At 33.7% G+C, this 56,977-nt stretch carries 61 protein-coding genes and 4 tRNA genes (2 of these 65 running past the window's edge); 50 read left to right on the top strand and 15 right to left on the bottom strand.

Annotated elements, in window-relative coordinates:
- The 11 genes from hypA to FHQ18_RS05760 form a co-directional block, all read left to right on the top strand.
- A protein-coding gene (gene hypA / locus FHQ18_RS05810; RefSeq protein WP_149266221.1) for a hydrogenase maturation nickel metallochaperone HypA crosses the window boundary here: on the top strand, positions 1-111 show its final stretch. The gene continues 231 nt to the left of window position 1, outside the view; 111 of the gene's 342 nt are visible here — the last part of the coding sequence; the start codon falls outside the window, past its left edge; it ends in the stop codon at positions 109-111.
- Positions 111-782, top strand: a complete 672-nt coding sequence (hypB, locus tag FHQ18_RS05805; RefSeq protein WP_149266220.1) for a hydrogenase nickel incorporation protein HypB — start codon at positions 111-113, stop codon at positions 780-782. Before hypA ends, hypB begins: the two co-directional genes overlap by 1 nt.
- Positions 754-1,317 (top strand): ribonuclease HII, encoded by a 564-nt coding sequence (locus FHQ18_RS05800; RefSeq protein ID WP_149266219.1) that lies wholly within the window; start codon positions 754-756, stop codon positions 1,315-1,317. The genes hypB and FHQ18_RS05800 overlap by 29 nt, the downstream gene beginning before the upstream one ends.
- Complete coding sequence (locus tag FHQ18_RS05795) at positions 1,310-1,645, top strand: YraN family protein (RefSeq protein ID WP_149266218.1); 336 nt, start codon at positions 1,310-1,312, stop codon at positions 1,643-1,645. The genes FHQ18_RS05800 and FHQ18_RS05795 overlap by 8 nt, the downstream gene beginning before the upstream one ends.
- A gap of 380 nt (positions 1,646-2,025) precedes the next feature.
- Positions 2,026-3,336 carry a PhoH family protein gene (locus FHQ18_RS05790; RefSeq protein WP_149266217.1) on the top strand — a complete coding sequence of 437 codons (1,311 nt, stop codon included), beginning with the start codon at positions 2,026-2,028 and terminating at the stop codon, positions 3,334-3,336.
- 8 nt (positions 3,337-3,344) lie between these two features.
- Positions 3,345-3,938 (top strand): D-sedoheptulose-7-phosphate isomerase, encoded by a 594-nt coding sequence (locus tag FHQ18_RS05785; RefSeq protein WP_149266216.1) that lies wholly within the window; start codon positions 3,345-3,347, stop codon positions 3,936-3,938.
- Between the two features lie 12 nt (positions 3,939-3,950).
- Positions 3,951-4,427 carry a D-glycero-beta-D-manno-heptose 1-phosphate adenylyltransferase gene (gene rfaE2, locus FHQ18_RS05780; protein WP_149266250.1) on the top strand — a complete coding sequence of 159 codons (477 nt, stop codon included), beginning with the start codon at positions 3,951-3,953 and terminating at the stop codon, positions 4,425-4,427.
- Positions 4,424-7,765 carry a transcription-repair coupling factor gene (gene mfd, locus FHQ18_RS05775; RefSeq protein WP_149266215.1) on the top strand — a complete coding sequence of 1,114 codons (3,342 nt, stop codon included), beginning with the start codon at positions 4,424-4,426 and terminating at the stop codon, positions 7,763-7,765. Before rfaE2 ends, mfd begins: the two co-directional genes overlap by 4 nt.
- On the top strand, positions 7,762-8,748 hold the full coding sequence (locus FHQ18_RS05770; RefSeq protein WP_149266214.1) for a peptidylprolyl isomerase: 987 nt from the start codon (positions 7,762-7,764) through the stop codon (positions 8,746-8,748). Before mfd ends, FHQ18_RS05770 begins: the two co-directional genes overlap by 4 nt.
- Entirely contained in the window at positions 8,678-9,589 is a 912-nt protein-coding gene (locus tag FHQ18_RS05765) for a peptidylprolyl isomerase (RefSeq protein WP_149266213.1), read from the top strand. The genes FHQ18_RS05770 and FHQ18_RS05765 overlap by 71 nt, the downstream gene beginning before the upstream one ends.
- A 26-nt stretch (positions 9,590-9,615) precedes the next feature.
- Positions 9,616-9,894, top strand: coding sequence for an RNA-binding S4 domain-containing protein (locus FHQ18_RS05760; RefSeq protein ID WP_149266212.1), 279 nt, complete (start codon positions 9,616-9,618; stop codon positions 9,892-9,894).
- Here the strand turns inward: FHQ18_RS05760 and FHQ18_RS05755 are convergent.
- The 4 genes from FHQ18_RS05755 to FHQ18_RS05740 all read right to left on the bottom strand — a co-directional run bounded on the left by FHQ18_RS05755 (position 9,891) and on the right by FHQ18_RS05740 (position 13,647).
- The gene (locus tag FHQ18_RS05755) at positions 9,891-10,613 is read right to left on the bottom strand and encodes a DUF364 domain-containing protein (RefSeq protein ID WP_149266211.1); all 723 of its coding nucleotides are present in this window, start codon (positions 10,611-10,613) and stop codon (positions 9,891-9,893) included. The genes FHQ18_RS05760 and FHQ18_RS05755 overlap by 4 nt on opposite strands.
- Positions 10,610-10,894, bottom strand: coding sequence for a phosphoribosyl-ATP diphosphatase (hisE, locus tag FHQ18_RS05750; RefSeq protein WP_149266210.1), 285 nt, complete (start codon positions 10,892-10,894; stop codon positions 10,610-10,612). Before hisE ends, FHQ18_RS05755 begins: the two co-directional genes overlap by 4 nt.
- 17 nt (positions 10,895-10,911) lie before the next feature.
- Complete coding sequence (gene hisF / locus FHQ18_RS05745) at positions 10,912-11,673, bottom strand: imidazole glycerol phosphate synthase subunit HisF (protein ID WP_149266209.1); 762 nt, start codon at positions 11,671-11,673, stop codon at positions 10,912-10,914.
- Between the two features lie 336 nt (positions 11,674-12,009).
- Positions 12,010-13,647 carry a methyl-accepting chemotaxis protein gene (locus FHQ18_RS05740; protein ID WP_149266208.1) on the bottom strand — a complete coding sequence of 546 codons (1,638 nt, stop codon included), beginning with the start codon at positions 13,645-13,647 and terminating at the stop codon, positions 12,010-12,012.
- Between the two features lie 231 nt (positions 13,648-13,878).
- Between FHQ18_RS05740 and FHQ18_RS05735 the strand changes: the two genes are divergently transcribed.
- The 29 genes from FHQ18_RS05735 (at position 13,879) to rpsU (ending at position 41,136) form a co-directional block, all read left to right on the top strand.
- Complete coding sequence (locus tag FHQ18_RS05735; RefSeq protein WP_149266207.1) at positions 13,879-15,138, top strand: hypothetical protein; 1,260 nt, start codon at positions 13,879-13,881, stop codon at positions 15,136-15,138.
- A gap of 96 nt (positions 15,139-15,234) precedes the next feature.
- On the top strand, positions 15,235-16,599 hold the full coding sequence (gene glmU, locus FHQ18_RS05730) for a bifunctional UDP-N-acetylglucosamine diphosphorylase/glucosamine-1-phosphate N-acetyltransferase GlmU (protein WP_149266206.1): 1,365 nt from the start codon (positions 15,235-15,237) through the stop codon (positions 16,597-16,599).
- 1 nt (position 16,600) lies between these two features.
- Positions 16,601-18,415 (top strand): glutamine--fructose-6-phosphate transaminase (isomerizing), encoded by a 1,815-nt coding sequence (gene glmS, locus FHQ18_RS05725; RefSeq protein ID WP_149266205.1) that lies wholly within the window; start codon positions 16,601-16,603, stop codon positions 18,413-18,415.
- A gap of 2 nt (positions 18,416-18,417) precedes the next feature.
- Positions 18,418-20,157, top strand: a complete 1,740-nt coding sequence (locus FHQ18_RS05720) for a chloride channel protein (protein ID WP_149266204.1) — start codon at positions 18,418-18,420, stop codon at positions 20,155-20,157.
- Entirely contained in the window at positions 20,154-22,199 is a 2,046-nt protein-coding gene (locus tag FHQ18_RS05715; protein ID WP_149266203.1) for an ATP-dependent helicase, read from the top strand. The genes FHQ18_RS05720 and FHQ18_RS05715 overlap by 4 nt, the downstream gene beginning before the upstream one ends.
- A gap of 77 nt (positions 22,200-22,276) precedes the next feature.
- Positions 22,277-22,573, top strand: coding sequence for an Asp-tRNA(Asn)/Glu-tRNA(Gln) amidotransferase subunit GatC (gatC, locus tag FHQ18_RS05710; protein WP_149266202.1), 297 nt, complete (start codon positions 22,277-22,279; stop codon positions 22,571-22,573).
- 11 nt (positions 22,574-22,584) lie between these two features.
- Positions 22,585-24,039 (top strand): Asp-tRNA(Asn)/Glu-tRNA(Gln) amidotransferase subunit GatA, encoded by a 1,455-nt coding sequence (gatA, locus tag FHQ18_RS05705; protein ID WP_149266201.1) that lies wholly within the window; start codon positions 22,585-22,587, stop codon positions 24,037-24,039.
- Positions 24,040-24,103: 64 nt separating this feature from the next.
- Positions 24,104-24,403, top strand: a complete 300-nt coding sequence (locus FHQ18_RS05700) for a hypothetical protein (protein WP_149266200.1) — start codon at positions 24,104-24,106, stop codon at positions 24,401-24,403.
- 289 nt (positions 24,404-24,692) lie between these two features.
- Positions 24,693-25,607 (top strand): bifunctional riboflavin kinase/FAD synthetase, encoded by a 915-nt coding sequence (locus FHQ18_RS05695; RefSeq protein WP_149266199.1) that lies wholly within the window; start codon positions 24,693-24,695, stop codon positions 25,605-25,607.
- Position 25,608: 1 nt separating this feature from the next.
- Entirely contained in the window at positions 25,609-26,916 is a 1,308-nt protein-coding gene (gene rimO / locus FHQ18_RS05690) for a 30S ribosomal protein S12 methylthiotransferase RimO (RefSeq protein ID WP_149266198.1), read from the top strand.
- Between the two features lie 18 nt (positions 26,917-26,934).
- The gene (locus FHQ18_RS05685) at positions 26,935-27,681 is read left to right on the top strand and encodes an outer membrane protein assembly factor BamD (RefSeq protein WP_149266197.1); all 747 of its coding nucleotides are present in this window, start codon (positions 26,935-26,937) and stop codon (positions 27,679-27,681) included.
- Between the two features lie 5 nt (positions 27,682-27,686).
- A complete protein-coding gene (locus FHQ18_RS05680) occupies positions 27,687-28,400 on the top strand; it encodes a tetratricopeptide repeat protein (protein ID WP_149266196.1) in 714 nt (237 codons plus the stop codon).
- Positions 28,401-29,678, top strand: a complete 1,278-nt coding sequence (serS, locus tag FHQ18_RS05675) for a serine--tRNA ligase (RefSeq protein ID WP_149266195.1) — start codon at positions 28,401-28,403, stop codon at positions 29,676-29,678.
- 105 nt (positions 29,679-29,783) lie between these two features.
- A complete protein-coding gene (locus FHQ18_RS05670; protein WP_188020351.1) occupies positions 29,784-30,437 on the top strand; it encodes an SAM-dependent methyltransferase in 654 nt (217 codons plus the stop codon).
- Positions 30,434-31,696: a glycerate kinase type-2 family protein gene (locus tag FHQ18_RS05665; RefSeq protein WP_149266193.1), complete on the top strand. Its 1,263-nt coding sequence runs from the start codon at positions 30,434-30,436 to the stop codon at positions 31,694-31,696. The genes FHQ18_RS05670 and FHQ18_RS05665 overlap by 4 nt, the downstream gene beginning before the upstream one ends.
- A 25-nt stretch (positions 31,697-31,721) precedes the next feature.
- On the top strand, positions 31,722-32,162 hold the full coding sequence (locus FHQ18_RS05660; protein WP_149266192.1) for a DMT family transporter: 441 nt from the start codon (positions 31,722-31,724) through the stop codon (positions 32,160-32,162).
- A 3-nt stretch (positions 32,163-32,165) separates the two neighbouring features.
- Entirely contained in the window at positions 32,166-33,410 is a 1,245-nt protein-coding gene (locus FHQ18_RS05655) for a M48 family metallopeptidase (protein ID WP_149266191.1), read from the top strand.
- Positions 33,400-33,810 (top strand): SoxR reducing system RseC family protein, encoded by a 411-nt coding sequence (locus FHQ18_RS05650; RefSeq protein ID WP_149266190.1) that lies wholly within the window; start codon positions 33,400-33,402, stop codon positions 33,808-33,810. The genes FHQ18_RS05655 and FHQ18_RS05650 overlap by 11 nt, the downstream gene beginning before the upstream one ends.
- On the top strand, positions 33,810-34,400 hold the full coding sequence (locus tag FHQ18_RS05645; RefSeq protein WP_149266189.1) for a MarC family protein: 591 nt from the start codon (positions 33,810-33,812) through the stop codon (positions 34,398-34,400). Before FHQ18_RS05650 ends, FHQ18_RS05645 begins: the two co-directional genes overlap by 1 nt.
- Positions 34,401-34,478: 78 nt before the next feature.
- Positions 34,479-34,775, top strand: a complete 297-nt coding sequence (locus FHQ18_RS05640; RefSeq protein ID WP_149266188.1) for an ArsR/SmtB family transcription factor — start codon at positions 34,479-34,481, stop codon at positions 34,773-34,775.
- A gap of 57 nt (positions 34,776-34,832) precedes the next feature.
- Positions 34,833-34,906, top strand: a tRNA-Arg gene (locus tag FHQ18_RS05635).
- An 11-nt stretch (positions 34,907-34,917) separates the two neighbouring features.
- Positions 34,918-34,990, top strand: a tRNA-His gene (locus FHQ18_RS05630).
- Between the two features lie 15 nt (positions 34,991-35,005).
- Positions 35,006-35,087 (top strand) — tRNA-Leu (locus FHQ18_RS05625).
- 16 nt (positions 35,088-35,103) lie between these two features.
- A tRNA-Gly gene (locus FHQ18_RS05620) sits at positions 35,104-35,176 on the top strand.
- A 37-nt stretch (positions 35,177-35,213) separates the two neighbouring features.
- On the top strand, positions 35,214-36,581 hold the full coding sequence (gene tig, locus FHQ18_RS05615; protein ID WP_149266187.1) for a trigger factor: 1,368 nt from the start codon (positions 35,214-35,216) through the stop codon (positions 36,579-36,581).
- A 2-nt stretch (positions 36,582-36,583) separates the two neighbouring features.
- Positions 36,584-37,171: an ATP-dependent Clp endopeptidase proteolytic subunit ClpP gene (clpP, locus tag FHQ18_RS05610; protein ID WP_149266186.1), complete on the top strand. Its 588-nt coding sequence runs from the start codon at positions 36,584-36,586 to the stop codon at positions 37,169-37,171.
- Positions 37,172-37,241: 70 nt separating this feature from the next.
- Positions 37,242-38,474 (top strand): ATP-dependent Clp protease ATP-binding subunit ClpX, encoded by a 1,233-nt coding sequence (clpX, locus tag FHQ18_RS05605; RefSeq protein WP_149266185.1) that lies wholly within the window; start codon positions 37,242-37,244, stop codon positions 38,472-38,474.
- A gap of 106 nt (positions 38,475-38,580) precedes the next feature.
- On the top strand, positions 38,581-40,893 hold the full coding sequence (lon, locus tag FHQ18_RS05600) for an endopeptidase La (protein ID WP_149266184.1): 2,313 nt from the start codon (positions 38,581-38,583) through the stop codon (positions 40,891-40,893).
- A 24-nt stretch (positions 40,894-40,917) separates the two neighbouring features.
- A complete protein-coding gene (gene rpsU, locus FHQ18_RS05595; RefSeq protein WP_149266183.1) occupies positions 40,918-41,136 on the top strand; it encodes a 30S ribosomal protein S21 in 219 nt (72 codons plus the stop codon).
- A gap of 14 nt (positions 41,137-41,150) precedes the next feature.
- Here rpsU and FHQ18_RS12615 read toward each other — a convergent pair whose 3' ends face one another.
- The 3 genes from FHQ18_RS12615 to FHQ18_RS05585 are packed head-to-tail and all read right to left on the bottom strand — an operon-like array spanning position 41,151 to position 43,403.
- A complete protein-coding gene (locus tag FHQ18_RS12615; protein WP_188020350.1) occupies positions 41,151-41,318 on the bottom strand; it encodes a hypothetical protein in 168 nt (55 codons plus the stop codon).
- Positions 41,318-42,253, bottom strand: coding sequence for a glycoside hydrolase family 130 protein (locus FHQ18_RS05590; RefSeq protein WP_149266182.1), 936 nt, complete (start codon positions 42,251-42,253; stop codon positions 41,318-41,320). The genes FHQ18_RS12615 and FHQ18_RS05590 overlap by 1 nt, the downstream gene beginning before the upstream one ends.
- Positions 42,254-42,263: 10 nt before the next feature.
- Complete coding sequence (locus FHQ18_RS05585) at positions 42,264-43,403, bottom strand: glycosyltransferase (protein ID WP_149266181.1); 1,140 nt, start codon at positions 43,401-43,403, stop codon at positions 42,264-42,266.
- A 590-nt stretch (positions 43,404-43,993) separates the two neighbouring features.
- Here FHQ18_RS05585 and FHQ18_RS05580 point away from each other — a divergent pair.
- The 5 genes from FHQ18_RS05580 to coaE are packed head-to-tail and all read left to right on the top strand — an operon-like array spanning position 43,994 to position 47,466.
- A complete protein-coding gene (locus FHQ18_RS05580) occupies positions 43,994-45,157 on the top strand; it encodes a nicotinate phosphoribosyltransferase (protein ID WP_149266180.1) in 1,164 nt (387 codons plus the stop codon).
- Between the two features lie 2 nt (positions 45,158-45,159).
- Positions 45,160-45,801, top strand: a complete 642-nt coding sequence (locus tag FHQ18_RS05575; RefSeq protein WP_246798658.1) for a protein-L-isoaspartate(D-aspartate) O-methyltransferase — start codon at positions 45,160-45,162, stop codon at positions 45,799-45,801.
- Positions 45,802-45,813: 12 nt separating this feature from the next.
- Positions 45,814-46,575, top strand: coding sequence for a fumarylacetoacetate hydrolase family protein (locus tag FHQ18_RS05570; protein ID WP_149266178.1), 762 nt, complete (start codon positions 45,814-45,816; stop codon positions 46,573-46,575).
- Entirely contained in the window at positions 46,559-46,807 is a 249-nt protein-coding gene (locus FHQ18_RS05565) for a YkgJ family cysteine cluster protein (RefSeq protein WP_149266177.1), read from the top strand. Before FHQ18_RS05570 ends, FHQ18_RS05565 begins: the two co-directional genes overlap by 17 nt.
- Complete coding sequence (coaE, locus tag FHQ18_RS05560) at positions 46,804-47,466, top strand: dephospho-CoA kinase (RefSeq protein ID WP_149266176.1); 663 nt, start codon at positions 46,804-46,806, stop codon at positions 47,464-47,466. Before FHQ18_RS05565 ends, coaE begins: the two co-directional genes overlap by 4 nt.
- Before the next feature lie 155 nt (positions 47,467-47,621).
- Here the strand turns inward: coaE and FHQ18_RS05555 are convergent, their stop codons facing one another.
- The 8 genes from FHQ18_RS05555 to rpsB all read right to left on the bottom strand — a co-directional run bounded on the left by FHQ18_RS05555 (position 47,622) and on the right by rpsB (position 52,932).
- Positions 47,622-48,281: an energy-coupling factor ABC transporter ATP-binding protein gene (locus FHQ18_RS05555; RefSeq protein WP_149266175.1), complete on the bottom strand. Its 660-nt coding sequence runs from the start codon at positions 48,279-48,281 to the stop codon at positions 47,622-47,624.
- Between the two features lie 3 nt (positions 48,282-48,284).
- Positions 48,285-48,941 carry a CbiQ family ECF transporter T component gene (locus FHQ18_RS05550; RefSeq protein WP_149266174.1) on the bottom strand — a complete coding sequence of 219 codons (657 nt, stop codon included), beginning with the start codon at positions 48,939-48,941 and terminating at the stop codon, positions 48,285-48,287.
- A 1-nt stretch (position 48,942) separates the two neighbouring features.
- A complete protein-coding gene (locus tag FHQ18_RS05545) occupies positions 48,943-49,422 on the bottom strand; it encodes a hypothetical protein (RefSeq protein WP_149266173.1) in 480 nt (159 codons plus the stop codon).
- Positions 49,419-49,985 carry a cobalt transporter CbiM gene (gene cbiM / locus FHQ18_RS05540; protein ID WP_149266172.1) on the bottom strand — a complete coding sequence of 189 codons (567 nt, stop codon included), beginning with the start codon at positions 49,983-49,985 and terminating at the stop codon, positions 49,419-49,421. Before cbiM ends, FHQ18_RS05545 begins: the two co-directional genes overlap by 4 nt.
- 11 nt (positions 49,986-49,996) lie before the next feature.
- The gene (locus FHQ18_RS05535) at positions 49,997-50,758 is read right to left on the bottom strand and encodes a DUF4198 domain-containing protein (protein WP_149266171.1); all 762 of its coding nucleotides are present in this window, start codon (positions 50,756-50,758) and stop codon (positions 49,997-49,999) included.
- A gap of 63 nt (positions 50,759-50,821) precedes the next feature.
- On the bottom strand, positions 50,822-51,370 hold the full coding sequence (locus FHQ18_RS05530; protein WP_149266170.1) for an ACP phosphodiesterase: 549 nt from the start codon (positions 51,368-51,370) through the stop codon (positions 50,822-50,824).
- A gap of 87 nt (positions 51,371-51,457) precedes the next feature.
- On the bottom strand, positions 51,458-52,114 hold the full coding sequence (tsf, locus tag FHQ18_RS05525; protein WP_149266169.1) for a translation elongation factor Ts: 657 nt from the start codon (positions 52,112-52,114) through the stop codon (positions 51,458-51,460).
- Positions 52,114-52,932 carry a 30S ribosomal protein S2 gene (gene rpsB / locus FHQ18_RS05520; protein ID WP_149266168.1) on the bottom strand — a complete coding sequence of 273 codons (819 nt, stop codon included), beginning with the start codon at positions 52,930-52,932 and terminating at the stop codon, positions 52,114-52,116. The genes tsf and rpsB overlap by 1 nt, the downstream gene beginning before the upstream one ends.
- 178 nt (positions 52,933-53,110) lie before the next feature.
- Here rpsB and FHQ18_RS05515 point away from each other — a divergent pair, with 178 nt between their 5' ends.
- The 5 genes from FHQ18_RS05515 to FHQ18_RS05495 form a co-directional block, all read left to right on the top strand.
- Positions 53,111-53,623 carry a hypothetical protein gene (locus FHQ18_RS05515; RefSeq protein ID WP_149266167.1) on the top strand — a complete coding sequence of 171 codons (513 nt, stop codon included), beginning with the start codon at positions 53,111-53,113 and terminating at the stop codon, positions 53,621-53,623.
- Between the two features lie 217 nt (positions 53,624-53,840).
- Positions 53,841-54,116 (top strand): ArsR/SmtB family transcription factor, encoded by a 276-nt coding sequence (locus FHQ18_RS05510; protein WP_342788480.1) that lies wholly within the window; start codon positions 53,841-53,843, stop codon positions 54,114-54,116.
- On the top strand, positions 54,113-55,420 hold the full coding sequence (locus FHQ18_RS05505) for a TolC family protein (RefSeq protein ID WP_149266166.1): 1,308 nt from the start codon (positions 54,113-54,115) through the stop codon (positions 55,418-55,420). The genes FHQ18_RS05510 and FHQ18_RS05505 overlap by 4 nt, the downstream gene beginning before the upstream one ends.
- A 22-nt stretch (positions 55,421-55,442) precedes the next feature.
- Positions 55,443-56,618 carry an efflux RND transporter periplasmic adaptor subunit gene (locus FHQ18_RS05500; protein ID WP_149266165.1) on the top strand — a complete coding sequence of 392 codons (1,176 nt, stop codon included), beginning with the start codon at positions 55,443-55,445 and terminating at the stop codon, positions 56,616-56,618.
- A 1-nt stretch (position 56,619) separates the two neighbouring features.
- Positions 56,620-56,977, top strand: the start of a protein-coding gene (locus tag FHQ18_RS05495; RefSeq protein WP_149266164.1) for an efflux RND transporter permease subunit. 2,918 nt of this gene lie beyond the right edge of the window; 358 of the gene's 3,276 nt are visible here — the first part of the coding sequence; it begins with the start codon at positions 56,620-56,622; its stop codon lies beyond the right edge, outside the window.

Genomic DNA, 56,977 nt, shown 5'->3' with positions numbered 1-56,977 from the left:
TGGTCGGATGTATATGAAGATTATTTTTTTAGTTGTAAAAAGTGTGGTTCTATGAATGTAAAAATTATTTCAGGTGAAGAATTAAATATTACTGAAATAGAGGTTGATTGATGAGTAAAATTAAAGTTGAAACAAAAATTTTAACAAAAAATGAGCAGAAAGCAAAATTTTTAAGAGGAGTTTTTAAAGAAAAAGGGATACTTGTATTAAATTTTCTATCATCCCCTGGCAGTGGAAAGACAAGTTTATTGGAAAAGGTACTACCAAAGTTGGTTGAAAATTACAGAGTTGGTGTTATTGAAGGGGATCTTGCCACAGAAAATGATGCTGAGAGGATTAGAAAGGTAGGTGTAAAGGCTTATCAGATTAATACACATGGTGCATGCCATCTTGAGTCAAGTGGTATTGAAAAAGCTCTTGGTGAGTTTAATCTTGATGAAATTGATATTTTAATAATTGAAAATGTCGGTAATCTTGTTTGTCCAGCATCATTTGATTTGGGAGAAGATTACAAAATTGTCTTGATTAGTACTACAGAAGGGGAAGATAAGCCTATTAAATATCCTACTGTAATAAAGGTTAGCAGTGCAATGATCATTAATAAAATTGACCTGTTACCGTTACTTGATTTTGATGTGGAAAAGTGTGTAAATTATGCAAAGGGGATTAATCCAAAAATTGATACTTTTTCCATATCATGCAAAACAGGTGAAGGTGTTGATAAAGTAGCAAAATGGATTGAAGAAAAGTTGCATGAGAAAAGAAATCTATGTAGGTGTTGATGAAGTAGGTAGAGGGGCCTTTGCAGGCCCCGTTGTAGTTTGCGCTGCCGTATTACCTCCTGATTTTCATGATGAAAGGGTTATTGATTCAAAAAAGATTACCGAAAAAAATAGGGAAAAGCTTGCAAAGTATATTCAGGAGGTTGCCATTGATTATTCCTATGGAGTTGTATGTAATAATTTGATTGATAAAGTAAATATTCTTCAGGCAACAAAGCAGGCTATGCATATCGCATTAAACAAGCTTAAAGTAAAATATAAGTTTATTGCAGTTGATTCTGTAAAACTGAAGAATATTTATGGTTGCGAGATTGTTTCTGTTGATAAAGGAGAGAGTATTTTTCAGAATATTGCAGCGGCATCTATTTTAGCTAAGGTTTATAGAGATGCTTTAATGAAAAGATTGCACCTATATTTTCCAGAGTACAACTGGTATAAGAATAAAGGTTATGGTACTAAAGAACATATTGAGGCCATAAAAAAATACGGTATCACATATTTGCATCGCAAATCGTTTTTAAAGAGTTATGTTTAAAATTGGTAAAGCCGGAGAGAAAAAGGCAGCCAAATACCTTATTTCTAAAGGATATAGTATTATTGATAAAAACTATAGATGTAAGTTTGGCGAGATTGATATAATAGCAAAGAAAGATGATGTGATTGTTTTTGTAGAGGTAAAGACTCGCAAAAACAGAAATTTTGGATATGGATTTGAAGCTGTTGATAGAAAAAAGATTGATAAGATAATCAAAGTTGCAGAGAGATTTTTGATGTCAAGAAATATTGAAAATCCTTGCAGATTTGATGTTATATCAATAGATGGTGATGATATTACCCATATTGAAAATGCCTTTACAGTTTAATAAGGCCTTTTTGTGGATCATAAAACGAACTGGTTTAGTGAGATTAAAATTTAATATTTTTATAATGAAGTTTTATATAGTATTGTTTTAAATTTTTTAATAATGAGTGCACACAAAATTTGAAGTGTTAACAATCGATTGATTAGTCATGCTGGTAAAATCTTATTATTTGATTATTTGTATTTAAAAAGTAGTTGACAATTTCTAATTAATTAATAATTTACAAGACATCAATTGTGGACATCCTCCCATAGTAATAGATAACTCCCCCACAAAAAAGGAGGCCATATGGCCTCCTTTTTTATTTTTTTTATCATGTTAAAAATTGTTGCTAAGTTGGTTAAATTTATTAAGATTAGTATTATGTTGTGGGGTGGTTTATGATTAATTATGTTTTTGATACAAATGTGTTGTTGTATGATCCAATGGCCATTTTCTCTTTTGAGAATGGCGTCATAAATATACCCATCACAGTTATTGAAGAGATAGATATTTTTAAGAAACATATGGATCAAACTGGGTATAATGCAAGGTTTGTGGCAAGGAAACTGGATGAACTTAGGAAACTTGGTGATTTGAGTAAAGGGGTCAAAATTAAAAATGGCTCGATTGTGAGGGTTAATGTATGCAATCATGAGTTGAATAAGTATATATCAGGAGAGCTTATTAGAGATAAAGCGGATAATTTGATACTTTCTGTGGCTAAATATTTAAAAGAGAAAGAAAATAAAGAGGTAATTTTTGTAACAAAAGATGCAAATTTAAGAATTAAAGCTGATGTTTTGGGTATAAAAGCCATCGATTTTGAAAAAGATAGAGTAGAGATTGAAAGTTTTTTTGATGGGGTAAGAGAAATTTCATTGAAGGAAAGAGACGTTAACACTCTTTACAGTGAGGGCAGACTTGAGATTGAACTTGATTTGAAGGAAAATGAATATGTAATTGTAAAGTCAGAAGGGAATGAGAAACATTCCGCTCTTGCAAGATATTCAAAAAAGAAGAAAATGTTGAAAAGAATAGAAGAATTCAAGTCTGGTATTTGGGGGATTTTTGCGAGAAATGCAGAACAGCGCTTTGCCTTTGATGCATTGATGGATGATAATATAAAACTTGTATGCCTAATGGGGATTGCTGGGACTGGTAAAACTCTTCTAGCATTGGCAGCAGGTTTGAAAAAGGTTGCTGATGATAGTATTTATAAAAAATTGCTTGTAGCAAGGCCAATTCTTCCAATGGGTAAAGATTTGGGGTATTTACCTGGAGAGTTGCATGAAAAGCTTCATCCCTGGATGCAACCAATTTATGACAATCTTCAGTTAATATTATCTGCAGAGAGTTCGTTAGGAAACGGAGGATATTCCTATAAGGCATTGATAGAACAGAATATCATTGAAGTTGAGGCGCTTACATACATCAGGGGAAGGAGTATGCCAAATCAGTTTTTCATAGTGGATGAAGCTCAAAATTTAACACCACATGAAATCAAAACAATCCTTACCCGTGCAGGAGAGAATACAAAGGTAGTATTGACAGGGGACCCGTACCAGATAGATAACCCTTATATAGATTACCACTCAAATGGTCTGACTTATGTGATTGACAGATTCAGTGGTGATGAAATAGCCGCAACAGTTACCCTTATTAAAGGGGAGCGTTCTGAGCTAGCTACAAAAGCTGCAAATAAGTTGTGAGGTATGGAATGGAAAGTTTTGTAGATAGTGTTTTTGAAGAGATGAAAGATGTGCTCAGCAAGTTTGTTGCTGAGAGTAAACATTTTTTAATTGCTGCTGCACAGGAGATTGCAAATTGCTTTATGGAGGAAGGTAAGGTTTTAATTTTTGGAAATGGTGGTAGTGCTGCTGATGCTCAGCATATTGCAGCTGAGTTTATCAATAGATTTAAAATTGAAAGGCCTTCTTTGCCTGCCATTGCTCTAACAACAGATACCTCTGTACTTACCTCCATAAGCAACGATTACGATTTTGATCAGGTATTTTTAAAGCAGGTTATGGCATTGGCTGATGAAAAGGATGTAGTATGGGGTATTTCTACGAGTGGTAATTCCCCTAATGTTATTAATGCTCTCAGGTTTGCAGCAAACAATGGGATAAAAACTATTGGATTCTCAGGAAAAGATGGAGGGATGATGAAGGGGTTATGTGACCTGCTTCTTGTGGTAGATTCGGATAATACTCCAAGAATTCAGGAAATGCATATTGCTGCTGGACATATTATTTGTGAGCTTGTGGATGAGATTATGTTTGGCAGATTTTCTGATATGCTGGAAATGTAGGTTATGGGTATGATGCAAAATATCTTTTACGATGTAGATAAACTGGTTGATGAATTGAGAAGGTTAAATAAAAAAGTTGTTTTTACAAATGGATGTTTTGATATTCTTCATGTTGGGCATGTATCTTATCTGTTTAAGGCAAAGGAGCTTGGAGACGTACTAGTTGTGGCTTTGAATAGTGATGAATCTGTTAAGAGGTTGAAAGGGGATAAAAGGCCTATTAATCCTTTGCGAGATAGAATGATTATGATGGCTTCTCTAAAGCCGGTTGATTACGTAACCTATTTTGATGAAGACACACCATATGAAATCATTAAAAAAATTCAACCTGATGTTCTTGTAAAAGGTGGTGACTGGAAAGAGGATGATATAGTGGGAGCAGATATTGTAAAACAGAAGGGGGGTAAGGTTTTTTCTTTAAATTACGAAGAAGGCTTTGCTACAACAAACATTATTGATAAAATTTTAAGCGTTTATTGCGAAAAATGAAACAACATCTTTTTACAGGTCTCTGGGGTTCATCGAAAACTTACTTTTTGAGGAAGTATTTAGGAGCAAATGATTCTGCCGTTGTTATCTGTGAAAATAGATTTGATATGGAAAAAGTTGTTAATGAGTTGAGCTTTTTTTTCCCGGAGAAAAGAGTTTTACCATTTCCTGAACTTACTCATGATCCATTCGATGAAGTGAAAATTGAAAAGGAAATTTTTTCAAAAAGGGTTAAAACATTACATTCACTGATAATGGATAAGAGTCCGTTTATATTGGTGGGGACAATTTACTCAACTTGTAAAAAAATCTTGTCAAAGAATGAGTTTTTAGATTCAGTGCTTACGTTTTCAGTGGGTGACATAACTTCCATAGATGAGATAAGATATTTTTTGGATTGCCTTGGGTATGTGGAAGTGGAGATGGTATCTGCGGAAGGTGAATTTCTTATCAGGGGTGATTTGGTTGAAATTTATCCTTCTGGAGCAGAGAATCCTGTAAGAATTGAATTTTTTGATGATGAGATAGAAAAGATATATTCATTTGACTATGAAAAACTAAGCAAAATAGCTGAAATGAATACCGTTACCATTTTGCCCGCGGATGAGATTGTTTCAGATAATGACAAATTAATTGAAAATGTAGCTGATGAGAGGATAAAGGAAAAAATAAAAGAGTTTGGAAAGTTTGCAGGGATTCACTGGTATGCTCCCTATGTAAATGAGATGGCTTCAATTTTTGATTATGTGGATGGTAGATTTAAGACCATTGTTATAAGCGACAGTTTTGATGAAAAACTGGATAACTTTGAGAAGTTTATTGTACAGAATTATAGTGAAGCTAAACACAAGTACCCCCTTGAATCTGTTTTTCTAGCTAAAGCTGATCTATTTAAAGAAATTGCAAGTAGTGAAATATTTTATTTGAAAGAAATTGATGATAGTGGGAAAATCAATGTGGAGTTTACTGCTGCCACATCTTTTTATTCAACAAAAAGCTCAAATATTTACGAAAATGCAGAAAATTTTACCGTTAAGTTAAAAGAACTTATAAAAAATAACTATACGGTGGCAGTTACTTTTAATAATCGTAAAATAAAGGAGACTTTTAGTAACTTTGCCACTGAGCATGAAATAATTGTAAAAGAAGTAAGAAATTTTTTTGATTTTGAAGCCAAAATTGTTGGTATTGTAGAAGGTAGTTTTTCAGGTGGATTTATTGACGAAAAAAGCAAGTTTGCACTTTTTGTAGATAGCGAAGTTTTCGGTTTTGTAAAGAAAAGGCGTCAAGGCAAGAAGAAGCAACTTTTTAAAACAAATATTGCTGATTTAGAGGTAGGAGACTTTGTTGTACATATTGATTATGGTATCGGTAAATATCATGGTATTGAAACCAAAGAGATTGGTGGAATTAAAGGGGATTACATAAAGGTAGAGTTTGAAAATGAAGAAATTTTGTATATTCCGATATCAAATATTGGATTGATTCAAAAGTATGTGGGAGCAAAGGGGTATCAGCCAAGGCTTAGCAGTTTGAAATCAAATAGATGGAAAAAGCTGAAAGAACAAGCTTATAAAAGTGCCAAAAAGCTTGCAGTAGATATTCTAAAAATTTATGCAGAGAGAAAAAAGAAAAGAGGGTTTGCATTTGTAAATGATGGTGAAATTCTAAGGACCATAGAAGCAAGATTCCCTTATGAAGAAACGGAAGACCAGCTTGTGGTTTTAAATGAGGTATTCAGGGATATGGAAAGTGAAAAACCTATGGAGAGACTTATTTGTGGAGATGTGGGATTTGGGAAGACTGAAGTAGCTATCAGGGCTGCAGCAAAGGCTGTGGAGAGTGGAAAACAGGTGGCTTTTCTTGCTCCCACTACTGTTCTTGTAAGACAGCATTTTCAAAACTTTACAGAGAGATTTACAGATTTGCCGGTTAATATAGATTATGTGTCGAGATTAAAGAGTAATAGTGAAATAAAGAAGACCCTGGAAAAAGTAAAAAACGGGGAAGTTGATATTATTATTGGGACTCACAGGTTGTTGTCAAAAGATGTGGAATTTAAAGATTTAGGGCTCTTGATTGTGGATGAGGAACAGCGATTTGGAGTAAATCATAAAGAGAAGATAAAGGCAATTAAAAGCGATGTAGATGTTTTGACTTTGACGGCTACACCTATTCCTAGAACTCTCCAATTATCATTGAGCGGTTTAAGAGATATGAGCGTTATAGAAACACCTCCTCATGACAGGGAGCCTGTTTCTATTAAGGTGATAAAGAATGATGAAGAGGTTCAAGCAGCTATTTTAAAAGAGTTGAAAAGGGGTGGGCAAGTTTATTTTTTACACAACAGTGTTGAGAATATTGAGAAAGTGGCTGCTTTTGTAAAAGAGATGGCGCCCATGTCTGAAGTGAGGGTTGCACATGGGCAGATGGATTCTAATACACTGGATAAAGTGTTTGAGGAATTTTATCAGGGAGATATTGACATTCTTGTATGTACTACCATAGTGGAAAATGGACTTGATATCCCCAATGCTAATACCATAATTATTAATAATGCACATAAATTCGGTCTGGCTCAGCTTTATCAATTGAAAGGGAGAGTAGGAAGGGGTAAGAGAAGGGGGTATTGTTATTTAAGAATTCCGTCAGGAGTGAGCCTCAGTGAAATAGCAAGAAGAAGATTAAAGATAATACAACAGTTATCTGACTTGGGTAGTGGTTTTAAAATTTCTACACACGATTTGCAATTGCGCGGGGCTGGAGATATTTTAGGGGCTGAACAATCGGGCTTTGTGGTTAACGTGGGTTATGAGCTTTATATTCAAATGGTTAATGACGCCATTAACGAGCTTAGAGGCGAAGATAAAGCTGCTTTTGAAACGGAAATTATTTCCAATGTGCCTCACTACATACCAGCTTCATTTATACCATCTCATAGGGAAAGAATTAATTATTATAGAACGATTTCAGATTTAAATGAATTTGATAATATTAAAGATGTCATTGATGAACTAAATATGCTCTACGGGGATCTTCCTGTGGAGACCTTTAATTTAATTTATATTATGTATTTGAAGAATGTTTTTTCTATTTTTAAAGTGAAGAAGATGTTTGTTTTAAATGGAAGCATTAACCTAGTTATGGATAAAGATACAAATTTTAATATAAATACCTTTCTTATTTTGGTAAAAGAAAGCGATAAAATAGTTGCAAATTTTAAAGATGAAAATACACTGTGCATGGTTTACAAGGGTGATAACTATTTTTTAAAGGAATTTGCTTTATTCTTTAAAAGGTATTTGAATGCATTGAAGGGTGAAAAAGAGTTGGCATGAAGAAAGTAATCGTTATTTTGATAATAATTGCTGCTTTTCTTATTTCTTGTCAGAGGAAAGAATCTAAAGAAGCTAGAAGCGGTCAGGATAATAAAACTTTAGTGCAGAGTGTTAATGATTTTAAGAATGCCGCTATTATAATTAATGGCAGCCCTTATTACAAAGAGGATATCCTAAACTTTGTGTATTTTAATTTCCCTGAAACTTCTGATATGGATTTAAGTAATGATAACTTAACCCGTCTTTATTTGGATGAGTTCATAAATTTCAAGCTACTGGTTGAAGAGGCCGTGAAAAATAATGTAAAGATTGATAAGAAAAGATTTGAAGAGATAATAAAAAATGTTAAGAGTCTTAGTGATGAATCGTATGTGATTAATTTGCCAATAAGTTTTGAAAATTACAAAGAATTATTTAAAGAAAATTTAATAGTCAAAGAATGGGTAAACAGGCTAATTGAAAAAAATATAACTGTGACAGAAGAGGAAGTGAGAAGTAAATACGAAGAATTTGTAAAAAAGTATAAGCCATCAACAAGGTATCATGTGCTTCATATTGTAACACTAAATTATAATGATGCTAAGAAGGCAAGAATGAAGCTTTTGAGAGGTAAAAAATTTTCTGAGGTGGCAAAGAAATATTCTGTAGGACCAGAAAAAGATGATGGTGGAGATCTGGGAAATATTGTGCTTGATGATATGCCAAAGGTTTTTCAATATATCAAGAATCTGAAGATTAATAGGATAAGTCCCATTTACAAGTCAGATTATGGTTACCATATTTTTAAAGTGGTTGGTAAAGAAAGGGAGCAAAATAAAAGTTTTGAAGTACTTAAACCAAGGATTTACCAGGAGTTATATACGAGTAAAGTGGATAAGTTTTTAAATAATCATGTAAAGGAGTTGAGAAAAAATGCAGAAATTAAAATTAACAATCCTGATCTTAATATTGCTGACAGCGACAATTCAAGCAAAAGTAATTGATAAAATCGTTGCCATTGTTGGTGATAAAATAATTACTCAGTATGATGTAGAATCATTTAATCCGAAAAAAGTTAAGCAGATTTATTCTATAAAAGATGAAGCGAGGAGAGAAATCCTTTTGAAGAAATATTATAAAGAAGTGTTAGATTTTCTGGTAAATCAATACATCTATGAGATTGCTGCTGAGAGAGAAGGGATAAAAGTGACAGATGATGAGGTGGATAGGGCTCTCAATGATGTTTTAAAGCAAAACAATATTACCATGGATCAGCTTGAGCAGGTTTTAGAGCAAAACGGATTGACTCTTGAGAAATACAAGTATCAGCTGAAAAATGAAATTTTAAATGCAAGAATAAGATCGGCTGTAATTATGCCAAAACTTGTTGTTACAGATGAAGATATTAAAAATTATATTGACGAGCATCAAAATGAGTTGAAGCTTGCAGATAAATATGAGCTTAGAATCATACGTGTGAGCAGTGAAGATGAAGTAAAGAAGGTAAAAGAATATATCAAAGAGAAATCTTTTGCAGATGCAGCGATTAAATTTTCAAAAGATAAGACATCAAAAAAAGGTGGATATGTAGGGTGGTTAAAGATTTCTGATTTACCGGAAAAATACAGAAAAATTGTGATAGAACATAAGAAAGGTGATGTATTTGAAATGAAAGATGGAAAAGATTTTGTAATTTTTTACATTGAAGATTTTAAAAGCAAATATGATGTGGATGATAAATTACGAGAGGAGATAACCAGGAAGATAAAAGAGAAGATGTATCCAGAGGTGGTAAAATCCTGGTTAGAAAAACATAAAACTACAATTTTCATTAAATATATGTAATTGTTTAATTTGTGGGGATATTTTTTATGAGACTTGATAAATTTTTGAAAGTTTGCATGCTTATTAAACGCAGAAGTGTGGCAAACGAAGCTGCTGATGAAGGTTTTATCTATGTAAACGGTCGAAAAGCAAAACCTTCTACGAAAATTAAAGAGGGGGATTTGATTACTCTTGATATGTGGAATTATAAGAAAGAAATAAAGGTATTGAAGGTGCCTGAGACTAAAGGGAGTATTCCTAAAAAAAATATTGATGAATATATAGAAGTTTTATCCTATGAAGTAAAAAATGTGGATGATTTTTAAATATTTGATTTAGTGAGCCATCGTTTTTCTATGTAAGGTTTTATCCCTTTCATACCGGCGCCTTTTGATATGGCATCGAGGATGTTATCATCTTTCACGAAACTTCCTGCAATATTTGAAAACTTACTCAATTCATTGGAAAGTGGTGTGGATGGTCCCATTATTATTTTTACACTGGTATCAGAGCAGTAACAAAGGAAATCTTCCGTTGTTTTATTAATCAATGTTGTGCCTGAGATTATTACAATATCACAATTTGGAAGATAAAATTTTGCAAGGTTGGGTGGTAAAATATTAGGAAAGGTTTTTAGTTCAAAAATATATAGATTTTTGACAATATCTTTAATTTTTTCAATGACCGGTTTGAAATATCCTACAATAGCTACATTTTTATTTTTAAAATCAAACCGTTCAGTAATTTCACGGGTATCTTTTTGCCCATTGTTCAAAACCGAGTTTATTGTCGCAAGACCTATTGAGGATTCGAGGAGATCATCACTAAAAAACAGTTTGGCAAGGTCTAGGGCTTTTAGTCCTTTAAGATTTTTATTGAGTATATTACAACCAGATGAAATATTTGCCCTGAAGGTGTAGGCTATCCCTATTCCAGCTTCCGTTTTTACACCTATGTAACTTAATCCTAAGACGTAATCAATTACAGATAGATTTGATAATTTTTCTTCCGCTTCTTCGAAAATAATATGGGAGAGTAGTTTCATTTGTGTCTGCTCTCCAATTCTTTTAAAACATTTGCAAAGTCTATATCTTTATATTCGAAAGCAACAAGAAAATGGTAAAATAAATCAGCAAATTCAGAAACAACTCTATCTTCAGGTTCTGTTAAATATGCTTTTAAAAATTCGGCAAATTCTTCACCCAATTTCTTTATGATTTTATTTTCTCCTGCAGATAATAATGTGTTGGTATACGAGCCTTCTTTTGGGTTAGTTTTTCTATCTTTAATAATGTTTATTAATTTTTCGATAATTTCAAAATTCATTTTTTGCAATCCTCCTTTTACAATCTAACAGTTACACCATTGTCTTTTAAAAACTGCTTTACCTCTTTTATGCTGTATTCTTTATAATGAAATATTGATGCGGCAAGGGCTGCGTCAGCTTTACCTACTGTAAGCCCTTCAAGAATATGTTCAGGAGATCCTACACCGCCTGAAGCGATTACAGGTATTTCCACAGCTTCAGCTATTGCCTCTGTCAATTCAATGTCATAACCGTCTTTTGTACCATCTTTATCCATGCTCGTTAAAAGTATCTCTCCGGCACCGTACATTTCCATTCTTTTTGCCCACTCAATAGCATCTATACCTGTAGGATTTCTGCCACCATGGGTATAGACTTCCCACCCGAAGCTGTCCGTTTTCCTTTTGGCATCTATCGCTACGACGATACATTGTGAGCCGAATTTAGCTGAAGCTTCCTTTACAAATTCTGGGTTTTTAACTGCTGCAGTATTTATTGATACCTTATCGGCACCTGCGTTTAAAAGGTTTCTAATGTCTTCAATGGTTCTAACACCGCCACCAACTGTGAGTGGGATAAAAACCTGCTCAGCTGTTTTAGCTACCACATCAAGAATGATACCACGATTTTCTGCACTTGCTGTAATATCCAGAAAGGTTATTTCATCAGCACCCTCTTCATTATAGAGTTTTGCTACTTCAACCGGATCTCCAGCATCTCTAAGGTTTAAAAATTTTGTTCCTTTTACCACTCTGCCATCTTTAACATCAAGGCATGGAATAATTCTTTTTGCAAGCATAATTCACCTTATTAAATATTTTTTCTATTAATAACAACTGATGACTTAAATATCAATGTAAATTATGTTTTGAGGTCATCCCATTTTTAAATGAAAAAATTTCTAGGTCTTGATAGAAACAAGTATAGGGTATTTTCTCGCTCATTTTCGCCAAACACCTCAATGTAAAGCTTAGAAATTGCGAAGTTTGTTTGTATAAACATTTCAATAAACAGTTAAACGCAAGCTAGGTGTTCTGAAAGCGCATCTTGATTACAATGTAATACAGTTATAAGCAATAGCTCAGATAGAATTGCTGTCGACTTATCTTTAAATCCTCTATCTAAAAAAGAGGATTTAAACTTTAAAAACCTTAGCTATTTCACTTAATTTATTTACTTGGTTGTTTATACTTTTAACAATATTCATGAAAGATTGAATCATGCTTTTACTTTGTTCAGTACCGGCTGATAAACTTTGAACATTTTGATTGATATTACTTAATGCTATTGTTTGCTCATTTATAGAAGTATTAATCAGGCTATTCTTTTCTGAAATTTCTCTAATTATATCAACTATTTTATTAAAAGCTATCTCTGTTTCGTTAATAATTTTAACTGATTCTTCAACGCTTTCTCCAGCAATTTGCATTTTATTATGTGCTGTTTTCGTTTTTTCTTTTAATTGAGCTATTATGTTTCCGATTTCTTTCACGGATTTTTGTGTTTTTTCTGCTAATTTTCTAACTTCGTCTGCAACAACTGCAAAGCCTCTACCATGTTCACCTGCCCTTGCAGCTTCAATGGCTGCATTGAGTGCTAGCAAGTTTGTTTGGTCTGCTATATCATAAATTACATTTAAAATATTACTTATTTCATCTGATGAATAAACCAAATCTTCCACAGTTTGAGCTAACTCAGATGTATTATTTTTAATATTGTTTATACGAGAAACAGTTTCATATAACTTATTTTTACCTTCTTCTGTAACACTAGTCGCGTTACTCATGACATTATTTACTATATTAACATTATTTAAAACTTCTTCTGATGTAACACTAATTTCTTCCATTGCAGATGCTATACTGATTATTCCATTCGTATTATTTTCTATCATGGTGGATGTTTCACTAGAAATTGCTTGTAGTTTATCTTTTGTTAAAACCAGTTCATTTATTAAATTTAACAATGACATCATGATTCCTGATATTTTGTTTTTCATTATGATCAAATCTTTCAATATTCCGTCTTGAATATTTTCATCGATTTGAAAATTTAAGTTTCCGTTAGTTATTTCATGTATATATTTTCGAGAAACGAGTATTCTTGATGTGATAATCCTTACTAAATACAATGCAAACAAACCATTTATTAAGCTGATAATTATACTAATAAAACCAAAAACTAATAATGAAGAAACTTTTTTTTCAGAATATTTTTGCATTAAGTATACGGCTTTGTTCATTTCTGTTAATAATTTAATGTTGTTGTTTAAAACAAAATGTAATGAATCATCATCAGAATGATTCTTTAGAATATTATTTATTTTTTTATGAAAAGTATTCCAGATTTCTTTTACGGTTAATAATTGTTTTTTTACGGTTTCATCATATGCTCCAGGAATTTTTTCAAACGATTTCATATTCAAATCTATTGAAACTTTTCCGCCATATGTAAGACTATTTAATGTCATATCAAATAGTTGCATAGTATTCTTCAAAGTCTTTTCATATTTACTGGCTAATTCTACATTTCCTTGGCGTTTATAGTTTAAATATATCATCATTTCTTTAGTCATTTTTTGTGTTAGCATACGTTGTCTTCCTGCCATGTTAATAATTAGAGCATCAGCTTTCTGTTTCTTTAAAACATATACTGTGTAAATTGTTCCTGAAACTGTTACCAGAATAAGTAATAAAATGATAATTAACAAAACCCCGACCATTTTCTTCAGGTCCCAGCTTTTAAAAGTGACAAAATCTTTCAACTTGTTCATTTGAAACCCCCACAATAAAACATTGTAACAATGTTTTATATACTATACTATTATATCACTCTCAAGCTTTGTCTTAATAAAAATTATAGTTTAGTTAATAGATTAAGAAAATTTTAAAAGGATATAAAACTACTCCAATAGATTTTGTGATTTTATAAAATTTTTTATTCCTAAAAGAGATTGTTTAAAAAAAATGGTGTAAAATAATTATTTTGGTGTTAATTTTATTGTATGAAAACTAAAACTTGTTTTTTAGTTATAGTCATTTTTGTTTTAATCTCCTGTGTGCAAAAAGAGAATACAATACGTTTGCTAAGAGATAAACCTGTTAAAACTGTTTTTATTGAAGATATTAAAGAAGATTCACCTACTGAATTTGAGAAAGCTTTACCAAAATCAACTATAATAAAGAACTCAATTGTTGTGTTTAAAAAAGTATATCCTAAAAAGTTGCTTGCAAATAATGTGGTAGATTTTGATAAAGGGGTCATTTTAACTGATAATTTTTTGATAAATTTAAATGGTATTAATTGTAAGATGTTCAGTTTACCTGATGAACGGATAGCTCATATATATGTGAGCAACCGAATTGTAATGTTGAAGGGTGAAAAGAATTTTTATTTTTTAGATTTAGATAAATGTGGGCAAATAGCAAAAATGAAAGCTGAACAAGTGATAGGTTTTGATGGAACCAACCTTTATTTTCAAAAAAATAACACACTTCTTAAAAAAAATATTTTTACAAAAGCAGTTGTTAAACTATTTGATGTTAATGAAATAGTTGAAAGAATAGAGAATGTTGATAGTTATCTTTTTGTTTTGACAAAACAGGGAAATCTTTTTGTAAAAATAAAAAATAATGGAAGTTATGTAGATATTGCAAAATTTACTAAAGTTAATGATTTTAATCTGCAAAAAAGTCCAGAGGGGATTCAGCTTTATTTTAAGAGTGATAACAAATTTTTTACTTTTAATTTAGGCAGGCAGGGAGTAAATAAGACAGTAGAAAAAGTTATAAATGGTGAAACCATCTATTTGGTAAAAGGTAAAATTGGTTATTTTGAGGATAAATTTCTTTTTATTAATGATAAGAAATTTTTGCTGGATGATAATTACGAAAGATTGATTTTTTATAATGGGACACTTTATGGGATTTTAAAAAATGCCCTCTATGAGATAGATATTTCAAAGAGAATCTACAGAAAATCGTTAATTTTGGCTCCGCTAAAAATAAAGGGGTGTTTAGCAGATGGTAAAATTTATATAAAAGATTTGGATGGGATAATTAGAGCGCTAGATATGACAGCAGACATTTATAAGATTGTGGATGAGATTCCTGAAAATTGTGAAGATTTACCTTACAGATGTGGAAAGTTTATTTTAAACGCTGGGGAAATAGTTTTCGCTAAAATGGTGAATAATGATAAAAATTATCTCATGTTAAAGCGCAAAATAGGGGATGATATTTACTATTTTTTTGAGAAATATTAAAGATAAATTTTTCCTCTAAATGTTGACAGGGTGTTTAGTTTTAATTACTATCCTGATGCTAGAGATTTTTTGATAAGGTTCTTTCGGGAGGAAAATATGAATATCAAAGTAATTATCCTGGCAGCTGGAAAAGGGACCAGAATGAAATCTGAAAAGTCCAAAGTGATGTTTAGTGTGGCTGGAAAACCTATGATTGATTACGTATTGTTCACTGCGAAAGAGATTAGCAATGATATTGTAGTTGTTGTTAACGATACACAAAAAGATTTATTGAGTCACCTTGATGACAATAATATAAATTATGTTTTTCAAGAAAAACAGCTTGGTACTGGAGATGCGGTTAAATCTGCCATTAAAAATATTGAGGATTTTGACGGCAAGGTTTTAATTTTATGTGGGGATATGCCCCTTGTAAAAGCTCAGACATTAAAGCAGTTTGTTGAGGAAGCAAAAAACAGTGATGTGGCGTTAATCACCACATTGATGGATGATCCTACAGGTTATGGAAGAATTATAAGAGATGGGAAAAAGCAGGTTTTAAAAATTGTGGAAGAAAAGGATGCAAACGATTATGAAAAGAGGGTAAACGAAGTTAATACTGGGATTTATTTGGTTGATTTTGCCTATTTGAAACCTGCCCTTGAGAACTTAAAGAATGATAATGCTCAGGGAGAATATTATCTAACCGATATCGTAAAAAGTGGCAGTTTTGCATATTTGGTTGAAGATTCTGATCAGTTTCTAGGTGTTAATGATAGGGTTGCCCTTTACAGTGCTTCAAAGAGTATCTGGAGACAGAGAGCTTACAACTTTATGAAAGAAGGTGTTACCATAATGGATGTGGAAACTTTTTACTGTGATGAATCCGTAAAAATCGAAAATGATGTGGTGATATATCCAAATGTGTTTTTGGAGGGGGAAACGGTTATCAAAAAAGGGTGCAAAATTTATTCTGGAGTTAGAATTGTAAACAGTATTATTGAAGAAGATTGTGAAATCAAAGATAACACTCTCATTGAAGATTCAAAGGTTGGCAAAAAATGCAGTGTGGGGCCGATGGCTCATCTGAGACCTGGTACAATATTAGAAGGGGAAAATAAAATAGGTAATTTTGTGGAAACCAAGAAGATATTTTTTGGTAAAGGTTCTAAAGCAAGCCATTTGACATATCTTGGGGATGCAGAAATTGGTAGAAACGTAAATGTGGGATGTGGAACAATTACCTGCAATTATGATGGATTTACAAAGCATAAGACTGTAATTGGTGATGAGGTATTTGTGGGTAGTGATGTGCAGTTTGTGGCTCCGGTTAAAATTGGTAAAGGTGCTTTGATAGCGGCAGGTTCTACAGTTACAAAGGATGTGCCGGATGATGCCCTTGCCATCACAAGAGCTGAGCAGAGAAACATTGAAGGGTGGGTGCCACGCTGGAGAGCAAAAAAGATGAATAAGGAGAAATGAGATGTGTGGAATTGTAGCATTTATAGGGGATAGAAGTGCAAAAGATGTCCTTATTGAGGGGCTTACGAGGTTAGAATATAGAGGTTACGATTCTGCTGGAATTGCATTAATTGAAAAAAATAAAATTGAGGTTTACAGAGCCAAAGGTAAGCTTTCTATATTAAAGGAACTGGTGGCAGATAAAACACTAACGGCATCAATAGGTATAGGACATACAAGGTGGGCAACCCATGGTAAGCCTTCTTATGAAAATGCTCATCCACATTTTTCTAATCATATTGCAGTTGTTCACAATGGGATTATTGAAAACTATCTTCAGTTGAAAGAGGAGCTATTACAAAAAGGGTATGAATTTAAGTCTGAGACAGATACAGAGGTGATAGCCCATCTTATTGATAGCTTGTATGAAGGTGACCTTTTTGAAGCAGTGAAAAAGGGGATTAAAAGGTTAAAAGGTTCCTATGCCATAGCAGTTATTAGTGAAAAAGAGCCTGAAAAAATAGTTGTGGCAAGGTATGATAGTCCTTTAGTTATAGGTATCTCAGAAGGAGAGACCTTTGCTGCCAGTGATATTCCTGCAGTGTTAAGTTATACAAGGGATTTTATATTTTTAGAAGAAGGGGATGTGGCACTACTTGAAAAGGGTAGTATCAAAATATTTAATGATGATAAAGAGGTGAAGAGGGAAGCCAGACATGTTGATTGGAATCCTGTTATGGCCGAAAAGGCAGGATACAAGCACTTTATGCTCAAGGAGATTTATGAGCAGCCAAGGGGAATCATTGATACAATAAGGGAGAAATATTCATTAGAAGATGGTGAGATATATTTTGGTGAGATAGATTTTGAAAAAATTAAGGATATAAAAAAGATTACCATTGTAGCCTGTGGTACAAGCTGGCATGCAGGTCTGGTGGGGAAATTTTATATAGAAAATCTTGCCAAGATCCCTGTAGAAGTGGATATAGCGTCAGAGTTTAGATACAGAAACCCTATAATAGATGAAGAAACCTTACTTTTGCCCATATCTCAATCAGGTGAGACGGCAGACACCATAGCAGCATTGAGGCTTTCGAGAAAAAGTGGTGCAAAGGTGGTTTCTATTTGTAATGTGGTGGGTTCTACAATTGCAAGAGAATCTGATGGAGTGATTTATACTCATGCAGGGCCTGAGATTGGTGTGGCTTCTACAAAGGCTTTTACGACGCAGCTTGTGTCCCTTTTCCTCTTTGCACTTTTCTTAGCTCAAAAAAGAAACAAATTATCAAATGATGCAATAAAAAATTATTTAGGCGAGCTTATTAGACTACCTGAGAAGATAGAGGCAGTTTTGAAACATGACAGCTACATTGAAAAAATTGCAAGAGATTTTATACATTATAAAAACTTTCTTTATCTGGGAAGGCATTACAACTACCCTATTGCACTTGAGGGGGCATTGAAGCTAAAAGAGATTTCATATATTCATGCTGAGGGGTATCCAGCTGGAGAGATGAAGCATGGGCCAATAGCACTGATTGATAAAGATATGCCGGTTTTTGTACTTGGGACAAAATCAGAAGTATACGATAAAATACTCTCCAATGTGGAGGAAGTTAAAGCCAGGAGTGGAATTGTGATATCCACAGTTACAGAAGGTGATGTGGATATCAGAGGGAAGTCTGATTACGTAGTAGAAGTGCCACATTGCATCAATGAGTTGACACCCTTTTTAAATTCTGTTGTTATTCAGCTTTTTGCCTATCACTGTGCAAATCTACTTGGGCTTGACGTGGATCAGCCAAGAAACCTTGCGAAAAGTGTGACGGTTGAGTAAGAATGCGAGAAAAAATTTCAAGATTTTTTAGTGAACATGAAGATCTGTATCTTATTCTAATTTCCACGTTAATTGGTGTTTTTGCTGGATACGGTAATTTTATTTTCAGGTATCTAATTGGTTTTATTCAGCGGATTTTTTACGGTTCTGACTCAGAATATTTTTTAGAGGTGCTTCAAAAAACATCATTGTTAAAAATAGTTTTTGTGCCAGCTATTGGTGGATTGATTGTGGGAATAATTGCTCTTATTTTTAAATCTGCTAAGGGGCACGGTGTGCCTGATGTTATTAAGGTAATAGCGTTAAATCGCTCCATATCACCGTCTGTTGCTGTGATAAAAACAGTGTCATCTGCCATAACTCTTGGAACAGGTGGCTCAGCGGGTAGAGAAGGCCCCATTGTTCAGATAGGTGCAGCCCTTGGTTCAGGAGTAGGTAGAATTTTCAAATTTTCTTCGGCACGGATGAAAAGTGCCATTGCTGCAGGGGCAGCAGGAGGCCTTGCTGCAACTTTTAATGCTCCCATAGGTGGTGCAATGTTTGCAGCAGAGGTGTTGTTGGGTGAGTTTGGAATAAAGACTTTTTCTCCTATAATTATTTCCTCAGTGATTGCCACAGTGATATCAAGGGCTCTTTTAGGAAATGATGTTACATTTTTTGCTCCACCCTATGAGCTTAAACATCCAGTAGAATTACTGTTTTATATAGTTCTTGGGGTGTGGTGTGCATTTGTGGGGGTTATTTTCATTAAAACTTTTTATTATTTCGAAGAAAAATTTGAGAAAATGAATATACCAAAATTCCTAAAACCAGCTGTAGGTGGATTACTTCTTGGAATAATAGGTCTGTTTATTAAAGAGGTAATGGGTGTGGGGTATGACACCATTGATGATATACTTTATGGTAAGGCACCGTTTCTTCTTGTTTTTATACTTATTTTTTTAAAAATGATAGCAACCTCTTTTACTCTTGCTTCTGGAGGTTCTGGCGGTCTTTTTGTTCCATCCCTTTTTATAGGTGCGGCAAGTGGTGGTTTTATAGGTACAGTTTTTCATTATTTATTCCCTTCTGTTACAGCAGGAAGTGGAGCTTATGGCCTTGTGGCTATGAGTGCAATGCTTGCTGCAACTATGAGAGCACCTCTTACAGCTATTCTGATTATATTTGAGATTACAGGTAATTATCAGATAATTTTACCATTGATGCTTTCTACCATTATTGCAAATATTGCTGCAAACGCTATGGAAAAGGAGTCTATTTTTACTTGGATACTGACAAAGCAGGGGATTAAAATAAATAAGGGTGCAGAAGAGCAGATTTTGAGCTCAATCAAGGTAAAAGACGTAATGCTTACAGATATTACCACTTTTAAAGAGGATACGCATTTTAAAGAGATTCTTGAAGGGATTAAAAATGCAAAGCATATTTACTATCCTGTTCTGAGCAGAGAAGGATATCTTGTTGGAATGCTTTCATTAGATGATATTAAAGGGGTTTTGTTTGAAGAGGGGCTTGAGGATATCGTTGTGGCTGGTGAAATATGCACGAGGAAAGGGTTGATTTATGTAAGTCCAGAGGATACTCTTTCCACCGCTCTGAAAAAGCTTGGGATAAAAGATCTTGGAGCTGTTCCTGTGGTAGAAGAAGAAAATGGAAAGCTCAAACTTTTAGGTTTGCTGAGGAGAAGTGATATAATTCTTGCATACAATAAAGCTGTTACGCGGTTTATGGAGAATAAATGATTGATTTTGAAAAAGAACTAAATAATGAACAGTTAGAAGCTGTAACCTACGTAGACTCACCTCTCCTGGTTTTATCGGGAGCAGGGACTGGGAAAACCCGGGTAATTACATATAAGATTGCTTATCTCATTGAAAAACAGAAGATGGAATCCCATCGGATTATGGCAGTTACCTTTACAAATAAAGCTGCTGATGAAATGAAAAAAAGGGTATATTCCCTTGTGGGGGATGATGCATTCAATCTTTGGATAGGTACGTTTCATTCAAATACGTTGAGAATTTTGAGAAGGGAAGGGTATATTGTTGATTTACCAAATAATTTTACCATAATTGATCAGGATGATCGTTTAAGTCTTTTAAGAAACATAGTGAAGAGGCTTGGTATAGATGATAAAAAGTTTTCACCCAAAATGTATTTACATCTTATCAGCAATTATAAAAACAGTTTAGATTTTGTTTACAGAAAAGAACCAGAAGAGATTGTCCATCGTTTTAATGATGTGTTTGAAAATTATCAATCAGAATTGAAGAGATCTGTACAAATCGATTTTGATGATATGTTAGCTTTGACGTTGAGAATATTTCTTGAAAACAGGGAAATCTTGGATTTTTACAGTAATCTTTTCGATTATATACTTGTGGATGAGTTTCAGGATACAAATTCAATTCAGTTTAATTTTTTGAAAATCTTAGCAGAGCGAAAAGGGAATATCTGTGTTGTTGGAGATGATGACCAGTCCATTTATGGATGGCGTGGAGCCGAAGTAGGGAATATAGTTAATTTTGACAAACATTTTGATAATGTAAAAATTGTAAAACTGGAAAGAAATTACAGGAGTGCACCAGCCATTTTATATGTGGCAAATAATCTGATTAGGAATAACAGTTTTAGAAAAGGTAAAAACCTTCAGCCTCATCATAATTTTGATGCAAAGATTGAGGTGAAGCGTTGCTATGATGAACGTGATGAAGCTGAATTTGTAGTGAAACAGATAGATAAAATTGTAAAAGAAGGTGTGTCTCTTTCAGATATTGCAGTGCTTTATAGAACAAATGCTCAGTCAAGAAACTTCGAGGTGGCTCTTAACAGGAGAGGGATACCTTATCAGGTGATTGGAGGAATAAGTTTTTATCAAAGAAAAGAGATTAAAGATATTCTGAGCTATTTGAGGTTTTTCAATAATTTTTATGATATGGCATCTTTTATAAGGTGTGTAAAAACTCCTCCGAGAGGAATCGGTGATAAAACCATTGAGAAAATAATAAGTGTGATGAATAAGGAAGGGGTTTCTGCCTTTGATGCTGCAAAAATGGTTGCCAGAGAATCATCTAAAAATGTGGCAAAAAGGCTTTTTGAGTTTATTGACCTGATTGATGGATTAAATCAGTTTGATAAAATATCCGAAATGATTTCTTATATTGTAGAAAAGACAAATTATGAAGAATATATAAAACAATTTGAAGAAGTGTATGTGGCTGATAAGCGTATAAACAATATTGCTGAGCTTATAAACTCAGCTGTGGCCTATGAGGAGACGGTGCAGGAGCCTAATCTTGGTGATTTCCTTTCCTCTACCACTTTACAGACTTCGGTAGATGAGATGGATGATGGCTCTATAAAATTGATGACTATTCATTCGGCAAAGGGATTAGAATTTGATACTGTTTTTCTCGTGGGATTGGAAAATGGATTGTTCCCTCTTTATAGCAGTATGGATGAGGAGCTTGAGCTTGAAGAGGAGAGAAGACTCTGTTATGTTGGGGTTACAAGGGCTAAAAAGAGATTGTTTGTGACCTATGCAGATACCAGAATTGTTTATGGTAGAAGGCAAGAAATGGAGCCATCCATATTCCTTGATGAGATGAGGGTTGCAAAAGGAGTGGAGAAAGAATTTAAGGATGGAAAGAAGGTTTTTCATTCAAAATTTGGTAGGGGGATGATAATTTCCATTAAAGGCAGTGGTGAAGATGCAAAAGCGGATGTATTTTTTGAAAAATTTGGTATAAAAAAGATGGCGTTAAAATTTTTAGAATTAATATAGCTTATGAAAGAGACCTTTTCTGAGCGAAAGATTTGAGAAAATAATAAATTTTTACAAATACATTAAAGAGGTGGAAGATGTCACAAATTATATCAAAGGAAGATGTGAAACATATTGCAAAGCTTGCAAGATTGAAGTTTGAAGAGGATGAAGTGGAAAAATTTACTACAGAGTTGAATAAAATCCTTGATTATATCCATAAGTTAAATGAGCTTGACACGGAAGAGGTGGAGCCTACTTCCCACGTCTTAGATATTACAAATGTTTTTAGGGAAGATGAGGTTAAAGATTCGCTTACCAATGAAGAAGCATTAAAAAATGCTCCTGACAAGGATTATGGACATTTTAAAGTACCAAGGGTTATAGAAGGGTAAGGAGGAAGAAGATGGATTTACTTAATAAATCTATTACAGAATTAAAAGCGCTTCTTGATAAAGGCGAGATTACTGCTTACGAGCTAAACAAGTTTTATCTTGATAGAATAAAAGCATTGGATGAGAAAGTAGAATCCTTTTTATACATCAATGAAAATGTACTCGAAGAAGCAAAACTTATTGATGAAAAAAGAAAAAATGGTGAATCTCTACCTGAGTTTGCTGGCATTCCAATAGCTATTAAAGATAATATGGTTACAAAGGGGATGCCTACCACTTGTGCATCTAAGATTCTAGAAAATTTTGACTCACCATATGATGCTACTGTTGTAAATATGTTAAAAGAAAAAGGTTTTTTTATCATAGGCAAGCTTAATATGGATGAGTTTGCCATGGGATCATCCTGTGAAAACTCTTTTTATAAGAAAACAAAAAATCCTTGGGACTTAGAAAGAGTTCCCGGTGGTTCATCCGGTGGTTCTGCTGCTTCAGTGGCTGCGAGACTTGTTCCTGCTTCATTAGGAAGCGATACAGGTGGTTCTATTAGACAGCCTGCATCTCTTTGTGGTGTTTGTGGCTTAAAACCCACCTATGGCAGGGTGTCAAGGTACGGTCTTGTGGCTTTTGCTTCAAGTTTGGATCAAATTGGGCCTATTACCACCTCTGCTGAAGACGCTGCACTTCTTTTGAGTGTGTTTGGAAAACATGATGAACATGATTCAACTTCTGCAGATTATCCAGAAAAGGATTATGTGAGTGCTCTTACAGAGGATGTGAAGGGGATGAAAGTGGGGATTCCGAAGGAGTTCTTTGGTGAAGGATTGCAGGAGGATGTGAAAAAGAGAGTGGAAGAAGCTATAGATGTTATTAAAGGACTAGGTTGTGAAATTAAAGAGATAAGTCTACCACATACAGAATATGGCATTGCAGTTTATTATATTATTGCAACCGCAGAGGCATCAAGCAACCTCGCAAGGTATGATGGAGTGAGATATGGATTTAGAGCTGAAGCTGATGGGCTTATTGGGATGTATGAGAAGACGAGGTCAATAGGATTTGGCGATGAAGTAAAGAGAAGAATTATGCTTGGAACTTATGTATTGAGTGCAGGTTATTATGATGCATATTATCTGAAAGCGCAAAAAGTGAGGACTCTCATTAAAAATGATTTTCTAAATGCATTTAAAGAGGTAGATGTTATTTTAACACCTACATCACCTACCACAGCTTTTAAGTTAGGGGAGAAAAGTGGTGACCCACTACAAATGTATTTGAGTGATATATTTACCATTTCACTAAACCTTTTTGGTGGTTGTGGAATATCAATCCCATGTGGTTTTGACAGTAATAATCTTCCTGTAGGATTACAGCTTATGGGAAGCTATTTTGAAGAAGAAAAGATATTGAGGCTTGCTTACAAGTATCAGGAGGTTACAGATTTCCACAAAAAGATACCTCAGCTTTAAAAAAAGTTAAAGTTTTTTCTAAAGTGGTCGAATGAATAAAAGTAGACCATAAAGGTGAGAACCGATGACTATTGAGTCTGGTAATATTTATAACATATTGAGGACATACAACAGGCAGGTCAAATTTGGCAAAGCAACTGATGCACTGAGCTCGAAGAAATCTTCTTCGAGCTCAGTGGATAAAGTATCCCTTTCTCCTGAAGCGAAAAAACTGATGTTTATTACAGATATTCTTGGTGAAATAGGTAGGGATGATGTAAAAAAAGAGGATATTGAAAAATATCTTAAAGATGTTGATTTTGCTAAAATCAACAGTGATGACCTTGAGAAATTAAAAAAAGATATTCTTGCAAGTTTCGCTTAATTAGTTGCCACTGAAAAAGTGGCAACTAATTTATAATAAATGACTTATTTTAATTTTCTCATAGAGATTCCCCCAGTTTTTTTGAAATTTCTACAATAGCTGGGGGATAAAAAATATTAAAATGCCTTATTTCATGATCTTAGAAGTGAAGTATTCTTCTTTAACTTTTTGATAGAAAATTATTTTAAAAACAGAAATTCATTACCAATACTTAGTTCTCACTTTTTCAGTGAGAACTAAGTAAAAATATGTTGATTATTATCTTCAAATAACATATTTTCCAGATACAATGGAAGTTGTTAGAGATTTATCTAAATGGTTTAGCAAAGCGCCTACAGTTGTTACGATTGGTAATTTTGACGGAGTTCACTTAGGCCATCAAACTATCGTCAAAAAAGTTAAAGAGTTATCAAAGGAATATAATCTAAAAAGTGGAGTTATAACTTTTAATCCACACCCCATAAAATTTTTTAATAATGAAATAAAACTAATCATGACCGAAAGAAAGAAGAAAAAGATATTTGAGGAGCTTGGAATAGATTATTTTTTCAATTTGGAGTTTAATGAAAGTATAGCGAATATGGATCCGGAAATTTTTGTAAGGGAATTACTCGTAAAAACTTTGAAAGCTAAGTTCATTGTAATTGGATACGATTACAGATTCGGTAAGAAAAAAAAAGGTGATTATGAGCTTTTGAAATTATTGGAATCGAGGTATGGGTATACTGCTTTTAAAATACCTCCTGTAAAAGTGGATGAAATTATTGTATCAAGTACAAATATTAGAAAATTATTAACTGAAGGGGATGTAGATCTTGCGAACAGAATGCTTGGGAGAGCTTTTTCATTGGAAGGGGAAGTGATAAAAGGGGATGGATATGGTAAACTTTTGGGTTATCCTACTGCAAACCTGAAAGTGCATAATGAACTGATCCCAGCTTTTGGTATCTATGCTACTAAAACATTAATAGATGGGAAACGTTACCAAAGTGTGACAAATATAGGGATCAGACCTACAATTGTAAATAGAGAGGAGATAAGGGTGGAGACTCACATCTTTGATTTTAATGAAGAGATATACGGGAAATTTATAGAAGTGGAATTTTATAAATATCTGAGAAAAGAGAGAAAATTTGATAAAATTACCGATTTAATCGGTCAAATTGAAAAAGATTGTAAACTAGCTAAAGAGGTTTTGAAGTAATATGAAGGTAGCTGCTGTTAGTCTTGGATGTCCAAAAAACCAGGTAGATTTAGAAGTGCTACTTGGTAAGATGGTGGAAGAAAATTTTGAGATAACAAATAGTGCTGATGATGCAGATGTGATAATTATAAATACCTGTGGTTTTATTGAGCCTGCCGTTATGGAGGCGGTGGAAACGATTTTAGAGTTTGAACCTTATAAAGAGAAAGGGAAAAAAATTGTTGTTACAGGCTGTATGGTTGAGCGATATAAGGATGAATTTGAAAAAGAATTTCCTTTTGTGGATTACTATGCTGGTGTGGGAGAATTAAAATCTGTACTTATGTTTCTAAAAGATGGAATAGAAGGCGAGAAGGAAAAGAACCTATATTTTACCAAAAATAGATTGATATTAAATCCTAAAAGCTATGCTTATCTGAAAGTTGCAGATGGGTGTATTAATAGATGCTCTTATTGCACAATTCCTAGCATAAGAGGGACGCAGAAAAGTAGAGAAATAGAAGATATCTTGGATGAAGCAAAAAAGCTTATAAGCTCGGGAATAAAAGAGTTGATTTTGATTTCACAGGACACCACTAAGTATGGTTTGGATATTTATGGAGAATTCAAGTTAAAAGAGCTTGTGAGAAGAATTCATGATATTGATGGAGATTTCTATATAAGGTTGCTTTATCTCAATCCTGATGGTGTGGATGAAGAACTCATTGACATGGTATTGGGATTAGAAAAAGTAATAAATTACTTTGAGATACCTGTACAGCATATTAATGATAGAATATTAAAGCTTATGAACAGGAAATCTGACTCAAAAAAGATCAGATCAATTTTTTCCAAAATTAGAGAAAAATCAGATGAAGCCTTTATAAGGACAACATTTATAGTGGGGTTTCCATCAGAAACTGAAGAAGAGTGGAGTGAAATAAAAGACTTTTTAGAGGAATATAAGCCTGACTATGCAGGTTTTTTTCCATTTTACAGAGAGGATGGGGTAAAGGCTTCCATGCTTGAGCCTCAAATTGGTAAGCGGGAGAAAAATAGAAGGGTGAGAGAGCTTCAAAAAATCCAAAAAAAGATTACAATGGAAAGGCTAAAATCTCTTAAAAAAAGAGAAATTATCTGCTTTGCTGAGAAAGCAAATGAGGATTTTGATTTCATTCTTGAAGGAAGAGCACTTTTTCAAACGCCAGATATTGATGGAAAAGTTTATTTTATTGATGGTGAAGCCACTGATGGTATGGGTCCGTACCTTTGTAAGATAAAAAGGGTTGTGTATCCTGATTTATATTGTAAAATAGAGTCAAAATTATAGCTTTTATGAGGTATCTGTATGAAAAAATTATTAATATTTTTGTTGGGAATATTTCTTGTAATTTCTTGTGCAGGGAAGCATGAGCAAGAAAAGGATGCAGCAACACTTTTTAAAGAAGGATTGCAACTTTTTCAAAAGCAAAAGTATGAAGATTCAGCTATTTTATTTGAAGAAGCGTTGAAAAAAGCAAATAATCCTGAGCTTGCTGCAAAGTCACAACTTTTTTTAGCAGATTCTTATTACCTTGATGAAAAATATGATGAAGCTATTGCTGCATATAAATCTTATCTTGAACTATATGAAAATAGTGAAGATGCAAAACGTGCATTGTTGAGGCTTGGACTTTCGTATTATGCGATGTTACAGCCTATTGATAGAGACCAGTCGTATACGAGAGATGCGTATAAAACGTTTTTGACGTTGAGAGAGAAGTATCCAGAGTATGCTAAACAGTATGAAGTGGATAAGAAAATAAAGCATTTAAGAGACCTTCTAGCAGAGAAAAACTTTTATGTGGCAAAGTTTTATGTTAGGATTGGAAAGAAAAAAGCTTCTTTGTTAAGACTGGAAAAGATTATTAAAGAATATAAAGACACAAAAGTATATCCCGAGGCAGCACTTCTTTATGCAAAGGTTTTAGTTGAGTTGAATAAACCTGCTGAAGCGGTGTCTATCCTCACAGATCTGTTGAGAACAAGGAAAGAACCACGTCTGTTACCAGGGATTAATGAATTGCTGATGGATATTAAAAAGAAAATTGGGTAAAGACAATGAATGAAAAAAAAGCTTATTATTATTATGAGAAAGGGAAAGAGAAATATATTTCAAAAGACTATGTTAAAGCAAGACAGTTTTTTGAAGAGTTTTTAAAATTTAATGATAATTTTGCTGATGTACATAACTATCTCGGATATATCTATTATGCTTCAAACGATTTGAATAGGGCTATCGAACACTACAAAAAAGCTATAGAGCTGAATCCTTATTACACTGAAGCTTTGATTAATTTGGTGGTTATTTTGCACAGCATTGGAGAGTTTAAGAAGGCTGAAAAGTATCTAGATAGCCTAAAAAAGTCAGAGAAAGTAAGAGGGATTGCTGATAAATATTGTATAGGAAAGTTAGCAAATATGCATGCTGAAATTGCGAATCGTTACACATCCCTTTTTCTTTATGAAGAAGCTGCTAATGAGTATGAAAAGGCTTTGAGGCTTGCTCCAGATTTTCCTGATATAAGACTTGAATATGCCAATGTTTTAAGGGATTTAGGGAGGCTTGAAGAAGCTATCGTTCAGTATGATGAGATACTTATTAGAAAACCTCACTATGTAGAAGCACTTATTAATATGGCTATAGCCTATTACAAGCTTGGATACTTGGGGTTTTGTATTAATGCTTTGAAAAAAGCTAAAGAGATAAATCCTGAAAATAGAATGTTAAAGGCATTCCTTTACCTTTTAGAAAATGCAAAGGAGGTAGAGTAAGTGTTAGATTTAAGATTTATTGTATCAAATATAGACTTGGTGAAAGAAAAGACTCATGCAAGAGGGTATACGGAGATTGATTTTGATGAAATTTTGAAGCTTGATAAAAAAAGAAGAGAGATAATTCAAACAGTAGAAAAATATAAAAAAGAACGCAATGAAGTTTCAAAACAGATAGGGATGTTAAGAAGAAAAGGGGAGGATACTAAGGAGATTGAGGAGAGAGTAAAGAGTATTAAGATTGAGATTGATAAACTTGATGAAGAACTGAAAAATATCGAATCTGAAATTAAGGATATTTTATTAAGAATACCAAATCTTATTGATGATACAGTGCCTATTGGAGAAGACGAGAATGATAATGTATTATACAGAGAATGGGGAGAAAAGAGAAATTTTGATTTTGAGCCAAAGCCTCACTGGGATATTGCTGAAGCCCTTGATATTGTTGATTTTGAAAGGGGTGTAAAATTAGCAAAGTCAAGATTTTCTCTTTACAAAGGTCTTGGTGCAAAGCTTGAGAGGGCTTTAATAAATTTTATGTTAGATGTTCAGACGAAGAATGGTTATCTAGAAGTGATGCCACCTTACCTTGTAAATGAACAGACAATGACAGGAACAGGGCAGTTGCCAAAATTTGAAGAGGAACTTTTCAAATGTGAGAGGGATAATCTCTATCTCATACCTACCGCAGAGGTGCCTGTGACAAATATTTACGCTAATGAGATTCTTTCTGAGGAGGATATGCCTATTTATATGACAGCTTATACCCCATGTTTTAGGAGAGAGGCTGGCAGTCATGGTAAAGATGTGAGGGGGTTAATTAGACAGCATCAGTTTAATAAGGTAGAGCTTGTAAAAATTGTGAAACCTGAAGATTCTGATACAGAGCTTGAAAAACTTTTACAGAATGCAGAAGAAATATTGCAGCTTTTAAATATTCCATATAGAGTGGTGACTCTTTGCAGCGGTGACATTGGTTTTTCTGCAGCTAAAACTTACGATATAGAAGTATGGTTGCCTGGGCTTGGTACATATAAAGAGATTTCTTCATGTAGTAATTTCAAAGATTTTCAATCAAGGAGAGCAAATATTAAATTCAGGAGAAAAGAGACTAAAAAGGTAGAATACCCTCATACGCTAAATGGTTCAGGGCTTGCTGTGGGAAGAACTTTTCTTGCTATATTAGAAAATTATCAGCAGAAAGATGGCTCTGTGGTAATTCCTGAAGTGCTAAGAAAGTATATGGATGGTATAGAGGTAATTAAGCCGTCTTAAAAAGTTAACCGTTGGTTTAGAAGTTTATAAAAATTAAAAATCGAGAGAGATTATTTTTCTCTGTGAAAATCTTTAAAAGGTGTTTTTGTGTGTAAACTATACGTTTTGGCAACGCCGTTATCTCAAAATTATTCTGAAATTCCCGAGTATCAAATTTCTATTTTAAAAAATGTGGATTTGTTCATTGGTGAAGAGAAAAAATTTACCGTGAGACTTCTTGCTTTTTTAAAAATGAGAGATAAGCCTTACCTTTTAATAAATGAGCACTCAGTTGATGATGATTATCTGGTTGCATTAGATGAGATAAAAAAGGTGGAGAGTGCAGTTTTCTTTTCAGATTGCGGGACACCTTCGGTGGCAGATCCCGGTTATAAACTTATAAATATGGCATATCAAAATGGTGTGGAAGTGCTATCTTTGCCGGGGCCGTCATCCATTATGGCTGCATTGTCGGTATCCGGTTTTTATGCTGAAAGGTTCTATTTTGCAGGTTTTCCTCCAAAAAAGGGGTATGAAAGAAAAAATTTCTTCAAGAAATTGGAGAGGTTTAAAGAGACAGTTGTGTTGATGGAACGTCCTTATGCCTGTAAAAGAGTTTTGGATGAGTTGCAATATTTGAAAAAAAGGATATCAATATCTTTTAATCTGGGGATGCCAGATGAAAAGACGTTTAGAGGCTTTCCAAAAGATGTTAGTAAAATGTTAAATGATGTAAAAAAAGCTCCTTTTGTTATTGTTATGGAAGGTATTAAGAAATGAGAGAAATTCTTTTGAATGCTATTAGTGATACGATAAATTTTGTAAGACCTGATAATCTTATAACCAATTATGTGGATTTACAGGGGGATATTCTTCAAATTGGTGAAGAAAAGTTTGAGGTTGGTGACAGGAAGATCCACGTCTTGGGTAGTGGAAAAGGCTCAATATTCATGGCAAAGGCGCTGGAGAAGCTCCTGAAGGATAGAATTGCTGGAGGTGTTATTGTTTCCAACTTTTATGAAAAGCTTGATAGATTAAAAGTTGTGGTTGGATCACATCCGTATCCTGACATTAAAAGTGTAAATGCCACTAAAGAGATGTTGGATTATTTAGAAAATACGGCCGAAAGTGATCTGGTAATTTATTTGTTGAGTGGTGGCACATCAGCACTTCTAGAGCTACCGGAAGATGGTATAGATATTGAAGAGATTAGTTTAATAACAAAAAAACTGATGGATTTGGGGTTGAATATAAAAGAGTTAAACAGTATCAGGAAGAAACTGTCTAAGGTTAAAGGGGGGAAATTACTAAAATATATAAAGTGTGAAGTTGTTACACTTGTTCTTTCCGACGTAGTGGGGGATGAGCTTGGTTTTATCGGTTCTGCGCCTCTTTATCCTACAGTAGATGATGTAAAAAAAGTTGTAGAAAAGTATAATCTTTATGAATTGTTAGATGACAAACTGCTTAAATTAATTTTAAAGGAAGATAATATTCTTGATAAAAAGGTTAAGCATTTTGTTATCGGTAGCAATAAGATTGCTTTAAATTTTTTATCGGATAAGTTGGAAAAAGAAGGTTTTGCTGTTATTAAGCTTACATCAAATTATCAGGGGGATGCGGAAACCATAGGTCAGATGTTTGCAGGTATATATAAAAATATTGTTGAAGATGGATTCCCTCTAAAACGTCCCGTAGCTGTAGTAGCTGGTGGAGAATCTACCGTAAATGTATCGGGGAATGGGCTTGGTGGAAGAAATCAGCATATGGTTTTGTCATTTTTACATGCGATTTCTTCTTTTGATAAACATACTATTTTTGCAAGTGTGGGAACGGATGGCATAGATGGTCCCACTGATGCAGCAGGTGCTTTAATCGACTTTTCTGTCTGGCAAAAAGTTATAGAAAGCGGGATAGATGTGGAAAACTACTTGACAAAATGTGATTCTTACCATTTTTTTGACAAAGTGGGTGGATTGATTAAGACTGGACCTACAGGGACAAACGTTTGTGATTTGACGGTTTTAGTGGTGAAATAATAAATATGAAAGGAATTTTTTTAAGATGAGCAAGTATCTTGTAATGTTTTTGTTATTTATTGCAGGGACGTTTGTTTCATTACAGGCATCGTTAAATGCAAGACTTGCCAAATATACGGGGTTTCTCGAAAGTACTTTTATCTCTTTTTTTGTAGGGACGTTGACCTTACTTCTATTTCTCTTTTTTAAAGGGTTTGGCAATCTCAAAAATATTTCCGAGGTGCCTATTTTGTATTTGAGTGGTGGAGTATTGGGAGCATTTTTTGTTTTTGTTATCACTTATTCTGTGCCGAGAATAGGTGTCAGTGCAGCACTTAGTATTACTATAGCGGTACAGTTAATCCTTGGCTTGATTATCGATAAATACAATCCTTTTGATGTTTCGGCTTTTCATGTATCGTTTTTTAATATTCTTGGGGTTATATTGATCTTTCTTGGAGTGATTTTTTTAACATATAACAGGTGAGATATGACAGGTGTAGGGTTTTTAATTTTGTTTATAATAGTTTTATTAGAAAGTTTTGAGATATTTCTTGAGATAGTAAATATTAAATATGCAAGAAGAATTGTTTATGGGGATAAAAGGGCTATCCCAGATTTTTTAAAAAGTGATGAGTTAAAAAGAAGCATTGACTACCAATGGGATAAAATCAAAGTAGGTATAGTCGAATCTCTTGTTAGTCTTTTCTTTTTATTGGTGATTTTTATCACGGGTATTATACAATGGTATGCAACTAAAATTATGAATTATACGGAAAGTGAATTCATAAGAGCACTTTTATTCTTAGGAAGTATTCAGCTTATAACCGGTTTAATAAGTTTACCTTTTTCTCTTTATAGGCAGTTTGTGGTGGAAGAAAAATACGGTTTTAATAAAATGTCTTTTTCTCTTTTCTTCAGGGATTTATTTTTAGGTACAATAATTGGCGGTATTATTTCTTCCATTTTACTTTTTGTCATAATAAAGATTATTGAGATTTTTCCGCGAAGTTGGTGGTTGATAGCATCTATTTTCACTTATATTTTTATACTGTTTTTAAACTATATTTATCCAGTATTAATTGCCCCTTTATTTAATAGGTTTGAGCCGATCGATGATGAAGAGTTAATTGATGGTATAAAAGATTTATCTGAAAAAAGCGGTTTTGATATTAGTGAGGTTGTTAAAATGGATGCTTCTAAAAGAAGCACTCATAGTAATGCATACTTTTCCGGATTTGGAAAGAAGAAAAGGGTGGTGTTATTTGATACTCTTATTGATAAACTATCCGTAGATGAGCTATTGGCAGTTCTTGCTCATGAGCTTGGTCATTTTAAAATGAAACATATTTTAAAGAATCTATTTATTTCATTTATAATGATTTTAATATCGTTTTTACTTACCTATTTTGTGATAAATAAAGACTTTATTTATCTCTGGTTTGGCTTTGATAAATCGATTTTTATCGGATTATTCCTTGTGACATTACTCTTTGCACCGTTTAAATTTATTATTTCACCAATTTTTATGAGTATTTCAAGAAAACATGAATTTGAAGCGGACAGTTTTGCTGCAAAATTGTTGAAAGGTGGGATGACTTTGAAGAGTGCTTTAATAAAGTTACATAAGGATAATCTTTCAAACCCTTTTCCCCACCCATTATATGTTTTCTTGAACTATTCGCATCCACCCTTGTTGGAAAGGATAAAAAGGTTAGAATCATATGGCGTTTAAAGAGCATACGGGTACGGTTGTCAAAATTGAAAATCGAAGAATGTTTATACAGTTTGGTAAACAACTTGGGTGCCATGCCTGCGAGCATAAAGATAGTTGTGGAATTACAGAAGAGTCCAATGTGTTTGATTTTGATTTGATTGATGGTATAGATGTGGGAGATACGGTAAAGGTTTATATAGAGGATAAAACGGTTTTAAAGTCGGCTTTACTTGTTTATATTCTGCCTATTGCTATTTTGCTTGTTTTTGCGATTATAGGTGGTATTATAACGAAAATTTTTAGTTTTTCTGAAATTTTTACTCCCGCTTTTTCTCTTTTTGGTGTGATAATATATTTTATACTTTTAAAGATGGTTTATGGAAAAAAGAAAATAGATATAAAAATAGAGAAGGTGTGATGAAAGAATTTTTAATTTTGTATTTTAAATCAATAACAACGCTTTTTTTGGTGATTGATCCTATTGGACTTGTTCCAGTGTATATGGCGCTCACGAGTGGGATGACGGTTTCTGAAAGGAAAAGTCTTTTAAATAAATCGGTATTGGTTGGTTTTATTTTACTTGGTATTTTTACGATTGCCGGTAGCAGTATCTTATGGCTTTTTGGTATAGATGTACATGATTTTAGAGTGGCCGGTGGATTGCTTTTTCTGCTGATTTCCATTCAGATTATTTTTGGTAATGATGAAAAGCAGTATAGTAGCGCAGGGACTGGTGTTGTGCCATTTGCTACCCCGTTAATGGTAGGACCTGGAGTAGTTACCGCTACGATAGTATTGACAGGGACAGTAGGTGTGATACCTACGTTAATTTCAGGTATAATATCTTTTGTTTTTACCTATTTGATATTGTATTTTGGAAGAGAAATTTTGGAGCTTTTAGGGAAAAATGTTACAAATGTTATTACAAAGGTTGTTGGTTTGATCCTTGCAGCAATCTCCGTGCATTATATTAGAGAAGGCATTATAGGGGTAATTAGCACATATTAAACAAATGGGTGTGTAAGTTTTTATTGATTTGCATATTTAATATTTATATACTTGCATATTCAGATGTTGGGGGTTTAAATGGATAAAAAATGGCTGGAAACTTATGCAGAAAAATTCAAAGTACTTGGACATCCAGTAAGATTGCAGATTGTTATTGGTTTATTGAATAATGAATGTAATGTTTCTAAAATTTGTGAAGGTTTAAAGATCCCTCAAGCTACCACAAGTCAACATCTAATTGCTTTGAAAAATAAAGGGATACTTGATTGTAAAAGAGAAGGAACTACAGTTTGTTACTATGTGGTAGATGAGGATGTAAAAGCTATTGTAGAAAAGCTAATCGAAGTAACAGGTGTCGATCCAAGTTGTAAATGAAAAATTTAGTTGACAACATTATTTTGTTTTGCTATTGATATCAGTCCGAAATGCAATGCGCCCATAGCTCAACAGGATAGAGCAACGGACTTCTAATCCGTAGGTTGGAGGTTCGAGTCCTCCTGGGCGCGTTTTTTTTGTGGTGGGTGTAGCTCAGTTGGTAGAGCACTGGGTTGTGGCCCCAGCGGTCGCGGGTTCAAGTCCCGTCACTCACCCTTATTATTTTTTTTGCGAGTGTGGCGGAACTGGTAGACGCGCTAGACTTAGGATCTAGTGCCACCCGGCGTGGGGGTTCGAGTCCCTCCACTCGCATAAGGGTGCGAATTAAGCGGGTGTAGCTCAGTTGGTAGAGCGTGACCTTGCCAAGGTTGAGGTCGCGGGTTCGAGTCCCGTCACCCGCTTTTTTCTATATAAAAATCCTGTTGAAAAGGGGAGATTATGAAAGTTGAAGTAAAAAACGCTGAAAAATCACAAAAAGAACTATCTATTGAAATTCCTGTGGAAAAATATAATGAAGCTTTTGAAGCTGAATATAGAAAAATTGCACCTACGGTGAATATCCCTGGTTTTAGAAAAGGAAAAGCACCAAAAAGTGTAGTTTTAAAACAATTTAAACATCGTATAAGTGTGAATGCTCTTGAAAAGGTTATAAATGAATCAATTGTGCAAGCTTTGAGTGAGCATAAAATTAATCCGCTTAATTCTCCAGATGTAAGAGATGTCAATTTTGAAGAAGGGGAACCTATTACTTTTAAAGTTTATGTGGATGTTTTTCCAGAGTATGATGTAGAGAAATATGAAGGGTATGAGTTTGTTAAGGAAAAGGATGAAGTTGCAGATGAGGATGTTGATAAAGTTTTAGAAAAATTAAGAATGCAAAATATATCATATGAACCTGCAGATGATGCTGAAGTGCAAGATGGTGATATGGTTGTTATAGATTTTGAAGGGTTTATTGATGGTGAGCCTTTTGATGGAGGAAGTGCTAAGGATTACAGCTTTGTTGTGGGCTCAAAGACATTGCTAGAAGAGTTTGAGAAAGGGATTATTGGCCATAAAAAAGGGGATGAGTTTGAAGTAGAGGTTACATTCCCTGAAGATTATTTTGAAAAAAGTCTTGCTGGGAAAAAGGCAGTTTTTAAAATCAGTGTTAAAGAAGTGAAAAGAAAAGTTGAGCCTGAGCTTAATGATGATTTTGCTAAAGATGTTGATGAAGAGTGTGAGACCCTTGAAGATTTAAAGGCAAAAGTGAGAAAGGATCTTGAAGAAGAAACTGAGCAAATTGCAAAAGAAAACCTGTATGACAAAATTATTGAAAAGCTGATAGAAGAAAATCCTTTTGATGTGCCTGACACTCTTGTTAGGGATCAGGCTGAGAGACTTGCTACGCAGACTCTGCAGCAGTATCAATATATGTATGGAGTAAACCCTGATCAGCTTGGATTGAATAAAGATAAACTTATTGAAGAGTACTGGAATCTCGCTGAAAAGCAGATTAAAAGTGCACTTATTTTAAATAAAATTGCTGAGAAAGAGAAAATTGAAGTAACTGATGAAGAAGTTGATAAAAAAATTGAAGAGTTGGCTAATAAACTTAAAAGAAATGTTGATGAATACAAAAAAGAGCTTGAGAGATTTGGTGGAATCAACAATTTGAAAAATAATATTCTGACAGATAAGATATTTGAATTCCTTTTTAGTAAAAATAAGATTGAAGAAAAGATTATTACTAAAGAAGAAAGAGAAAAGATGAATAAAGAAAAAGAGGAAAATAAAAATCAACCTGAAGAAAGTAAAGGTGAGTGATTATGAGTTTTTATATTCCTTATGTCATTGAGCAAACTGGTAGAGGTGAAAGAGCTTACGATATTTACTCAAGATTGCTCAAAGACAGGATCATTTTTATAGGGACTACAATAGATGATAATGTGGCGAATGTTGTTATAGCTCAAATGTTGTTTTTGGAAGCTGAGGATCCAGATAAGGATATTTATCTTTATATAAATAGCCCTGGCGGAGTAATTACTAGTGGTTTGGCAATTTATGATACAATGAATTATATCAAGCCTGATGTAACTACAATTTGTATCGGTCAGGCTGCAAGTATGGCTGCTGTACTTTTATCAAGTGGAGCGAAAGGTAAAAGGTTTGCTCTACCACATGCAAGGATTATGATACATCAACCTCTTGGTGGATTTCAGGGGCAGGCTAAAGATATTGAAATTCATGCCCAGGAAATATTAAGAATGAAAAAAATGATAAATAGAATCTTAGCCGAAAATACAGGCAAAAGTGAGAAGCAGATAGACAAGGATTCTGATAGAGACTTTTTTATGAGTGCCATTGAGGCTAAAGAATATGGCCTTATTGACGAATGTATAGAAAAAAGGGGTTGATATTATAGCTTTTTTCTCTATTTTCTATTTAGAGTGTTTCAAAACAGTTCTTATTAATGAGGTGTAATCTATGAAAAACAAGGAAAATTTATATTGTTCATTCTGTGGTAAGCATCAGGATGAAGTTAAAAAGTTGATTGCAGGTCCCAATGTATATATTTGCGATGAATGTGTAGAGTTGTGTTCAGAAATTTTACATGAAGATATAACTGAAGAAGATAAAGATAAAGAGATAAAGCTTCTTAGACCTGAGGAAATCAAAGCTAAGCTTGATGAATATGTTGTTGGGCAGGAAGATGCTAAGAAGGTTTTAAGTGTAGCTGTATACAACCATTATAAAAGGATACTTTTTGGTGCTAAGTCAGATGTTGAGATTGAAAAATCAAATATTTTGATGATGGGTCCCACTGGGACAGGTAAAACACTTCTTGCTAGAACACTTGCAAAGATTTTAAATGTTCCATTTGCCATTGCTGATGCAACTACCCTTACTGAAGCAGGTTATGTGGGTGAGGATGTTGAAAATGTGGTGCTGAAGCTTATTCAGGCTGCAGATTATGATGTAGAAAGGGCTTCAAAAGGGATAATTTTCATAGATGAGATTGATAAAATATCCAGAAAAACTGATAGCCCTTCAATTACGAGGGATGTTAGTGGAGAAGGTGTTCAACAAGCGTTATTAAAAATTATTGAAGGGACTGTGGCAAATATCCCTCCTCAGGGTGGAAGGAAGCATCCTCATCAGGAGTATATTCAGATTGATACTACAAATATACTTTTTATTTGTGGTGGAGCATTTGCTGGTCTTGAAGATGTGATTAAGAGAAGAATCGGTAAGAAGACCCTTGGCTTTGGTACTGATATAAAAAGCACAAGTGATATGACAAGGGATGAGATTTTAAAGGAAGTTCAGCCTGAAGATTTGATTAAATATGGTTTAATCCCAGAATTTGTGGGCAGATTACCTGTAATTGCTACATTGCAAGATCTTGATGAAGATGCGTTAATTAAGATACTTGTGGAGCCTAAGAATTCACTTGTTAAGCAGTTTCAGGAGATATTTAAGTTTGACAATGTGAAACTTACTTTCACCCAAGGTGCATTGAGAGCTATTGCCAAAAAGGCTATTGCAAGGAAGACAGGTGCAAGAGGGTTGAGGTCTATTATAGAAGAGGCTATGCTTGATTTGATGTATAAAATTCCATCGATGGAAGGGTTGCAAGAGTGTATTATAACAGAAGATGTTATTAATAAGCAGGCAGAGCCAATTCTAATGTTTGAAAATAAACAGGAATCAGCTTAAAGCTGGCATAAAGCCAGCTTTAAGCTTAAACAAATTTTGCTGTTCATAAAAAAGTCAAAAAACTCATTGCTAAGATATTTATTCAAAAAATCAAAAGAGGTAAAATATGGCACAGATTGAACAGTACCCTTTAATTCCTTTAAGGGATTTAGTTGTTTTTCCATATATGATAGTCCCTGTTTTTGTAGGAAGACCAAAATCAGTATCTGCTGTAAAGGTGGCGGAAGAAACTGATAAAAGAATATTTTTAACATTACAAAAGGATTCACAAATAGATAAACCTAAAAAAGGCGATATATATGAAGTTGGTGTTGTTGCTGAAATACTGCAGGTTTTAAAACTTCCAGATAATACCATAAAAATTTTGGTCGAAGGGGTTAAGAGAGCCAGGATTGTAAATTATATAGATGATGATGAAACAACTTTTGTGGAAGTGGAAGAGTTGTTAGATGAAGTTTTGAATGAATCTGTCTTGGCCCCATTGAAGGAAACACTTTTAAAAACTTTTGAAGAATACATGAAAATTTCCAAGAAAATTCCAGCTGATATCTATGATACCTTAAAAGATATTAGTGACCTGAATAAACTTGTGTATCTCATTGCTTCAAATTTACAATTTAGGCTTAATGAGCTGCAAACTATTTTAGATATAAATATTGTGGAAGAGCGAGCTGAAAAACTTATAGAAATATTGCAAACAGAGATAGAGATTGCAAAGATTGATGAGAGGATAAAACACAGAGTTAAGGCACAGATGTCGAAAGCTCAAAGAGAGTATTATCTCAATGAGCAAATAAAAGCTATACAAAAGGAACTTGGTAGAGATGATGATTTAAAGGCAGATCTGGAAGAATTGGAATCCAAGATTAAAAGTCTGGATATGCCTGATGAAGTACGGGAAAAGGCAGAACGTGAGTTGAAAAAATTAAAAATAATGCCTCCGATGAGTGCTGAGTCAACAGTTGTGAGGAATTATCTTGATTGGCTTACAAGTTTGCCTTGGGGGATATACACTGAGGATAAAATAGATATTAAGAAAGCAGAGGAAATTTTAGATAGAGATCACTATGGTTTGGAGAAGGTTAAGGAAAGGATATTAGAGTTTCTTGCAGTTAGAAAGGTATCTCCGGATATTAAAGGTCCAATTCTGTGCTTTGTTGGTCCTCCTGGAGTGGGGAAAACTTCTCTAGCTAAATCGATTGCTGAGTCCTTGGGGCGTAAATTTGTTCGTATAAGTTTAGGTGGTGTAAGGGATGAAGCAGAAATAAGAGGGCATAGAAGAACATACATCGGTGCACTTCCAGGGAAATTGATTCAGTCAATGAGAAAAGCAAAAAGTATGAATCCTGTTTTTCTTTTGGATGAGATTGATAAACTTGGTTCTGATTTTAGAGGAGATCCAGCTTCTGCTCTGCTTGAAGCTCTTGATCCTGAGCAGAATAGTGCATTTATGGATCATTACCTCGAAGTTGAATTTGATCTCTCAAAGGTATTTTTTATAACAACAGCAAATACTACAGAAACGATACCTTCTGCACTTCTTGACAGAATGGAAGTGATACAAATTTCTGGATATACAGAAAGTGAAAAGTTTAATATTGCGAAGAAATTTTTGATTCCCAAACAACTTAAAGAGCATTCCATTGAGGATGAAAAAATAAAAATAACTGATTCAGCCATTTACAATGTGATTTGGTATTACACAAGGGAAGCAGGTGTCAGAAATTTGGAGAGGGAAATAGCTGCCCTTGTTAGGAAAGGGGTTAAAAAGCTTGTAAGTAATGAGAAGTTAAAGCAGGTGGTAATAAGTGCAAAAAATATAGAGAAATATCTGGGTGTAAAGAAATTTAGAGTTGAAGAGGTGGAAGAAGACTTTGAGGTAGGAGTGGCGACAGGACTTGCATGGACACCTTATGGTGGAGAAATATTACAGACAGAAGTGGCAATTTTTGATGGCAATGGTAAAATGACTATCACTGGTCAAATTGGTGAAGTTATGCAGGAATCTGCTCAGGCTGCTCTAACAGTTGTAAAGAGTAGAGCTGGCAAGTACGGTATACCTGATTATAAGTTTAAAGATTTTGATATGCATATACATGTGCCAGAAGGTGCTGTTCCAAAGGATGGACCTTCAGCAGGTATTACAATTGCGACTGCCATTATGTCTGCCCTTACGGATAGACCTGTCAATTGTAGAATTGCTATGACAGGGGAGATTACATTACGTGGAAAAGTGTTACCAGTAGGTGGAATCAAAGAGAAGGTGCTAGCTGCACACAGAGCAAAACTAAAAGATGTAATTTTGCCTGAAGAAAATAAGAAAGACTTGACAGATATACCGTCTGATGTTAAGGAGAATATCCGCTTCCACTTAGTGAAAAATATTGATGAAGTATTTAAATTAGTTTTAAAAAAATAAAATAAAAGAAAAGGGGTGATTTAGTTGGCTGTAAACGCTATTGTTAAGGTTGATGGCGATAATATCGATTCTGCCTTGAAGCTTCTTAAAAAGAAGGTTGAAAGAGAAGGTCTGATTCGTGAAATTAAACGCCATACTTATTATGAAAAACCAACAGAAGTAAGAAGAAAGAAGCTTCTCAAGGCAAGAAGGAAGCAGCAAAAGCTTATCAGAAAGCTCAAAGAGAAATATAAGTACTATTAAAAAAAAGCCCTTTTTTAAGGGCTTTTTTTTATGTTTAGATTCTGGTATAAGTGATAGGCAGTATCAACACCTGCAAGTTTTTTTGCATTTTCTATGGAAATATTTTTAATTTTTCCTTTTAATAAAAGTTCTTTGTAGAGGTATTTTTTTCTTAATATTTCTGCTTTGGTTTTTTCATCCATCAGTAACACTCCTTTGGGACAGCTGTACAATTTTCCACTATTTTTTCTAGTTGTGTCTCTGCAACACATATATATGTGTCAGCTGCACCGTAGTATATCAATACTTTATCGTTTTTTACAATCCAGCCGCATGGGAATACAACATTTGGCACATCCCCAATCCTTTCATACAATTCTCTTGGAGCAAAAATAAAATGGGGAGTATATCTAACAACTTCCCATGGTTTTTCTAAATCTAACAGTAATGCTCCCACTCTGTATAAATTCCCTCCTGCAGTTTTTCTTACTCCGTGGTAGAGAAGGAGCCACCCCTTCTCAGTTTTGATAGGTGGAGTTGATGCACCTAGCTTGTAATTTCCCCACCCAGGCTCAGGTGATATCAAAACTTTTGCATTTCCCCAGTGAATTAAATCTGGAGATTCAGTTATCCATAGGGAACCACCGGCACCAGCCATTCCTCCAGGTCTATCTATAAGATAATATTTGCCATTTATTTTTTCAGGAAAGAGAACACCATCTTTATTATCCGTTTCAGAAGCAAAACCGATTCTTGTAAAGGTTGTAAAATCTTTGGTAAAACCTATACCGATACGAGGCCCATAAGGGCCAAAAGCAACATATGTAATGTAATAGGTGTCTCCTATTTTTGTGATTCTTGGATCTTCAACACCATATTTTTCATATATGGCAAAAGGTTCTTCATCGCTTGGTAGAATCCATGGATTATCTTCCACCTTAAAATTGTAACCGTCGTCAGAGTAGGCAAGAGTAAGATGACTGTGACCATTTACATCTTCAACTCTGAGCAGTAAAACGATTTTACCGTTAAATTCGCATGCTGCAGCGTTAAACACTGTATTGCATCTGTATGGTATGTGATCCCTTGTAATAATCGGATTGTTTTCATACCTTTTGAAAATATCAAATTTTCCCATGGTATGCCTCCTAATCAAGTGTAATTATGTGAGGATGGTGAATAGGTGTTCTTGTAAGTGATTCGTAAAGGTCTAAGTGGAGTTTTGCAATTATATCCCATGAAATATGATTTTTCACATAGTCTTTTGCATTTTTTGACATATCTTTTCTTAATTGCTCATTATCAATTAACATTGAAGTTTTTTCAAGGTATTCTTCAAAACTGTTGCAAGCAAATCCAGACTTTGATTTTGCAAGGGTCTGAACCATGGAAGGGGTCTGGCTTGTGATAACCGGTTTTCCAAATGCTAAACAGTGTGCGAGTATCCCACTTTGCGAGTTTATTTTGTAAGGTAGAATTACAATATCGGATGCTGATAGTACGGTATCAAATGCTTTCTGGGATAGCTGACCTCTTATAAGATAAATTCTATCCTTGAATGGTGACTGCTCAATGAGATTAAAAAGTTTATCTCTGTAATCTTTATGTTCGATTCCGCGGACTTTACCTGCAATTATCAGTATTATGTTTTTATATTTTTCCGCTAATTGGTTGAAAACTTCAATTGTTATTTCAAAATTTTTTGAAGGTCTAAAATAACCTATTTGCAGAAGAGCGATTTTATCTTCTGGAAGGTGCAGTTCTTTTTTTGCATTGACAATAAGTTCAATGTTTCTTGCCCCATGAGGAATAACAACTACCTTTTTTGAAAGGTCAATATTAAAAAGTTGTTCGATGGTTTCTTTTTGATAATTTTCATGAACAATTATTTTATCAGAGCTGTACAGTATAGCTTCTGTTATGATTTTATGTTCCTTTGACATATCTGAATAAACTGTGTGCATTGTAGTGACAACGGGTATCTCTGATAATTTAAAGTTTAGAATTAATGGAATAACATTTGTTCCAAATTTACCACTGTAAAGAGCAAATTCATGTTGAATATGCACAATGTCTGGAGTGAATCTTACCATCATGGAATAGGTTTTTGTTGCAAAATCTGGATCGTTGTAATCAAAGGTAGGGAATACGTTTTTACCGTTTGCTCCATAATGAGAAATTATGTAAATATCCGTATTTAATTTTGCCAATGCATTGGTTAAATACTGGGTGTAAGTAGCAATTCCACATTCAATAGGAGGATAGGTAGATATAAAACCTACTCTCATTTATTCCCCTCCTAATGTGGTTGCGGTAAATAAGATATTAAAATAGTAGTAAAATTCAACACTATTTTAGTTCTCACTGAAGAAGTGAGAACTAATTATTAATGATGTTAAGGATATTGCACAACAGGAGTTCATTTATTTTTGTAACACATTGAAAAACAAAGAGATTGCTTCGTCGCTTACGCTCCTCGCAATGACGTTTATGTTATTGTCATTACGAGGAGCGTAAGCGAAGCAATCTTTTTATTATCAATATATTAAGTATATAGTTAATCTTCAGTATATTTGTTTGTGTATTGTGCAACATCCTTGATGTTTTATAATTTTCATCCATTAACTTAGTTTTCTGACAGAGAAAACTAAGTTGTACAAAAAATAATAAATAGGTTTTTATCTTTTTTTGGGGAGTTTTAAAGGGGGCCACCTTTATGTTCTGAAAAGTATTCAAAAACTAGGGGAATTTTTATGATGAAATTGAAATAAATTAATTATTATAAAATAGTTGCCACTTTTTCAGTGGCAACTATTTTATTTTATAATTCACAAATTCCAAATTTAGTATATAATTTATTAGGAAAGGAGTATTGGTTATGTTTGATATACCAACAAAAGAGAATATTCTAAATGGGCTTACCACTGATGTGTATTTTTTGAGAACCGAAGAGGTATTAAGAAAATGTAACATTAACAAGAAAGTTGCAATGGAAGTAGCACAGAAAGGGATGCCAAAGGAATATCCTTTTGGGTTATTTACAGGTCTTTATAATGTTTTAAAATTATTAGAAGGTAAACCTTTGGATGTGTATGCCATTCCTGAAGGGAATGTGTTTTTTGAGAATACTCCTGTTATGACGATAGTAGGAAATTATCTTGATTTTGGAATATATGAGACTGCTATATTGGGGTTTATATGTCACTCATCAGGTATTACCACGAAGGCAGCAAAGTGTAAGATTGCTGCAGAGGATAAAATTGTATTGAGTTTTGGAGCAAGAAGGGTCCATCCTGCCATTTCGGGTATGGTAGATAAATATGCTTATATTGGTGGTTGTGATGGATTTTCTGTTGTTTTTGCTGAGAAACTGATCGGTAAAGAGGCTTCAGGGACTGTTCCTCATGCTTTAATTATACTAATTGGAGATAATCTAGAGACGATGAAGCTCTTTGATGCTTATATTGATAAGGATGTGAAAAGGATTGCATTGGTAGATACCTTTGGTGATGAGAGATTTGAAACACTAAGGGTGGCTGAATATTTGAAAGAAAGATTATATGGTGTACGTCTTGATACCCCTAGCTCAAGGAGGGGGAGTTTAAAGAAAATTGCTGAAGAGATAAGGTGGGAATTGGACATTAGAGGCTATAATCATGTGAAACTTTTTGCAAGTGGTGGACTGGATGAAGAAAATATTAAAGATTTAAAATCTGTTGTAGATGGCTTTGGGGTGGGGACAAGTATTTCCAATGCCAAGGTTATGGATTATTCTATGGATATTGTGGAAGTTGATGGCAAGCCTTTAAGTAAAAAGGGTAAAATGTCTGGTTTTAAATATGTGTATCAGTGTGATAGATGTTTAAATCAGACCTATTCTATGAAAAAGGACATAGAATTGTTTTGTGATTGTGGCGAGAAAATGAAAATGATTACAAAAAAGGTGATGGAAAATGGTAAAATATTGATTAAGGAGGATATTGAGGATATTAGAAATAGAGTTTTGTCACAATATGAAGGATTGAGAAGGTTTTTAACGTGACGGTGGATTTTAAAAAGTTACGCCAAGAAATGGTTGAGGTGCAGTTAGCTGGCAGGGATGTAAGGGATGAGAAGGTCCTTGAAACCTTTTTGCAAATACCGAGAGAGCTTTTTGTTCTTGAGAAATATAGATATAGTGCTTATGATGATTCGCCCCTGCCTATAGGTTATGGTCAAACCATATCCCAGCCTTATATGGTAGCTAAAATGACAGAGATTCTTAACCTTCATAAAAATGATATTTTGCTGGAAATTGGAAGTGGCTCAGGATATCAGGCGGCCATTGCTTCAAGATTATGCAAGTTTGTTTATTCCGTTGAGTTGGTACCAGAACTTGCAGAGTTTGCAAGGAATAATCTAGAGAAAGCAGGAATAGATAATGTGGAAGTTATTTGTGGGGATGGTAGTATCGGTTTGGAGGAATTTGCTCCTTATGATAAGATTGTAATTACTGCGGCCATAGAAGAGGTTCCTTTAGAGTTATTTGATCAATTAAAAGATGGTGGGTGTATTGTAGCACCTGAAGGACCAAGATATACACAGCAGCTTGTAAAATATGAAAAGATAAACAATGAAATAGTTAAAGAGGTATATTTTGGTTGTGTTTTTGTTCCTCTAAGAGGCGAAAAAGGGTTTAAAGAATAGAGGGAGGAAGCTGTGAAGTTGCTTAGATTTAAGACAGGAGAAGTAGAAAAAAAGGGCGTTTTCATTGATGGAAAAGTTAGACGAGTGTTGGGGTCTTTTTTTGATAGTTTTACCATTATTGATGAGGTTTATGAACTTGATGAGATACATTTGTTACCACCAGTGATTCCTTCAAAGATAGTTTGTATTGGCAGAAATTATGCGGATCATGCCAAGGAATTAGGAAATGCAGTACCAGAAGAGCCCCTTATTTTTCTAAAACCAAATTCTGCCCTCAATCATCACGAGGGGATTATCATATATCCTGAGCAGTCAAATCGTGTGGATTATGAAGCTGAACTTGCCGTTGTGATCAAAAAAAGATGTAAAGATGTGAGCGAAGATGAAGCACTTGATTATGTATTGGGTTATACCTGTTTCAATGATGTGACAGCAAGGGATATTCAGAAAAAAGAGAATAAATTTACGAGAGGAAAATCGTTTGATACTTTTGCACCCATGGGACCTTTTATAGAGACTGAATTTGAAAATTTCGATGGATTATTCGTCAAGAGTTATGTGAATGGTGAATTAAGGCAAAATGGGAATACGAAAGATATGATTTTTAAAGTTCCATACTTAATCTCTTTTATATCTAAAGTTATGACACTGTATCCTGGTGATGTCATAGCTACAGGGACTCCGGAAGGTGTGGGTGAGCTCAAACCTGGAGATGTAGTAGAGGTTGAAGTGGAAGGTGTAGGTAAGCTTAGAAACTATGTCAGTAAAGGATAAAATTGATTGTTTGAAGTGTGGGGTTTGTTGTTATTTTTTTGATATTTCCACTTTGAAAAAACCTGCGTTGTCACCCTGTAAGCATCTTGGAGAAGATGGAAAGTGTAAGGACTATGAAAATCGCCCTGCTGTTTGTAGAGATTTTCAACCGGATGAGATTTGTGTGCTCATTTCCACTTTATCCTTTGAAGATAAAATAAAAGTAATGAAAAAGGTATACGGTATAGAATGAGTTTATATTTAGGTCTTACTGGTAACATTGCTTCAGGTAAATCAACAGTAGCAAAGATGTTTGAATCTTTAGGTTGTTATACCATTGATGCTGATGAAATAAGCAGAATTGTGATGAAAAAGGGGGAGAAAGCTTATTTCAAAATTATTGAAGCTTTTGGTGAGAAGATACTTGATGAGAACGGTGAGATTGATAGAGGGAAATTAAAAGAGATTGTTTTCAATGATGATTCAAAAAGGGTTGTATTAGAACAGATTGTTCATCCTGCCATAAGGGATTATGAGAGAAAATTAGTTTCAGAAATAAAGGGGAGAGATTCCCAGGCGATTATTTTAACTCAGGCGGCGTTAATTATTGAAAAGAAAAGTTTTGATAGGTTTGATGGGATTATTTTAGTTTATGTGGATAGAAAAAGTCAGTTAGAAAGATTATTAAAAAGAGATGGAATAGATAAAGAGCTGGCTGAAAAGATTATCGCATCCCAAATGCCTTATGAAGAAAAAGTTAAATATGCTAATTTTATTATTGATAATTCAAAGGATTTAGAACATCTCAAATCTGAAGTAAATCGGGTATATAATGTATTAAAAATCCATTTATATACAAAAAAGCAGATAAAAAAAGTAGATAAAGGTATTCTTTATAAATTTTTCGGTTAACCTAAAACACTAAATTGAGAATAAAAATATTATTTTTTTAAAAACTTCAAATTATCATTTGAAAGGCGAATAAAATGGTTTTGTCATGTTGGGTTCAATCCGCCTAAAAGCAAACAAGCTTGTTCGCCAATTGGGCGAGAGTGACACTTCTACATTTATGTCTTTAAATGGTGAAGACCATCTTTTTTTAATCTGTATTGAAAAAAGGTAACTTTTTTAACAAATTCTATATTATGAGAAACGATTAATATAGTTTTATCTAATGATGTTAATATTTTGATAATTTTGTTAATAGCATTATCATCAAGTGCTGTTGTTGGTTCATCAAGAAGTAAGATTTCTGGTTCGCAGACGAGGATCCCTGCAAGGGCAACAAGCTTTTTCTCCCCGCCAGAGAGCTTGAAAGGGGATTTTTCAGCAAGGTGGGCTATTTCTAAGTCATCCAGAATATTTTTTACCTTTTTTTCCACTTCAGATTTTTTCATACCAAGATTGAAAAGTCCAAAGGCAATATCATCTTTTACAGTGGGGAATATAAATTGATCATCGGAGTTTTGAAAAAGAAATCCAATTTTTTTACGTACTTTTTCATAATCGTCATCAGTCTCAATCCTATTATCAAATACGTAAATTTCACCTGTTTTTGGTTTTTTAAGCCCACTGATTATTTTTAAAAGGGTTGTTTTACCAATACCGTTTGGTCCTATAATGGCTATTTTATCTTTATGTTTAATATGAAGGTTTACATTTTCAAAAATAAGTGTGTTATCTTCTGCTATGTAAGAGATGTTTTTTAAATGAAGTGAGCAACTCATATTTCACATACCGTTTAACAGATTGTAACTAAATATTATAATTGTTGCAATAAGTAAAAGGTAATCATTTAAGCTTATTGAAGGTTTTGAGAGAGTGTAAAATTTGCCATTAAAGTTTCTTGTAATAAGTGCATCCTGTAAAGCTTGAGCCTTTAGAAAAGCTCGATGAATCAGTGCTCCTATTATTGATGCAATGGTTTTGTATGTTAATAAATTAGTTTTTGATTTAAAGTTTCTAATCTTTAAAGTTTCTAATAATTTATCTTTTTCTGAAAAAAATATGTCAATATATTTAAAAGAGAAAATCAGCAAAGCCTTAATTTTCCATGGAATTTTTAAATGGACTAATGAGTTGAAAATTTCATGTTTTTGATGGGAGAGTATTACAAGCAAATTAAATATGATTATTAAATTTACTCTAATAAGAATTAATTTAATAGAATAAAAGTCACGATGGAAAAGGTAAATCGTCATGATAAGAAAGAAAATGAATATGTTTAACTTCAAAAGATAAACTACAAATTTTAAAAACTCTATTTTTCTAATACTAAAAATAAACAGGATAAAAATTGGTATAATATCAATAAACGTAAAATTACTTTTAAAGGCAATGGAAAACGCGTAAAAAATTAGGGATAGGAAAAGGAAGTTAAAATTCATTCTATCTATTCTTTAATAAGGCGATAATTCCAAAAATCCCTAAAAGGGTAGCTACTCCAATATAGATTTTAATAAATTTAAGTTTCTTATTTAATTCTTCATCAATTAATTTTTGCAACATTTCTTTATTGAACGTCTCAGTTGTTTTTGAAGAGGTTTCTTTTTGGCTGTCAGTCAGTTTGTCACCTTCCAGTATAAATTCTCCCTTATGACCAAGAGTTTCTTCCACTACGATCTTTATAGGTTCTTCCCATTTCAGGTCAGTGGAAAATTCCCCATTGTTGTCAGTCTTGGCATTTAAAATTTCATTGTCTTCTTTATACAATGTTAATGTGCAGTTTTTGCAAGGAGTACCATCTACAAAATATGTGCTAACAAAAATTTTACCATTTTCCGTATAAGCAAAAATATTTAATTTATGAGCGAAAGAACTCATTGTAAGAATTAATAAAAAAAATAAAACTATAATTAGTTTTTTCATTTTACTTCACCCCATAGTTTGTTTAAATATTCCACAATAAACATTGTTACTATACCTTCGATTATCATTAGTGGTAAATGAGCAAAGAATGAAGCATAAGCCACTTCGATAAATTTTTTTCCACTTAATGCAAGTGACAATGATAGAAAAATGGCGGAAATGAATACTGCAAGAAAACCTGATAGAAAAGCACTGATTTTTGTCCCTTTATAGATATAATTAGCTACCATGGCACCTGCAAACATGTTTAAGGTATTTAATCCAAGTGTGGTTAAACCTCCGTATCCGAAAAGCAAGAATTGCAAAAGCAGAGCCACAAAAATTGCCGAAATAGAATGAATTCCTAATATTATACCTAAGATTCCGTTAAGTATTAGATGAATAGATGTAGGGCCAAAAGGGACGTGAATAAAAGATGCTACGAAGAAAAGAGTAGACATGAGTGCTGTTTTCGGTAACTCTTTATAAGAGAGTTTATAAATTGAATAGATAAGCGGAGCCGCAGCTACTATGTCGGCTCCGATAACTACTTTTACATTTAAAATTCCGTCTGCTATGTGCATAAAATCTACTCTTATTTTGTGTCGTAAACTTTGAGCCAGAAAACTGCACCAAGTTCTACCGGATATTTCTTGCCATCTTTTTCGATCATTTTGTCATCTTCCATTAGTGCAGCAAAGCCCCACCAACCGGCAAATGGAAAACTATATGTAAATACACCGTTTGCATCAGCTTTTATTACCTGGGTAATAAATGTATCGTTTGGTGCTTTTATTCCCTTATCATTGAAAAGTTCCACTTCAATTTCTGCAAAAGGAACAGGTTTACCATCTTTTAAAACTACCCCTCTGAAAGTATTCCCTTTCCATACTCCGTACGGTCTGGTGAGAGGTACAATTTCAGCTTTTAAACCTATCTTATTATCCCAACCATTTTCCAGATAAAAAGCATTGACTACAACTTTTGTTATATGCTGGATGAATTTTTCTTCTGCAGGTTCAAAGTAAGGCTTTGGTATTACATAAAATATATAATCACCAGGTCTTTTGATTTTATAGGTTGATTTCCAAGCTGATAGATTATTAATTTTATAAGATTTCAGTGATTTTGTGAAAATTTGTTTTTTCCCATTAAAATATACGCCTGCTTCAATGGGTTCTTCCATATTCATATAATTTTGTTCAAATGGATGCATAAAAATATATTTGAGCTTTAAATTCAAGTGTTTGTTTGATGTTACAACATCGGTATCAGGTATAATCATTTGAAAATGAGCAAAGACGTTTCCAATTGATAAAAACAAGATTATTAAAGAAAGTGAAATAAATTTTTTCATATCGAACCTCCCTTTCAGTGTTACGATATTTGTTATCAGTAACACCAAAAGGTGTCAATAGTTTTATTGAAAAAATTTTTTTAGATCGTTGATTAAAATGAAGTAGTTGTTAAATAAAACTTCTTTGTTATCGTTATACAGTTTAAGAAAGTCATCTGGTTTTATTTCAAGATAGTTATGAAGACGTCTATGAATAAAAAAGAGTGCATTGTTTTCTCGATATTCTAAAAACCAATTCCTTCTTCTTAAAGTTTGTAAAATTGGAAAATCAAGGGTTTTACTTTTTTCAAGAAGTTTGCTCCGAATGTTGTTAAAAAATGTGACTCTGTCTTGCTTTTCAAAAAGGTGAAAAGATTCAAAAAGATATATATCTGCCAATATATCAACAGCAATGGGAGCAAATCTACCGAAGAGTGTTTTGAGAATATTGCTATTTTTAATATGGCTTTTATGTGAGTTGGAGAAGGAGTCGATTTTTCTGTGAAAAATAATACCTGTTCTTAAGAAAGGAGGAAATTTGTTAATATCACCTTTCAGGTAATCGCCTAAAAAATTACCAACAAGAGTGTCTTCTCTATCTTTTGAGAGATAAATATGTACAAGAAAATTCATAATTATAAAAAAAGCCGCAAGACAAGCTTGCGGCTTACCTTTTCAGTTTGCTTAAAACTCTTAAAGATACTTCTAGAGGGCAGTAGTTTAAGCCCCCCTCACCTGTTTCATCACTTCTTCCACAAAGTTTTCCTGCTTTTTTTCGATACCCTCACCAAGCTGGTATCTAACAAATCTTCTAACTTTTATGTTTTCACCAATTTTAGCGATTTTTTCAGCAATATACTGAGAAATGGTTACATCTGGATTTTTTACAAAAGGCTGATCAAGGAGACATATACTTTCTAAGTATTTTTTAATCTGTCCTTCTACTATTTTTTCAATTATATGATCAGGTTTGCCCTGTTCTTTTGCTTTAGCTACATAAATTTCTTTTTCTTTTTCAATAACTTCTTGTGGAACTTCATCTTTTGATACATAAAGAGGATTTGATGCACAGATATGCATAGCAATATCGTGGCATAATTCTTTAAATTCATCGGTTCTTGCAACAAAGTCTGTTTCACAGTTTACTTCAACCAATACTCCGATTTTACCACCACCATGAATATATGAAACTACAAGCCCTTCTGCTGCAATTCTACCGGATTTTTTAGCAGCATCAGCAAGCCCTTTTTTTCTTAAAAATTCTACAGCTTTTTCAATATCACCATTTGTTTCCTGTAAAGCTTTTTTGCAGTCCATCATCCCTGCGCCAGTTTTTTCTCTAAGCTCTTTAACCATTGCTGCGGTAATTTGTGCCATTATTTTTCCTCCTTAACTTCTTCTTTTTCTTCTTCGGTTGTTTCTTCACTTTCTACTATTTCATCAACAGGGATATCTTCATCTTCTTCTTTTTGTTCACTAGCTGCTCTAATTTCTTCAAGCAGTTCTTCTTCTCTGAGTTGTTTTCCTTCAAGAACTGCATCAGCAATTTTGCCAGCAATAAGCTGACAAGCTCTTATAGCATCATCATTTCCTGGAATTGGGAAATCAACTAAGTCAGGATCACAGTTTGTATCAACAATTGCTACAATTGGAAGTCCAAGTTTTTTTGCTTCTAATACAGCATTCATTTCTCTTTTTATATCAATGATAAAAAGTATATCAGGGATATCTTCCATGTCTTTGATACCATAAAGGTTCTTTTTAAGCTTTTCATATTCTTTTTTCAATCTAGCAGCTTCTTTTTTAGAATAATTTTTTATGTACCCTGAGTTGAACATTTCTTCCAATTCTTTAAGTCTTTGGATTCTTGTTTTAATGGTTTGGAAGTTAGTTAAGGTACCGCCAAGCCATCTGTTGTTTACATAAAAGCTTTGGCACTTTTCAGCTGCTTCTTTAATAGCTTCTTGAGCCTGCTTTTTTGTTCCTACAAAAAGAACTGTAGAACCGTTTTTTACCATATCTCTAACGAATTCATAGGCCTGGTTAAAGCATTGTACAGTTTTTTGAAGGTCGATAATATAGATACCGTTTTTCTTCCCAAAGACATATTTTTCCATCTTTGGGTTCCATCTTTTTGTTTGATGGCCAAAATGCACACCGGCTTCTAAAAGGTTTTTGATTGAGATGTACGACATGTTTCCTCCTTATTTGTTTTTCCTCCGCCCAAGACATAGGCATCAGCAATAGCTGACACGTGCCTAGTGTCTTGAAAAGTGGGCGTGTGTATTGGGGAAAATCTATTAACATATAGTTTTCGATAAATCAATAAAAAGTTTGAAAAATATGTTATAATAAAGGGATTGGAGGCAGTCTATGGGAAGAGAGATATTTTTTTTAACATCTTTGATCATTTTTATAGTGCAAAACATTTTTGCGGGAACGTTGACCTATAAACCTAATGATGGTGGTTATGAAATAACATTTCCTATAGGTTGGGTTTTAGTTGAAAAAGATAAAGGTGCAACAATGATCGCATATGCACCGGCTAATGATGGAGATCAATTTAGAGAAAGGGTGGTAGTGAATGAAGAATATGTTGGCAATAACACTAATGTTGAGTTTTATCTGTTTAATGCAATCAAAGGAGTAAAAAAGAAATATCCATCCTTTGTTAAAATGAAAGAGACAAATACAATTGTTGATAACATTTATGCAAAAGAGATCGAATATGCAGTTGATGTTGAAGGGGTGAGGGTGTATTCAAAACTTATATTGCTTTTTACAAGGGGGCTGGTACTAAAGTTTTTCTTTTTGGCTGATGAAAATGACGTGAAAGAATATAAAGCTCTTTTTGAAGAGATAAAAAATAGAATAAGGTTTAAGTGAGGAGCAAAAAATATTATAGATAAATTTGGATACTATGCCCACCATCTATAATTAAAAGTAAAATTTGTATTTTAAAGTTCAAGAATTATAAGCTACAAGCTATTTATTTGTTGTTTGATTGCTTTTTTGATTTTAAGTATTTTATAGAGTGTAATATAACTATTGACAAATGCAAATATACATATATTTATATGTATGCATATACTGTGGAGGTGTTATGATGAATATTTATGATATATATGCTGAAAAGCTAAAAGTCTTAGGTCATCCGATTAGATTACAGCTTGTTCATGGTTTATCAAAGAAGGAATGCAATGTAACAAAGATTTCAGAGATGATGAGTATACCTCAAGCAATAATAAGCAGACACTTGAGTCTTTTGAAAAATGCCGGGATTGTAGAGGGGGAAAGAGATAAAAATGTTATTTGTTATAAAGTAATTGATGAAAAAATAAGAAAAATCGTGGATATACTTATGGAGGAAGAAGAATGAGAATATTAAAATTTTCCGGGCTGCTTTTACTTTTTAGTAGTTTAGCTTTTGCTAAGCCACTTACGTTTACTGAAGCCAAAAAGATGGTTTTGGAGAACAATAGTGTGATTAAGGCTTATGAAGAGGAAGCAAAAGCAGCGAAGTATCAATTGTATCAAGCAAAGGGTGCTTATCTTCCAAAGCTCAATATCTCAGAAACGTATATGAGAACAGATGAGCCTGCAACAGCGGCATTTATTAAAATGGCTCAAGGTAAATTTGACATGCCATATTTTTTGACTCAAATGAGCAATCCTGAAAATGTGTCGAATTTTGAAAGCAAGATCGAGATAATACAACCTATTTTTATGAATGGTAAAATTTTCTTTGGAATAAAACAGGCAAAAGAGATGGAGCAAGCTGCAAATTTAAAATTATCAAGGGTCAAAGAGACTTTGATTTATAACACGTATAGGTCTTTTTATGCAGTGGGGTTGTCGGAAAAAGCTCTTGATGTAACAAAAAAATCTTATGAGCGGACTAAAAGATATTATGAAATGGCAAAAGATTTCTACGAAAATGGGATGATTGTCAAAAGTGACCTGCTTGTTGCTGAAAATTATCTTCTGATGAATGAAGCAGCTGTAAGAGATGCAGAAAAGCAGGTGGAAGTTTCTAAGAGCTTTTTGCAACGACTTTTAAATTCTGATGAAGATATTGAAATTGTTTGGAGTGATGTGGATCTGAATGTGAATAAGAAGTTAGATGAATATTTAGTTCTCGCTATGAGTAATAGAGAAGATTTGAAGGCCTATGAGAAGTATTTAAAGATTAATGATTATGAAGTGAAAAAGGCAAAGAGCTTGTTTTTGCCTGAGGTCGCACTTTTTGCAAATTATAAACAAAACGATGATAAGTTTCTTGGAGATGAGGGGAATGGTTTTACGGTAGGAGCCTATGTGAAACTGAACCTGTTTAACGGTTTTTCTGATTATAATAAGGTAAGGGAATCAAGAAGTAAATACCTCTCACTTCTAAATAAAATTACCGATTTGAAATATCAAATTAAGAGTGAGGTAAAAGAAGCATATTACTCCATACTTGCAAGTGAAAAAAAGGTGGAGACTGCAAAAATCCAGGTTGAAAAAGCTTATGAAGCTTTAAAGATTACTGAAAACAGGTTTAAGGAAGGGCTTGCAAAAGTAACTGAGCTTCTTGACAGGGAAGTGGAAGTAAAAGAAGCAGAATTAAAACTGTATATGGCAGAATATGATTTGATAGTTGATAAGGCAAGATTGATGCTTGCTGCTGGATTATTGAAATAAAAAAAATCAGGAGGATAGATTTATGAAAAAGTGGTTAGCCATTTTGTCATTATTCTTTTTTGTAGCTTGTTCATCAGGTGAAAAAAAGAAAATGGCAGAACAATTGGAAACTCCAAAAAGGGTTAAAGTGAAAACGGAGATATTAAAAAAAGAGATGGTAAATACTGCCATCACCTATAGTGGAACGGTTTTTAGTAATACCACCACATACCTTATGCCCAAGGTAGTTGGATATATTGAAAAGATTTATGCAAAAGAAGGGGAGAGGTTTAAAAAAGGCGATTTGCTTGTAAAGATTAAAAGTAAAGAGTTGGAGGATAAAAGGGAATTTGCAAAGGCTGCTGTTAAAGAAGCTGAAAATGGGTTAAAGCAGGCAGAGCTTGGTATTGCAATGGCAAAGCAGCAATATCAACAGGCTAAGGCAGCTTTTGAGCTTGCTGAAAAAACTTATAAAAGATTTCAAAACCTCATTGCAAATGAAAGTGTAAGCAAACAAGAGTTTGATGAAGTGGAAGCTAAATATAAAATGGCCAAGGCAGCTTATGAGCTTGCTGAAAGGAATGTGAAACTTGCAGAAGAAAAGCTGAATCAGGTGAAAATTAAGAGGAAACAAGCATTGGCTGCGTTATCGGAAGTAAATACATATTTATCTTATACAAAGATTGTGGCACCTTTTGATGGAATAGTCTTAGAAAAGAAATCAGATGTGGGTAATTTGGCTGCACCTGGTCAACCTATTTTGAAAATTGGAAGTCTCGATAATGTGGTTTATGCCTTTGTAAATGAGAGTGCTACAGGCAAATTTAAGGTAGGTAGTGAAGTAGAGGTAGAAATTCCATCTGTTGGCATACGCTACACTGCAAAAGTTTTAGAAATAAGCCCAGATGTAGATCCAGCTACGAGAAATTTTAAAGTAAAATTGACTGGAAATATTAATGCAACTCCAGGTATGTATGCCAAAATAAATATTACAGGTGCAAAAGAAAATATATTGCTTGTACCAAAACAGTCAGTGGTGGTTAGAGGACAGCTTGAAATAGTTTTTGTGGATAAAAATGGAAGAGCTGAGTTGCGTATTGTAAAAACGGGTAGAAGATTCCAGGACAAAGTAGAAATTCTTAGTGGGTTGAGTGAAGGTGAGAAAATTGTGATAGAGAATGCTGATAAACTAAATGCAGGAGATATCCTGGAGGGGTAATATGGAGAAAAAAGATAAAGAGTTGAAAAATAGTGAAGTAGAAGCCTGTGAAATAGATGTGGAAGAAGAAATTGAAGAGTTAAAGTATGGAATTGCAGAGAGGGTAGCAAAAGCATTTTTACGTTCTAAAATTACCCCTTTGCTTGTAATTGCTGCATTGTTTATAGGGATTGTATCTGTAATTTTTACTCCTAAAGAAGAAGAACCACAAATTGTGGTACCCATGGTAGATATATTTGTGCCATATCCAGGAGCTAATGCAAAGGATGTGGAAAAGGTTGTGGTAGAACCCCTTGAAAAGCTGATGTGGGAAATTCCTGGTGTTGAGTATGTATATGGCACTGCAATGAATGATGTGG

It is taken from the genome of Deferribacter autotrophicus (assembly GCF_008362905.1).
Lineage (GTDB): Bacteria > Chrysiogenota > Deferribacteres > Deferribacterales > Deferribacteraceae > Deferribacter > Deferribacter autotrophicus.
The sequence above is the reverse complement of the archived record's forward strand: the minus strand, read 5'-3'. Positions and strand labels throughout refer to the sequence as shown.

Excerpts from the sequence above, each read along its gene's own strand:
- hypB (WP_149266220.1), top strand. The coding sequence starts at position 111 with ATGAGTAAAATTAAAGTTGAAACAAAAATTTTAACAAAAAATGAGCAG.
- FHQ18_RS05800 (WP_149266219.1), top strand. The coding sequence starts at position 754 with ATGAGAAAAGAAATCTATGTAGGTGTTGATGAAGTAGGTAGAGGGGCC.
- FHQ18_RS05795 (WP_149266218.1), top strand. The coding sequence starts at position 1,310 with ATGTTTAAAATTGGTAAAGCCGGAGAGAAAAAGGCAGCCAAATACCTT.
- FHQ18_RS05790 (WP_149266217.1), top strand. The coding sequence starts at position 2,026 with ATGATTAATTATGTTTTTGATACAAATGTGTTGTTGTATGATCCAATG.
- FHQ18_RS05785 (WP_149266216.1), top strand. The coding sequence starts at position 3,345 with ATGGAAAGTTTTGTAGATAGTGTTTTTGAAGAGATGAAAGATGTGCTC.
- rfaE2 (WP_149266250.1), top strand. The coding sequence starts at position 3,951 with ATGCAAAATATCTTTTACGATGTAGATAAACTGGTTGATGAATTGAGA.
- mfd (WP_149266215.1), top strand. The coding sequence starts at position 4,424 with ATGAAACAACATCTTTTTACAGGTCTCTGGGGTTCATCGAAAACTTAC.
- FHQ18_RS05770 (WP_149266214.1), top strand. The coding sequence starts at position 7,762 with ATGAAGAAAGTAATCGTTATTTTGATAATAATTGCTGCTTTTCTTATT.
- FHQ18_RS05765 (WP_149266213.1), top strand. The coding sequence starts at position 8,678 with ATGCAGAAATTAAAATTAACAATCCTGATCTTAATATTGCTGACAGCG.
- FHQ18_RS05760 (WP_149266212.1), top strand. The coding sequence starts at position 9,616 with ATGAGACTTGATAAATTTTTGAAAGTTTGCATGCTTATTAAACGCAGA.
- FHQ18_RS05755 (WP_149266211.1), bottom strand. The coding sequence starts at position 10,613 with ATGAAACTACTCTCCCATATTATTTTCGAAGAAGCGGAAGAAAAATTA.
- hisE (WP_149266210.1), bottom strand. The coding sequence starts at position 10,894 with ATGAATTTTGAAATTATCGAAAAATTAATAAACATTATTAAAGATAGA.
- hisF (WP_149266209.1), bottom strand. The coding sequence starts at position 11,673 with ATGCTTGCAAAAAGAATTATTCCATGCCTTGATGTTAAAGATGGCAGA.
- FHQ18_RS05740 (WP_149266208.1), bottom strand. The coding sequence starts at position 13,647 with ATGAACAAGTTGAAAGATTTTGTCACTTTTAAAAGCTGGGACCTGAAG.
- FHQ18_RS05735 (WP_149266207.1), top strand. The coding sequence starts at position 13,879 with ATGAAAACTAAAACTTGTTTTTTAGTTATAGTCATTTTTGTTTTAATC.
- glmU (WP_149266206.1), top strand. The coding sequence starts at position 15,235 with ATGAATATCAAAGTAATTATCCTGGCAGCTGGAAAAGGGACCAGAATG.
- glmS (WP_149266205.1), top strand. The coding sequence starts at position 16,601 with ATGTGTGGAATTGTAGCATTTATAGGGGATAGAAGTGCAAAAGATGTC.
- FHQ18_RS05720 (WP_149266204.1), top strand. The coding sequence starts at position 18,418 with ATGCGAGAAAAAATTTCAAGATTTTTTAGTGAACATGAAGATCTGTAT.
- FHQ18_RS05715 (WP_149266203.1), top strand. The coding sequence starts at position 20,154 with ATGATTGATTTTGAAAAAGAACTAAATAATGAACAGTTAGAAGCTGTA.
- gatC (WP_149266202.1), top strand. The coding sequence starts at position 22,277 with ATGTCACAAATTATATCAAAGGAAGATGTGAAACATATTGCAAAGCTT.
- gatA (WP_149266201.1), top strand. The coding sequence starts at position 22,585 with ATGGATTTACTTAATAAATCTATTACAGAATTAAAAGCGCTTCTTGAT.
- FHQ18_RS05700 (WP_149266200.1), top strand. The coding sequence starts at position 24,104 with ATGACTATTGAGTCTGGTAATATTTATAACATATTGAGGACATACAAC.
- FHQ18_RS05695 (WP_149266199.1), top strand. The coding sequence starts at position 24,693 with ATGGAAGTTGTTAGAGATTTATCTAAATGGTTTAGCAAAGCGCCTACA.
- rimO (WP_149266198.1), top strand. The coding sequence starts at position 25,609 with ATGAAGGTAGCTGCTGTTAGTCTTGGATGTCCAAAAAACCAGGTAGAT.
- FHQ18_RS05685 (WP_149266197.1), top strand. The coding sequence starts at position 26,935 with ATGAAAAAATTATTAATATTTTTGTTGGGAATATTTCTTGTAATTTCT.
- FHQ18_RS05680 (WP_149266196.1), top strand. The coding sequence starts at position 27,687 with ATGAATGAAAAAAAAGCTTATTATTATTATGAGAAAGGGAAAGAGAAA.
- FHQ18_RS05665 (WP_149266193.1), top strand. The coding sequence starts at position 30,434 with ATGAGAGAAATTCTTTTGAATGCTATTAGTGATACGATAAATTTTGTA.
- FHQ18_RS05660 (WP_149266192.1), top strand. The coding sequence starts at position 31,722 with ATGAGCAAGTATCTTGTAATGTTTTTGTTATTTATTGCAGGGACGTTT.
- FHQ18_RS05655 (WP_149266191.1), top strand. The coding sequence starts at position 32,166 with ATGACAGGTGTAGGGTTTTTAATTTTGTTTATAATAGTTTTATTAGAA.
- FHQ18_RS05650 (WP_149266190.1), top strand. The coding sequence starts at position 33,400 with ATGGCGTTTAAAGAGCATACGGGTACGGTTGTCAAAATTGAAAATCGA.
- FHQ18_RS05645 (WP_149266189.1), top strand. The coding sequence starts at position 33,810 with ATGAAAGAATTTTTAATTTTGTATTTTAAATCAATAACAACGCTTTTT.
- FHQ18_RS05640 (WP_149266188.1), top strand. The coding sequence starts at position 34,479 with ATGGATAAAAAATGGCTGGAAACTTATGCAGAAAAATTCAAAGTACTT.
- tig (WP_149266187.1), top strand. The coding sequence starts at position 35,214 with ATGAAAGTTGAAGTAAAAAACGCTGAAAAATCACAAAAAGAACTATCT.
- clpP (WP_149266186.1), top strand. The coding sequence starts at position 36,584 with ATGAGTTTTTATATTCCTTATGTCATTGAGCAAACTGGTAGAGGTGAA.
- clpX (WP_149266185.1), top strand. The coding sequence starts at position 37,242 with ATGAAAAACAAGGAAAATTTATATTGTTCATTCTGTGGTAAGCATCAG.
- lon (WP_149266184.1), top strand. The coding sequence starts at position 38,581 with ATGGCACAGATTGAACAGTACCCTTTAATTCCTTTAAGGGATTTAGTT.
- FHQ18_RS12615 (WP_188020350.1), bottom strand. The coding sequence starts at position 41,318 with ATGGATGAAAAAACCAAAGCAGAAATATTAAGAAAAAAATACCTCTAC.
- FHQ18_RS05590 (WP_149266182.1), bottom strand. The coding sequence starts at position 42,253 with ATGGGAAAATTTGATATTTTCAAAAGGTATGAAAACAATCCGATTATT.
- FHQ18_RS05585 (WP_149266181.1), bottom strand. The coding sequence starts at position 43,403 with ATGAGAGTAGGTTTTATATCTACCTATCCTCCTATTGAATGTGGAATT.
- FHQ18_RS05580 (WP_149266180.1), top strand. The coding sequence starts at position 43,994 with ATGTTTGATATACCAACAAAAGAGAATATTCTAAATGGGCTTACCACT.
- FHQ18_RS05565 (WP_149266177.1), top strand. The coding sequence starts at position 46,559 with ATGTCAGTAAAGGATAAAATTGATTGTTTGAAGTGTGGGGTTTGTTGT.
- coaE (WP_149266176.1), top strand. The coding sequence starts at position 46,804 with ATGAGTTTATATTTAGGTCTTACTGGTAACATTGCTTCAGGTAAATCA.
- FHQ18_RS05555 (WP_149266175.1), bottom strand. The coding sequence starts at position 48,281 with ATGAGTTGCTCACTTCATTTAAAAAACATCTCTTACATAGCAGAAGAT.
- FHQ18_RS05550 (WP_149266174.1), bottom strand. The coding sequence starts at position 48,941 with ATGAATTTTAACTTCCTTTTCCTATCCCTAATTTTTTACGCGTTTTCC.
- FHQ18_RS05545 (WP_149266173.1), bottom strand. The coding sequence starts at position 49,422 with ATGAAAAAACTAATTATAGTTTTATTTTTTTTATTAATTCTTACAATG.
- cbiM (WP_149266172.1), bottom strand. The coding sequence starts at position 49,985 with ATGCACATAGCAGACGGAATTTTAAATGTAAAAGTAGTTATCGGAGCC.
- FHQ18_RS05535 (WP_149266171.1), bottom strand. The coding sequence starts at position 50,758 with ATGAAAAAATTTATTTCACTTTCTTTAATAATCTTGTTTTTATCAATT.
- FHQ18_RS05530 (WP_149266170.1), bottom strand. The coding sequence starts at position 51,370 with ATGAATTTTCTTGTACATATTTATCTCTCAAAAGATAGAGAAGACACT.
- tsf (WP_149266169.1), bottom strand. The coding sequence starts at position 52,114 with ATGGCACAAATTACCGCAGCAATGGTTAAAGAGCTTAGAGAAAAAACT.
- rpsB (WP_149266168.1), bottom strand. The coding sequence starts at position 52,932 with ATGTCGTACATCTCAATCAAAAACCTTTTAGAAGCCGGTGTGCATTTT.
- FHQ18_RS05515 (WP_149266167.1), top strand. The coding sequence starts at position 53,111 with ATGGGAAGAGAGATATTTTTTTTAACATCTTTGATCATTTTTATAGTG.
- FHQ18_RS05510 (WP_342788480.1), top strand. The coding sequence starts at position 53,841 with ATGATGAATATTTATGATATATATGCTGAAAAGCTAAAAGTCTTAGGT.
- FHQ18_RS05505 (WP_149266166.1), top strand. The coding sequence starts at position 54,113 with ATGAGAATATTAAAATTTTCCGGGCTGCTTTTACTTTTTAGTAGTTTA.
- FHQ18_RS05500 (WP_149266165.1), top strand. The coding sequence starts at position 55,443 with ATGAAAAAGTGGTTAGCCATTTTGTCATTATTCTTTTTTGTAGCTTGT.